The sequence below is a fragment of the Nocardia sp. alder85J genome (genome assembly GCF_020176955.2).
Classification (GTDB): domain Bacteria; phylum Actinomycetota; class Actinomycetes; order Mycobacteriales; family Mycobacteriaceae; genus Nocardia.
Window position 1 is genome coordinate 1 of the sequence record NZ_JAIUCZ020000010.1, and the last position, 56,137, is coordinate 56,137.

Annotated in this window: 56 protein-coding genes (1 of these 56 cut by a window edge); 24 read left to right on the forward strand and 32 right to left on the reverse strand. The window is 69.0% G+C overall.

Annotated features, from left to right (window positions below):
• Nucleotides 1-37: 37 nt before the first annotated feature.
• Nucleotides 38-1,126, reverse strand: coding sequence for a M23 family metallopeptidase (locus LBW94_RS32360; protein WP_225058820.1), 1,089 nt, complete (start codon nt 1,124-1,126; stop codon nt 38-40).
• A gap of 587 nt (nt 1,127-1,713) precedes the next feature.
• On the opposite strand from LBW94_RS32360, the gene sucC reads away from it, so the two are divergent.
• From sucC to LBW94_RS32395, 7 genes are all read left to right on the forward strand, one after another.
• Nucleotides 1,714-2,880: an ADP-forming succinate--CoA ligase subunit beta gene (gene sucC, locus LBW94_RS32365; RefSeq protein WP_225058819.1), complete on the forward strand. Its 1,167-nt coding sequence runs from the start codon at nt 1,714-1,716 to the stop codon at nt 2,878-2,880.
• 14 nt (nt 2,881-2,894) lie between these two features.
• The gene (gene sucD, locus LBW94_RS32370; protein ID WP_225058818.1) at nt 2,895-3,809 is read left to right on the forward strand and encodes a succinate--CoA ligase subunit alpha; all 915 of its coding nucleotides are present in this window, start codon (nt 2,895-2,897) and stop codon (nt 3,807-3,809) included.
• A gap of 264 nt (nt 3,810-4,073) precedes the next feature.
• Nucleotides 4,074-5,147, forward strand: a complete 1,074-nt coding sequence (locus LBW94_RS32375; protein WP_225058817.1) for a DUF5336 domain-containing protein — start codon at nt 4,074-4,076, stop codon at nt 5,145-5,147.
• Between the two features lie 325 nt (nt 5,148-5,472).
• Nucleotides 5,473-7,182: a DUF6350 family protein gene (locus LBW94_RS32380; RefSeq protein WP_225058816.1), complete on the forward strand. Its 1,710-nt coding sequence runs from the start codon at nt 5,473-5,475 to the stop codon at nt 7,180-7,182.
• 95 nt (nt 7,183-7,277) lie between these two features.
• A complete protein-coding gene (gene purN, locus LBW94_RS32385) occupies nt 7,278-7,901 on the forward strand; it encodes a phosphoribosylglycinamide formyltransferase (protein WP_225058815.1) in 624 nt (207 codons plus the stop codon).
• Entirely contained in the window at nt 7,898-9,481 is a 1,584-nt protein-coding gene (gene purH / locus LBW94_RS32390; protein ID WP_225058814.1) for a bifunctional phosphoribosylaminoimidazolecarboxamide formyltransferase/IMP cyclohydrolase, read from the forward strand. Before purN ends, purH begins: the two co-directional genes overlap by 4 nt.
• Before the next feature lie 254 nt (nt 9,482-9,735).
• Complete coding sequence (locus LBW94_RS32395; protein WP_225058813.1) at nt 9,736-10,671, forward strand: ketopantoate reductase family protein; 936 nt, start codon at nt 9,736-9,738, stop codon at nt 10,669-10,671.
• A gap of 123 nt (nt 10,672-10,794) precedes the next feature.
• On the opposite strand, the gene LBW94_RS32400 is transcribed toward LBW94_RS32395, so the two are convergent.
• The 6 genes from LBW94_RS32400 to LBW94_RS32425 form a co-directional block, all read right to left on the reverse strand.
• Entirely contained in the window at nt 10,795-11,583 is a 789-nt protein-coding gene (locus LBW94_RS32400) for an AAA family ATPase (RefSeq protein WP_225058812.1), read from the reverse strand.
• Nucleotides 11,584-11,631: 48 nt separating this feature from the next.
• Nucleotides 11,632-12,309, reverse strand: a complete 678-nt coding sequence (locus LBW94_RS32405) for an HAD family hydrolase (RefSeq protein WP_225058811.1) — start codon at nt 12,307-12,309, stop codon at nt 11,632-11,634.
• Complete coding sequence (locus LBW94_RS32410; RefSeq protein WP_225058810.1) at nt 12,306-12,737, reverse strand: hypothetical protein; 432 nt, start codon at nt 12,735-12,737, stop codon at nt 12,306-12,308. The genes LBW94_RS32405 and LBW94_RS32410 overlap by 4 nt, the downstream gene beginning before the upstream one ends.
• Nucleotides 12,738-13,080: 343 nt before the next feature.
• A complete protein-coding gene (locus LBW94_RS32415; protein WP_225058809.1) occupies nt 13,081-14,091 on the reverse strand; it encodes an AvrD family protein in 1,011 nt (336 codons plus the stop codon).
• A 46-nt stretch (nt 14,092-14,137) separates the two neighbouring features.
• Nucleotides 14,138-15,136 (reverse strand): beta-ketoacyl-ACP synthase 3, encoded by a 999-nt coding sequence (locus tag LBW94_RS32420; protein WP_255634492.1) that lies wholly within the window; start codon nt 15,134-15,136, stop codon nt 14,138-14,140.
• A gap of 271 nt (nt 15,137-15,407) precedes the next feature.
• Nucleotides 15,408-15,860 carry a hypothetical protein gene (locus tag LBW94_RS32425; protein ID WP_225058808.1) on the reverse strand — a complete coding sequence of 151 codons (453 nt, stop codon included), beginning with the start codon at nt 15,858-15,860 and terminating at the stop codon, nt 15,408-15,410.
• Nucleotides 15,861-16,032: 172 nt separating this feature from the next.
• On the opposite strand from LBW94_RS32425, the gene LBW94_RS32430 reads away from it, so the two are divergent.
• On the forward strand, nt 16,033-16,539 hold the full coding sequence (locus LBW94_RS32430) for a LysM peptidoglycan-binding domain-containing protein (RefSeq protein WP_225058807.1): 507 nt from the start codon (nt 16,033-16,035) through the stop codon (nt 16,537-16,539).
• A gap of 65 nt (nt 16,540-16,604) precedes the next feature.
• On the opposite strand, the gene rpsR is transcribed toward LBW94_RS32430, so the two are convergent.
• Nucleotides 16,605-16,859 (reverse strand): 30S ribosomal protein S18, encoded by a 255-nt coding sequence (gene rpsR / locus LBW94_RS32435; RefSeq protein WP_019932783.1) that lies wholly within the window; start codon nt 16,857-16,859, stop codon nt 16,605-16,607.
• A 489-nt stretch (nt 16,860-17,348) separates the two neighbouring features.
• Here rpsR and LBW94_RS32440 point away from each other — a divergent pair, with 489 nt between their 5' ends.
• On the forward strand, nt 17,349-18,149 hold the full coding sequence (locus tag LBW94_RS32440) for a VOC family protein (RefSeq protein WP_225058806.1): 801 nt from the start codon (nt 17,349-17,351) through the stop codon (nt 18,147-18,149).
• A 73-nt stretch (nt 18,150-18,222) separates the two neighbouring features.
• Here LBW94_RS32440 and LBW94_RS32445 read toward each other — a convergent pair whose 3' ends face one another.
• From LBW94_RS32445 to LBW94_RS32465, 5 genes are all read right to left on the reverse strand, one after another.
• Nucleotides 18,223-19,017, reverse strand: coding sequence for an MHYT domain-containing protein (locus LBW94_RS32445; protein WP_225058805.1), 795 nt, complete (start codon nt 19,015-19,017; stop codon nt 18,223-18,225).
• A 7-nt stretch (nt 19,018-19,024) separates the two neighbouring features.
• Nucleotides 19,025-19,714 carry a GTP-binding protein gene (locus tag LBW94_RS32450; RefSeq protein WP_225058804.1) on the reverse strand — a complete coding sequence of 230 codons (690 nt, stop codon included), beginning with the start codon at nt 19,712-19,714 and terminating at the stop codon, nt 19,025-19,027.
• Nucleotides 19,715-19,799: 85 nt separating this feature from the next.
• Nucleotides 19,800-20,174, reverse strand: a complete 375-nt coding sequence (locus LBW94_RS32455; RefSeq protein ID WP_225058803.1) for a DUF742 domain-containing protein — start codon at nt 20,172-20,174, stop codon at nt 19,800-19,802.
• A gap of 7 nt (nt 20,175-20,181) precedes the next feature.
• A complete protein-coding gene (locus tag LBW94_RS32460; RefSeq protein WP_225058802.1) occupies nt 20,182-20,592 on the reverse strand; it encodes a roadblock/LC7 domain-containing protein in 411 nt (136 codons plus the stop codon).
• Nucleotides 20,589-23,243 carry a sensor histidine kinase gene (locus LBW94_RS32465; RefSeq protein WP_225058801.1) on the reverse strand — a complete coding sequence of 885 codons (2,655 nt, stop codon included), beginning with the start codon at nt 23,241-23,243 and terminating at the stop codon, nt 20,589-20,591. The genes LBW94_RS32460 and LBW94_RS32465 overlap by 4 nt, the downstream gene beginning before the upstream one ends.
• Nucleotides 23,244-23,672: 429 nt before the next feature.
• Between LBW94_RS32465 and LBW94_RS32470 the strand changes: the two genes are divergently transcribed.
• From LBW94_RS32470 to LBW94_RS32500, 7 genes are all read left to right on the forward strand, one after another.
• Nucleotides 23,673-24,362 carry a response regulator transcription factor gene (locus tag LBW94_RS32470; protein WP_225058800.1) on the forward strand — a complete coding sequence of 230 codons (690 nt, stop codon included), beginning with the start codon at nt 23,673-23,675 and terminating at the stop codon, nt 24,360-24,362.
• Nucleotides 24,363-24,507: 145 nt separating this feature from the next.
• The gene (locus LBW94_RS32475) at nt 24,508-25,905 is read left to right on the forward strand and encodes a HAMP domain-containing sensor histidine kinase (protein WP_225058870.1); all 1,398 of its coding nucleotides are present in this window, start codon (nt 24,508-24,510) and stop codon (nt 25,903-25,905) included.
• A gap of 71 nt (nt 25,906-25,976) precedes the next feature.
• Complete coding sequence (locus LBW94_RS32480) at nt 25,977-27,386, forward strand: S1C family serine protease (RefSeq protein WP_225058799.1); 1,410 nt, start codon at nt 25,977-25,979, stop codon at nt 27,384-27,386.
• 80 nt (nt 27,387-27,466) lie between these two features.
• Nucleotides 27,467-27,961, forward strand: a complete 495-nt coding sequence (locus LBW94_RS32485; protein WP_225058798.1) for a MogA/MoaB family molybdenum cofactor biosynthesis protein — start codon at nt 27,467-27,469, stop codon at nt 27,959-27,961.
• Entirely contained in the window at nt 27,958-28,179 is a 222-nt protein-coding gene (locus LBW94_RS32490) for a hypothetical protein (protein WP_225058797.1), read from the forward strand. Before LBW94_RS32485 ends, LBW94_RS32490 begins: the two co-directional genes overlap by 4 nt.
• Nucleotides 28,180-28,607: 428 nt before the next feature.
• Nucleotides 28,608-29,285 (forward strand): MspA family porin, encoded by a 678-nt coding sequence (locus LBW94_RS32495; protein WP_225058796.1) that lies wholly within the window; start codon nt 28,608-28,610, stop codon nt 29,283-29,285.
• Nucleotides 29,286-29,348: 63 nt separating this feature from the next.
• Nucleotides 29,349-30,029 carry an MspA family porin gene (locus LBW94_RS32500; RefSeq protein ID WP_225058795.1) on the forward strand — a complete coding sequence of 227 codons (681 nt, stop codon included), beginning with the start codon at nt 29,349-29,351 and terminating at the stop codon, nt 30,027-30,029.
• Between the two features lie 167 nt (nt 30,030-30,196).
• On the opposite strand, the gene mscL is transcribed toward LBW94_RS32500, so the two are convergent.
• The 4 genes from mscL to LBW94_RS32520 all read right to left on the reverse strand — a co-directional run bounded on the left by mscL (nt 30,197) and on the right by LBW94_RS32520 (nt 32,916).
• Entirely contained in the window at nt 30,197-30,595 is a 399-nt protein-coding gene (mscL, locus tag LBW94_RS32505; RefSeq protein WP_225058794.1) for a large conductance mechanosensitive channel protein MscL, read from the reverse strand.
• Between the two features lie 68 nt (nt 30,596-30,663).
• Nucleotides 30,664-31,380 carry an SAF domain-containing protein gene (locus LBW94_RS32510; RefSeq protein WP_225058793.1) on the reverse strand — a complete coding sequence of 239 codons (717 nt, stop codon included), beginning with the start codon at nt 31,378-31,380 and terminating at the stop codon, nt 30,664-30,666.
• Nucleotides 31,381-31,811: 431 nt separating this feature from the next.
• Nucleotides 31,812-32,141: an FmdB family zinc ribbon protein gene (locus LBW94_RS32515; protein WP_225058792.1), complete on the reverse strand. Its 330-nt coding sequence runs from the start codon at nt 32,139-32,141 to the stop codon at nt 31,812-31,814.
• Between the two features lie 70 nt (nt 32,142-32,211).
• Entirely contained in the window at nt 32,212-32,916 is a 705-nt protein-coding gene (locus LBW94_RS32520) for a 5-formyltetrahydrofolate cyclo-ligase (protein ID WP_225058791.1), read from the reverse strand.
• 239 nt (nt 32,917-33,155) lie between these two features.
• Between LBW94_RS32520 and LBW94_RS32525 the strand changes: the two genes are divergently transcribed.
• From LBW94_RS32525 to glpR, 4 genes are all read left to right on the forward strand, one after another.
• Nucleotides 33,156-34,109 carry a UTP--glucose-1-phosphate uridylyltransferase gene (locus tag LBW94_RS32525; protein WP_225058790.1) on the forward strand — a complete coding sequence of 318 codons (954 nt, stop codon included), beginning with the start codon at nt 33,156-33,158 and terminating at the stop codon, nt 34,107-34,109.
• A gap of 60 nt (nt 34,110-34,169) precedes the next feature.
• Nucleotides 34,170-35,423 carry a gephyrin-like molybdotransferase Glp gene (glp, locus tag LBW94_RS32530; protein ID WP_225058789.1) on the forward strand — a complete coding sequence of 418 codons (1,254 nt, stop codon included), beginning with the start codon at nt 34,170-34,172 and terminating at the stop codon, nt 35,421-35,423.
• Between the two features lie 9 nt (nt 35,424-35,432).
• Complete coding sequence (locus LBW94_RS32535; RefSeq protein WP_225058788.1) at nt 35,433-36,086, forward strand: GNAT family N-acetyltransferase; 654 nt, start codon at nt 35,433-35,435, stop codon at nt 36,084-36,086.
• A 241-nt stretch (nt 36,087-36,327) separates the two neighbouring features.
• The gene (glpR, locus tag LBW94_RS32540) at nt 36,328-37,170 is read left to right on the forward strand and encodes a gephyrin-like molybdotransferase receptor GlpR (protein WP_225058787.1); all 843 of its coding nucleotides are present in this window, start codon (nt 36,328-36,330) and stop codon (nt 37,168-37,170) included.
• A 165-nt stretch (nt 37,171-37,335) separates the two neighbouring features.
• Here the strand turns inward: glpR and LBW94_RS32545 are convergent, their stop codons facing one another.
• The gene (locus tag LBW94_RS32545) at nt 37,336-38,130 is read right to left on the reverse strand and encodes an aldose 1-epimerase (RefSeq protein WP_225058786.1); all 795 of its coding nucleotides are present in this window, start codon (nt 38,128-38,130) and stop codon (nt 37,336-37,338) included.
• Between the two features lie 84 nt (nt 38,131-38,214).
• Entirely contained in the window at nt 38,215-39,015 is an 801-nt protein-coding gene (locus LBW94_RS32550; RefSeq protein ID WP_225058785.1) for an NAD-dependent epimerase/dehydratase family protein, read from the reverse strand.
• A 567-nt stretch (nt 39,016-39,582) separates the two neighbouring features.
• On the opposite strand from LBW94_RS32550, the gene LBW94_RS32555 reads away from it, so the two are divergent.
• Together LBW94_RS32555 and LBW94_RS32560 are read left to right on the forward strand one after the other, a co-directional pair.
• Nucleotides 39,583-40,857, forward strand: a complete 1,275-nt coding sequence (locus tag LBW94_RS32555; protein ID WP_225058784.1) for a hypothetical protein — start codon at nt 39,583-39,585, stop codon at nt 40,855-40,857.
• Nucleotides 40,858-40,873: 16 nt separating this feature from the next.
• Nucleotides 40,874-41,620 (forward strand): ESX secretion-associated protein EspG, encoded by a 747-nt coding sequence (locus LBW94_RS32560; RefSeq protein WP_225058783.1) that lies wholly within the window; start codon nt 40,874-40,876, stop codon nt 41,618-41,620.
• 4 nt (nt 41,621-41,624) lie between these two features.
• Here LBW94_RS32560 and LBW94_RS32565 read toward each other — a convergent pair whose 3' ends face one another.
• Genes LBW94_RS32565 through LBW94_RS32575 form a run of 3 tightly spaced genes read right to left on the reverse strand, consistent with a single transcriptional unit; the run spans nt 41,625 to nt 42,968 of the window.
• Entirely contained in the window at nt 41,625-42,098 is a 474-nt protein-coding gene (locus LBW94_RS32565; protein WP_225058782.1) for a hypothetical protein, read from the reverse strand.
• A gap of 49 nt (nt 42,099-42,147) precedes the next feature.
• Nucleotides 42,148-42,768, reverse strand: coding sequence for a DUF3558 domain-containing protein (locus LBW94_RS32570; RefSeq protein ID WP_323137976.1), 621 nt, complete (start codon nt 42,766-42,768; stop codon nt 42,148-42,150).
• A gap of 56 nt (nt 42,769-42,824) precedes the next feature.
• Nucleotides 42,825-42,968 carry a hypothetical protein gene (locus LBW94_RS32575; protein ID WP_225058781.1) on the reverse strand — a complete coding sequence of 48 codons (144 nt, stop codon included), beginning with the start codon at nt 42,966-42,968 and terminating at the stop codon, nt 42,825-42,827.
• A gap of 166 nt (nt 42,969-43,134) precedes the next feature.
• On the opposite strand from LBW94_RS32575, the gene LBW94_RS32580 reads away from it, so the two are divergent.
• Nucleotides 43,135-44,442 (forward strand): carotenoid oxygenase family protein, encoded by a 1,308-nt coding sequence (locus LBW94_RS32580; protein ID WP_225058780.1) that lies wholly within the window; start codon nt 43,135-43,137, stop codon nt 44,440-44,442.
• 52 nt (nt 44,443-44,494) lie between these two features.
• Here the strand turns inward: LBW94_RS32580 and LBW94_RS32585 are convergent, their stop codons facing one another.
• From LBW94_RS32585 to LBW94_RS32595, 3 genes are all read right to left on the reverse strand, one after another.
• Complete coding sequence (locus LBW94_RS32585) at nt 44,495-44,734, reverse strand: hypothetical protein (protein WP_225058779.1); 240 nt, start codon at nt 44,732-44,734, stop codon at nt 44,495-44,497.
• A gap of 474 nt (nt 44,735-45,208) precedes the next feature.
• Complete coding sequence (locus tag LBW94_RS32590) at nt 45,209-46,465, reverse strand: amidohydrolase family protein (protein ID WP_225058778.1); 1,257 nt, start codon at nt 46,463-46,465, stop codon at nt 45,209-45,211.
• A gap of 10 nt (nt 46,466-46,475) precedes the next feature.
• Nucleotides 46,476-47,657: an amidohydrolase family protein gene (locus LBW94_RS32595; protein WP_266272702.1), complete on the reverse strand. Its 1,182-nt coding sequence runs from the start codon at nt 47,655-47,657 to the stop codon at nt 46,476-46,478.
• A 200-nt stretch (nt 47,658-47,857) separates the two neighbouring features.
• Here LBW94_RS32595 and LBW94_RS32600 point away from each other — a divergent pair, with 200 nt between their 5' ends.
• The gene (locus tag LBW94_RS32600; protein WP_225058776.1) at nt 47,858-48,805 is read left to right on the forward strand and encodes an ATP-binding protein; all 948 of its coding nucleotides are present in this window, start codon (nt 47,858-47,860) and stop codon (nt 48,803-48,805) included.
• Between the two features lie 64 nt (nt 48,806-48,869).
• Here LBW94_RS32600 and LBW94_RS32605 read toward each other — a convergent pair whose 3' ends face one another.
• The 7 genes from LBW94_RS32605 to pruA all read right to left on the reverse strand — a co-directional run.
• On the reverse strand, nt 48,870-49,613 hold the full coding sequence (locus LBW94_RS32605; protein WP_416276993.1) for an ABC transporter ATP-binding protein: 744 nt from the start codon (nt 49,611-49,613) through the stop codon (nt 48,870-48,872).
• Entirely contained in the window at nt 49,582-50,394 is an 813-nt protein-coding gene (locus LBW94_RS32610; protein WP_225058774.1) for an ABC transporter ATP-binding protein, read from the reverse strand. The genes LBW94_RS32605 and LBW94_RS32610 overlap by 32 nt, the downstream gene beginning before the upstream one ends.
• On the reverse strand, nt 50,391-52,406 hold the full coding sequence (locus LBW94_RS32615; protein ID WP_225058773.1) for an ABC transporter permease subunit: 2,016 nt from the start codon (nt 52,404-52,406) through the stop codon (nt 50,391-50,393). Before LBW94_RS32615 ends, LBW94_RS32610 begins: the two co-directional genes overlap by 4 nt.
• Complete coding sequence (locus LBW94_RS32620; RefSeq protein WP_225058772.1) at nt 52,403-53,374, reverse strand: branched-chain amino acid ABC transporter permease; 972 nt, start codon at nt 53,372-53,374, stop codon at nt 52,403-52,405. The genes LBW94_RS32615 and LBW94_RS32620 overlap by 4 nt, the downstream gene beginning before the upstream one ends.
• 194 nt (nt 53,375-53,568) lie before the next feature.
• Entirely contained in the window at nt 53,569-53,964 is a 396-nt protein-coding gene (locus tag LBW94_RS32625; protein ID WP_225058771.1) for an ABC transporter substrate-binding protein, read from the reverse strand.
• A gap of 339 nt (nt 53,965-54,303) precedes the next feature.
• Nucleotides 54,304-55,281, reverse strand: coding sequence for a proline dehydrogenase family protein (locus LBW94_RS32630; RefSeq protein ID WP_225058770.1), 978 nt, complete (start codon nt 55,279-55,281; stop codon nt 54,304-54,306).
• Nucleotides 55,278-56,137: the 3' portion of an L-glutamate gamma-semialdehyde dehydrogenase gene (pruA, locus tag LBW94_RS32635; RefSeq protein WP_225058769.1), read on the reverse strand. Its footprint extends 796 nt past the window's final position; the window shows 860 of its 1,656 coding nt (coding positions 797-1,656); its start codon lies beyond the right edge, outside the window — the gene reads right to left on this strand; it ends in the stop codon at nt 55,278-55,280. The genes LBW94_RS32630 and pruA overlap by 4 nt, the downstream gene beginning before the upstream one ends.

The window sequence follows — 56,137 nt, forward strand, 5'->3', positions numbered from 1 at the left end:
GGTGGTACGGCCGCCCGGACACGCGGCGGCCGCGGTGTCAGTCGCGTTCGGGGCCCAGCGAGATGCCGCGCGAGGCGAGCCAGGGCAGCGGGTCGACCTTGTCGTTCCCGTTGAGCCAGACCTCGAAATGGCAATGCGGACCGGTGGAGAAGCCGCGGTTGCCGACGGTGGCGATCTGATCGCCGGCCATGACCCGCTGACCGACCGAGACGACCGCGGTGTCGACGTGCCCGTAGACGGTGATGGTGCCGTCGTCGTGCTTGAGCCGGACCCACATGCCGAAACCCGAAGCGGGCCCGGCGTCGATCACGGTGCCGTCCTCGACGGCGTAGATCGGGGTGCCGATCGGCGCGGCCACGTCGACGCCGAGATGCTCTGCGCCCCAACGGGTTCCGAAGCCGGAGGTGAAGGTGCCGCTGGCGAACCTGGCATACAGCGGCCGCAGCTTGGCATCTTCGATGGCCGCCAGATCGGCGGCGAACTTCTGGCCGTGCTGCAGGATGTCCTGGAACTGGCTGACATCGGCCGCGGGGCCGGCATTGAGCACCTGGGGGGACTGCGCGTCGGCGGCGCCGGTGTCGGTGATGCTGACCGCCTGGGCGGCGATCTCGTGATGCTGGCCGCCGGCCTCGTAATCCGCGGCGGCGGGGTGGTGCTGGCCCGCGTTCGCCATCTCGGCCTGCCCGGCCGCGACGACCGCGCCCGCGGCGACCGCGACCACGGCGGCCCGGCCCTTGAGCGAGGTGGGCGGGGCGGGGGTGCGATGGGCCCCGGAGCGACGGCTCGCGCGGCCGCCACCGAGGCCGTCACCGGGCCGATGGTCGGGATCGAGGCGGCCGCTGCCGAACGGCTCGTCGGCGGCCGCGTATTCGTAGTCCTCGTGGCCGGTCTCCGCGGGATCGTAGGTGTCCCAGGCGTTCCAGCTGCCGCTGTCGGGTCCGGCGGCCGCTTGCTCCGGGCCCCAGGCGTTCCAGTCGGCCGTGCCGGTCGCGGTGGCACCCGCCGCCGCGCCGCCGAAGGACTCCGCGCCGCCGAAATACGGGTGGCTGTCGAAGGATTCACCGTCACCGCGGTAACGCCGTGCGGACTGTGCTCGATGGACGGGCTGTAGCGGGCGAGGGCTCATCGGCGCAGTCCTGTGAATCGTGGGTGGTACGAGGGGGACGGGTCGCCCGCGGAGCGGCTCGCTACCTGTGGAGCGCGGTGCTGCGTCAACTGCCGTCCTCTCGTGTCCGAAATATGGCGCGTAGCAGGCCCGTTGTGATGCCGCGGCGGTGCGGCCCGAGCCCGGTACGACACCCTTGTCGTGACCGCGTTGTGACATCAATCGCTTCGACGGTAACGAAACGATTGCAGGGCGGCAAGCGCTACGACCCATCCATCCAAGCATGTGAGATTGATCACGCTAACAAGCCGGAATACTGCGCCGTACGGCGGGCAGGGGTTCCGGGTCTGTCCACTACCAAATGTAGTAGGAGACGGCCGGAACCTGGTTCCCGCCATCTACCTGCCACTGCCCGGCGGAACTACTCGCCGGTAGTGATGGCCAGCGGAAACTCCCTCCCGGCGATGGGCCCGTGACCTGCGCCACTTAGCATGTATGTGGCTGATTTCCCATCCATGTCGCTGATTAAAGTCCGATCCGACCCGCTCTCCGACGACGGGCCGCCAACAAAGTCGTTGTCACAACAACGCAGACGAGACGGTGAGTACATGGATCTCTTCGAATATCAGGCGAAGGAGCTCTTCGTGAAGCACGGAGTGCCTTCGTCGGAAGGCCGGGTCACGGACTCGGCCGAGGAAGCCCGTGCGATCGCGACCGAAATCGGCAAGCCCGTGATGATCAAGTCGCAGGTCAAGGTCGGTGGGCGTGGTAAGGCCGGTGGCGTGAAGTACGCCGCCACCCCGGACGACGCCTACGAGCACGCGAAGAACATCCTGGGCCTGGACATCAAGGGTCACATCACCAAGAAGGTCCTGGTCGCCGAGGCCAAGGACATCGCTGCCGAGTACTACATCTCGTTCCTGCTCGACCGCTCCAACCGGACCTACATGGCCATGTGCTCGGTCGAGGGCGGCATGGAGATCGAAGAGGTCGCGGTCCAGAAGCCCGAGATGCTCGCCAAGATCCCGGTCGACGCGGTGAAGGGTGTGGACCTGACGTTCGCGCGTTCCATCGCCGAGCAGGGCCACCTCCCGGCCGACATCCTCGACACCGCCGCGGTCACCATCCAGAAGCTGTGGGAGACCTTCGTCGGTGAGGACGCCACCCTCGTCGAGGTCAACCCGCTGGTGCGCACCCCCGACAACGAGATCCTCGCCCTCGACGGCAAGGTGACCCTGGACGCGAACGCCGAGTTCCGCCACCCGCAGCACCTCGAGTTCGCCGACATCGACGCGACCGACCCGCTGGAGCTCAAGGCCAAGGAGCACGACCTCAACTACGTCAAGCTCGACGGCGAGGTCGGCATCATCGGTAACGGCGCCGGTCTGGTCATGTCCACGCTGGACGTCGTCGCCTACGCGGGCGAGAACCACGGCGGCGTGAAGCCCGCCAACTTCCTCGACATCGGTGGTGGCGCCTCGGCCACCGTGATGGCCAACGGCCTCGACGTCATCCTGGGCGACTCCCAGGTCAAGAGCGTGTTCGTGAACGTTTTCGGTGGTATCACCTCCTGTGACGCCGTCGCGAACGGCATCGTGAAGGCCCTGGAGATCCTGGGCGACAGCGCGACCAAGCCGCTGGTGGTGCGTCTCGACGGCAACAACGTCGAGCTCGGCCGCAAGATTCTCGCCGATGCCAACCACCCGCTGGTGACCATCGCGCAGACCATGGACGAAGGCGCCGACAAGGCCGCCGAACTGGCTGCGGCCAAGTAAGGAACGCGAAGAACATGTCCATCTTCCTCAACAAGGACAACAAGGTCATCGTCCAGGGCATCACCGGTGGCGAGGGCACCAAGCACACCGCGCTGATGCTGAAGGCCGGCACCAACGTCGTCGGTGGTGTCAACGCCCGCAAGGCCGGCACCACCGTGTCGCATGTGGGCAAGGACGGCAACGCCGTCGAGCTGCCCGTGTTCGCATCCGTGGCCGAGGCCATCGAGAAGACCGGCGCCGACACCTCGATCGCGTTCGTGCCGCCGGCGTTCTCCAAGGACGCCATCATCGAGGCCATCGACGCGGAGATCCCGCTGCTGGTGGTCATCACCGAGGGCATCCCGGTGCAGGACTCCGCGTACGCGTGGGCCTACAACGTCGAGAAGGGCCAGAAGACCCGGATCATCGGCCCGAACTGCCCCGGCATCATCACCCCGGGCGAGTCGCTGGTCGGCATCACCCCGAACAACATCACCGGCAAGGGCCCGGTCGGCCTGGTGTCGAAGTCGGGCACGTTGACCTACCAGATGATGTACGAGCTGCGGGACTTCGGTTTCTCCACCGCCATCGGCATCGGCGGCGACCCGGTCATCGGCACCACCCATATCGACGCCATCGAGGCGTTCGAGAAGGACCCGGAGACCAAGATCATCGTCATGATCGGCGAGATCGGTGGCGACGCCGAGGAGCGGGCCGCGGCGTACATCCAGGCCAACGTGACCAAGCCGGTCGTCGGCTACGTCGCCGGTTTCACCGCGCCCGAGGGCAAGACCATGGGCCACGCCGGCGCCATCGTCTCCAGCGGCGCCGGTACCGCGCAGGGCAAGAAGGAGGCCCTGGAGGCCGCGGGCGTGAAGGTCGGTAAGACGCCGTCCGAGACCGCCGCCCTGGCCCGCGAGATCCTGGAGAAGGCCGCCGTCAGCGCCTGATCCCCCGCCACACACCCGAGGGCCGCCTTCCGAATGCCGGGGGCGGCCTTCCCATTTCCGCACACCCTGCCGCTTTTCGCACACCTTGCCCGGATCTCCGCATCGGGTCCCGGGCATCGCGAATCGGCAGGTCAGCAGGGCGAGTATGACATTCCGGGCCGATCACGCCGGTTCGGTGGCCGTGACCGGGCGGTCTCCGTGCAGTAGCGTCGAGAGCGCGTGCAGCGCGTGAGACCACGATGGACTCGACAAGGAGACGACGACATGTCATACCCGACCGGGGGATCTGGGTACAGCGGACCGGCGCCGACGCCGGGGCCCTCGTCCGCGCCCGGCTACGGCCAGCAGCCGGCCGGTGCCGCACCGATCAACACGAGTGCCTCCGCACCGGACGGCGCCAAGGGCCTGCCGTTCTACCTCACCATCGGCGTCACCGCGCTGGGCATCGTCAACTTCCTGCTGGGCTTCCTGAAGTTCCAGTCGTACGACCTGAGCTACCGGCCCACCGACATCAGCGACAAGGATCTGGATCTGTTCCAGCAGGGTGGTTTCGCCGCCCTGGTGGTGCTGCTGGTCGCGGGCCTGGTGGCCGGTATCTCGTTGCTGCCCAAGCAGAACGGCAACCGGGCCGTGGTGGCGGCCGCGTCGGTGGCGGGCTTCCTGGCGGTGCTGTTCCAGGCGCTGGATCTGGAGCCCGCGTTCACCCTGTCCGGCGCCGCCTGGGCACTGATCGTGCTGGCCTTCGTACAGGCCGCCACGGCCGTCGTGGCGCTGCTGTTCGAGTCCGGCCTGCTGTCGGCCCCGGCGCCGAAACCGGCGGCCCCCCAGGGCGGCTACGGCGCTCCCGGCGGCGGGTACCCGCAGCAGCCGCCGTCGTACGGCGCCGCGCCGCAGTACGGCCAGGCCCAGCCCGGCCAGCAGCCCTCGCCCTACGGCCAGTACGGGCAGCAGCAGTACGCGGCCCAGCCCGCCCAGTACGGCGGCGGTCAGCAGCAGTACCCCTCCTACGGTCAGCAGCCGCAGTACGGCCAGCCGGGCCAGCAGGGTTACGGTCAGCCCGCCGGCTACGGCCAGCAGGGCTACGGCCAGCAGCAGCCGGGCGCCGGGTACGGCACCGCGCCGCAGTCGCGGCAGCAGCCCGCCGCACCCGAGGAGGCCGCGACCCAGCACTTCGGCTCCATCCCGTCCGCCTCGCCGTACAGCGGCGCGGGCTTCGGCCAGGCGTCGTCGGCCGGTCAGACCGGTCAGGGCGCCCAGGCCAAGCCGTTCGGCGCCGAGCAGAACGCGGACCCGGCCGCCGACGCCACCCGCGCCTTCCGCCCGGAAGACGACAAGTAGGCAGCCGCACCCGACCCGGCCGGTATCGCCGCACCCGCCGTCATGCGGCGCGGGTGGACCCGGTCGGCTGTCGGTCGGCGGGAGCAGGGTGTCGGTCCGATGCCGCTACGGTTTGTCGGGTGAGCACAGTCGTGGGCCGAATGACACGGTTCGGACGGCCTGCCGGGTCGGTGCGGACGACACGACGGCTGCCGTCGTCCGGCGGGGCCGGGCGGACGGTCGGCGCGCCTGACCCGGTGGTGCGGGGGAAGCTGTCACGCTGGAGCGTCGTGGTGAGATTCTGCGTGGGGACGTCATGAGATCTTCTCCTACTCGGTGGAACAGTTTGCGGCAGAACCGTTCCGGGGCCGCGAAGCGGGATCCGGAGCGGCGGGCGGCGGCCGAGGATCCGGTGTTCGGATCGTTGAGCCCGCAGCGCGCCCGGGTGCTGCTGGTGGTCGCGGCGCGGTCGTCCAGTTTCACCATGGTGGCCGTCGTGGCGGTGGTGATCGGCACGCTGCTGGGCGCCGGTAGCGGCCTGACCGGGCTCTCCGGTGCGATCGCCGCGGGCTGGCTGGAGGTGCACCAGGTTCCGCTGGTGGTCGGCCGGACCGAGCTCGGGGTACTGCCGCTGCTGCCCACCGCGCTGGTGCTGTGGCTGACCATGCGCGACTGCGCTCGCGCGGTCGAACCCGATTGCACCCGTGCGGATCTGGGCTGGGTGGTGGCGGCCGCGCTGGCCGGGCCGCTGCTGATCACCGCGGTCTGCCTGGCGGTGGCCGAGGACGCCACGGCCGCGGTGGCCTTGCAGCCACCGCACACGCTCACCGCCTTCGGCTGGGTGGGTGGCCTGCACCTGCTGGCCGCGGCCACCGGTATCGCGGGCCGGTGGTTCACCTTCCCGCGGCCGCGCCGCGAGCTGGCGGCGGCCCTGCCGGGCTGGGCGCTGCCGGGCGCGCGCGTCGGCCTCCGGTCGGTGCGACGGCTGCTGACGGCGAGCGCCGTGGTCACCGTCGTCGCCTTCCTGTGCAACTGGTCGCGCGTCGGCGACACCTATCACGTCGCGGGCAACACCGCGGGCGCCCTGGGACTGACCGCGTTGTCCCTGGCCTACTTCCCGAACATCGTGATCGACGCCGCCTGCGTGCTGCTGGGGGCGAATGTGCGCGTCGGCGTCGGATCCCTGGATCTGTTCGGGATCACCGGGGGACCCATGCCGGCGCTGCCGGTGCTGGCGGCGGTGCCCTCCGGGCCGGCGGCCGGCTGGTGGCCGGTGCTGCTGCTGATTCCGATCGGGGTCGGCGTGCTGGCAGGCGTGGACTGCGCGCGAGTGGTGTGGGACACCGGCCGATACCAGCTCGGCTTCGACCGGGCCGCGGCCCCCTGGGCCACGCTCACGGCCGCCGGGGTCGCGGCGCTGCTGCTGGCGGTGCTCGCGGCGCTGGCGGGTGGAGTGGCGGGCACCTTCGGCGCCATCGGGGCGGGTACCCCACTGTCGATGGGGCTGGGCTTCGCCTGGTTCGCGGTGGCCGGGTACGCGGGCATGCTGGGGGCGCGCCGGTTCGGGCTGGCGCCGGCCGCGACCGACGACTTCGGTCACTTCGAGCACAGCTACGAGGGCGACGGCTACCGGCTGCACGAGGGTCCCGACCTGGAGGTCGAGATCGACGCCGAACTGCTGGAGGACCGGCTCGCGATCGGTAGCGGCGCCGCGGCGCGGGCCGGGTACGCCGACGACGGCTACGGCGACGAGGAGTACGCCGACGAGGAGTACGCCGAAGACGACTACGTCGAAGGTGATTTCGCCGACGGCGAGTCCGACGAGGGCGAGTACGACGCCGAGGACGAAGCGGCGGAACGGGAAACGGTGGACTACGAGGACGCCGACTACGAAACCGCCTACGACGAGGCCGAATTCGAGGACGAGGACGACCCGGTCGCGGACCGGCCGGCCGCCGCGGTCCACCCCGTGCGGCCCGGCGATCCGGACGAGATTCTGGATGCCGAAGTGGTGGAGACGGACCTGCCCGACGGTGGCGGTCGGGGCGGCCGATAGGCTTGCGGCGGCGATAGCACAGTCGCCGCGATCCCGCAGCCGAAAACACAGGGAGTAGAGCGCTGACGACCTCGCCCGCCCACTCGGTGCCACCGATGGCACCCGCGACCGTCGTGGTCCTGGCCTCGGGCACCGGTTCGCTGCTGCGTGCTCTGCTCGATGCCACCGCCGCACCGGACTATCCGGCCCGGGTCGCCGCGGTCGGCGTCGACCGGCCGTGCGCCGCCACCGGACACGCCGACGCGGCCGGTGTGCCGCATTTCGAGGTCGCCCTCGGCGCCCATCCCGATCGGGCCGCCTGGGATGTCGCGCTGACCGCGGCGGTCGCCGGGTACCGGCCGGACCTGGTGGTGCTGGCCGGTTTCATGAAGCTGCTCGGTCCCGAATTCCTGGCCCGGTTCGGCGGCCGCATCATCAACACCCATCCCGCGCTGCTGCCGTCCTTCCCGGGCGCGCACGGGGTGCGGGACGCCCTCGCCTACGGGGTGCGGGTCACCGGGACCACCGTGATGCTGGTCGACGCCGGCGTCGACACCGGGCCGATCCTCGCGCAGGAGGCGGTGCCGGTGCTGGCCGCCGACGACGAGGCGGCCCTGCACGAGCGGATCAAGGTGGTGGAGCGGCGGCTGCTGGCCGAGGTGGTCGCCGCCGTCGCCACCCGAGGCATTGTCTCCGACGGACGAAAGGCAGTTATCCCAGATGAGCGAGTTCTGCGGTGAGTGAGCGCGGCGAACGGACACCCATCACCCGGGCGCTGGTGAGCGTCTACGACAAGACCGGTCTGGTGGAATTGGCCACCGGATTGCACGCCGCCGGCGTGGAACTGGTCTCGACCGGGTCGACGGCCGCCCGCATCGCCGAGGCCGGCATCCCGGTGACGAAGGTCGAGGAGCTGACCGGTTTCCCGGAGACCCTGGACGGCCGGGTGAAGACCCTGCACCCGCGCGTGCACGCCGGCATCCTCGCCGACCTGCGCAAGCCGGAACACGCCGACCAGTTGACCGAACTCGGTGTGCGGCCGTTCGAACTGGTGGTGGTGAACCTCTACCCGTTCACCGCGACCGTCGCCAGCGGCGCGAGCATCGACGAGTGCGTGGAGCAGATCGACATCGGTGGCCCGTCGATGGTGCGTGCGGCCGCCAAGAACCACCCGTCGGTGGCGGTGGTGGTCTCCAGCGGCGACTACGACCGGGTGCTCGAGGCCGTGCAGCAGGGCGGTTTCACGCTTGCCGAGCGGACGGCTTTGGCCGCCAAGGCCTTCCAGCACACCGCGAGTTACGACGTGGCCGTGGCGAGCTGGATGACCGATGTCGCGGCACCGGCCGCGGCTACCGACACCGAAGCGGCGCAACAGTTCCCGGACTGGATCGGCGCCACCTGGAAGCGCGCCGACGTGCTGCGCTACGGCGAGAACCCGCATCAGGCCGCCGCGCTGTACCTCGGTGAGGGCGGCCCGGCGGGGCTGGCGCAGGCGAAACAGTTGCACGGCAAGGAGATGTCGTACAACAACTACACCGACGCCGATGCCGCCTGGCGGGCCGCCTACGATTTCGCCGAGCCCGCGGTGGCGGTCGTCAAGCACGCCAACCCGTGCGGTATCGCGGTGGGCGCGGACATCGCGGAGGCGCACCGCAAGGCGCACGCCACCGATCCGGTGTCGGCGTACGGCGGGGTCATCGCGGCCAATCGCGAAGTGTCCGTGGAGATGGCCGAGCAGGTGGCCGAGATCTTCACCGAGGTCGTCGTGGCGCCCGGCTATGCCAACGGCGCGGTGGAAGTGTTGCAGCGCAAGAAGAACGTGCGGGTGCTGGTCGCCGAGCCGGCGCAGCGGCGGGGCGCGGAACTGCGCCCGGTCTCCGGCGGTGCGCTGTTGCAGGACCGCGACACCTTGCAGGCCCCCGGCGACGATCCGGTGAACTGGACCCTGGCCGCGGGTGCGGCGGCCGACGTGGAAACCCTGCGCGATCTCGAATTCGCTTGGCGCGCTTGCCGTGCCGTGAAGTCGAATGCCATCCTGCTGGCCGATGCCGGGGCCGCGGTGGGAGTCGGGATGGGCCAGGTGAACCGGGTCGACTCCTGCCGGCTCGCGGTGGAGCGCGCCGGTGACCGGGCCAAGGGCGCGGTCGCGGCCTCGGATGCCTTCTTCCCGTTCTCCGACGGGCCGCAGATCCTGATCGCGGCCGGGGTGCGCGCGATCGTGCATCCGGGCGGTTCCATCCGCGACAAGGACACCGTCGAACTGTGCCGCGAGGCCGGAGTGACGTTGTACCTCACCGGTTCCCGGCACTTCGCGCACTGACGCGAGCGTCTCTGACCCACTGACGCGCCGGTACCGGATACGAGCGAGGCCCTGCACGACACGTCGTGCAGGGCCTCCTTTCATCCAGGTGCCGGGCCGCCCTTCATCCCGACCCCCGGGTCCCGCTCGGGCGGATCGCCCTCTGCCGCGCCCCGTTCCCGACTTCTCATCGCTGCCGGGACCAGGAATGTATCAATCGAAATGGCGGCCGGGGGCGGGTACCCTTCCCTTGCACACAATTGAATGGAGTTGGGATGCAGGCTCTGGTAGTGGGCGACGGTGCACTCGGTCAGGTTTTCGGAATGCGGCTCGGGTCGGGCGGCGCAGCCGTGAACTACCTGGTCAAACCTGGGCGTACCGGGTGGTCCGACACGGGTCGCACGTTGTATCAATTGCGTAAGTTCGGGAAACCGGTGGTCCAGCAGCTCCGGCCCGAAGGGGTGCACGCCGAGATTCCGGACCGGGTGTGGGACATGGTCTGGCTGTGCGTCTCCTCGACGGCATTGCGCGAGTCGTGGGTGTCCGATCTTCGGAGTGCGATCGGCGACGCGACCGTGGTGAGCATCGGTCAGGACATCAACGACCGCCGCGTGCTGGAGGAGGTCTTTCCCGCCGAGCAGATCGTGCAGGTCGTGCCCACCCTGTTCGCCTATTCGGCGCCCCTGGACGGCGAGGTTCCGGCGCCGGGAATCGCGTACTGGGCGCCGCCGGGCTCGAAGCTCGAGGTACTCGGCGACCGCACCCGGGCCGAGGCGGTGGTGACCGCCCTGCGGGCCGGTGGCCTGGGCGCTGCGGTCAGTACCAAGACCGGTTCCGGTGAGGGTGTCGCCGCGCTGACCATGCCGTTCATCGCTGCGCTGGAGGTGGCCGACTGGTCGTTGCCCGCGCTGCGCGCCGACATCGGCCCGGCGGCGGGGGCCAGCGCCGAGGCCTCGGCGATCGTGGCCGCGCAGGCCGGCGGCCGCGGGCAGAGCATTCCGAAACCGTTGGCGAAGTTGGTGTTCCGGGTGTTGCCCGCGTTGCCCCCGTTCCCGTTGGCCCGGTACCTGGAAGCCCATTTCACCAAGGTGGGCGATCAGACCAGGCTGATGCTCGACGGCTGGATCGCCGAGGGCGAGGAGCGCGGCATGCCGGTGGCCCGGTTGCGGGAGCTCCGGACCAGTCTCCCGGTGCTGCGCCCGGCCGTGTGACGAAGTCCCGTCGCGCCGGCGGATACAGTACGAGGCCCTGCACGGGTCTGCGGAATCCGTGCAGGGCCTCGTCGTCCAGGTGCCGGACCCCGACTCATTCCGGCCCCCGGGGCTTCGGGGAGGTCAGTACCGCAGGGTGTAGGCCAGCCGTCGGCGCAGCGATTTCTGCCGCTGGGCGGCCTTGACCCGCTCGTCGTCCTCGATCGCCTCGGTGGCGGTGCCGACCTTGGCCCGGGCCGTCTCGACGGCCTCCGCCACCGGCATCACGGTGGGCAGGTCGAACAGCTCGACGATCTTGGTGAGCCGCTCCTCCAGCGTGCCGCCGACGATCTCGTAGGGCAGGCCCAGGCTCTTGACGACCTGGAGCAGGGTGTCGTCGGACAGCTTGCGGAACGGTTCGGAGACCGGTCGATGCCCGTCCGCGCGGAGCGGGAATTCGACCGGCAGGTGCACGTACACGTCGTACAGCTTCGCGGCGCGGTCCTTGCAGACCTCGCCGAACAGATCGGTGTACTCCTGCATGGCCGCCTTGCGGCCGATCCCGGCGATCTTCTTGATCACCCGCAGCGGCAGGCTCGCACCCGGATTGATGCCGAGCTGCATCCGCGCCACCCCGTACACCCACTCGTGGATGACCGATCCGTCCGAGATGAACGAGTCCAGCTGGGATTCGTTGCGCACCCGTTCCTCGAACCGGCGCATGCCCAGCTGGAGCAGTTCGATCGAGTTCAGTTCCACCAGACTCTTGCCCGGCGCCACGTCCAGGAGCAGTTGGCGTGCGGTGAGCGCGTGGGTGCGCGGGATACCGGTGACGATCGACAGCGCTTCGGTGGTGGTCGTCTTCCCGGTCGAATAGGTCCCGGAGATGGCGAGTTTGAGGCTGTCGCGCCGTTGCCCGTCGACGAGGTACACGGTCTGTCTCCATCCTTTCGATGACCGGATCGGTGATCGCCGTGGCGGTCAGCCGATCCGATCCGTCAGCACTTCCCAGCCACGTTGCCGGGCAACCTGTTCCAGCGCGGGATCCACCGGCACCACCGCCGGATGTCCGACCCGTTCCAGGATCGCGACATCGCTGACATGGTCACCGAAGCCGTAGTCGTCGGCCAGATCGTGGCCGGGGTAGCCGGCCACGAACGCTTCGACGGCGGCCCGTTTGGCGGCGCCGATCAGGGAGCGTCGCACCTCGCCGGTATAGGCGCCGTCGCGCTCCGCCAATTCGGTGCACAGCAACGGCGCCGGACCGTCGCCGCCCATCTCGGCGGCGATCGGCCGCAGGCAGGCGGTGAACGAGCCGGAGAGCAGGACGGTGGCGACACCCTCGGCGGCCAGCGCTCGCAGCCTGGTCACCACGGCGGAACGATAGTGCTGATGCGCCCGGATCAGTTCGTGCCAGCCCCCGGCGGCGCTCTCCACCTCCGCCACGGAGATGCCCGCCCAGAGCTGGTAGTACTCTCGGTTGAGCGCCTCCCGCGGCGCGCCCGTCTCGGCCAGCCGCCGCATCCGGTTCCGATGGACGGCCAGCACCGGGGCCCTGCCGGTCGCCTCGAAGAAGAATTCGGCGAAGTGATGCAGCGTGCTGATCCGCAGCAGGGTGTGGTCGACATCGGTGAAGGCGAATGCCGCAGTGCGGCTCATGTGTTCGCCAATTCCTCGGCCGTCGTGGTCGGCGCCGGTTGCTCGGCGGGGAATTCGTCCGGCGCGGGTTCGTCCGTGGCCGACAACGCCTCGGCGATCGGCCGCTGCAACGGCAGCCGGAACATGTCGGCCACATACGTCAGCGTTTTCTCGACGCCGCCACCGGCGACCAGGTACGGAATACGCAGCGTATACAGCGTGTCGATCACGATTCGATCGAACAACAGCGCCGAATCATCCTGCACGGCGTCGTCGTCGGGTTCCGGGCGCAGATGCAGGACGGCATCGTAGGAATTATTCGCGTAGCGGGCCACCGTGCCGGCATGAGCGGTGAGGAAACTGCTCTCGAAAATGCGGAAGGGAATGACACCCGGATTCCACAGCCACTCCCGGCGGGACCGGTTCCGCCGCCGGATGTCGGCCGCCACCCATTCCTGGAGAATAGATCCGTCCGAAATGAATCCACCGGTTGCGCGCGCCTCGGAATCGAGCCGGGACTCGAATGCCCGGAGAACGGGCTCCACCGTGTCGCCGAGGCGTCGGCCGGCATTCGGTACGAGGCTTTCCGCGGATACCGCGACACGAGGTATGCCGGTGGCCCGCGAAAGCGCGGTGGTCACCGCGTACCGGTCGGCCGGTAAAGCTCCGGTTACGGCGAGCCGTAGCACTGGTGAATCCTTCATCGAGATCCTCTGAGCGATTTATCGAAGCCTGTGGCGAGCATGGTGATCGGATTGTGCGCCGGGACGGCCGGCGCGCGACCCGGACCGGTCAGTCGGGTAACTGGTGGGCCAGCAGGCAGGAACCGGTCACCCCGTTGAACTCCTTGATCGCGATGTCGGCGCTGCGCCACCGATGCCCCGTGCGATCGATGACGGAGACCCGGCGGACCTCGGCCGTCCCGTCGAACGACTCGGCGGCCGAGCGGTCCGGACCCGCGACGTTGACCTCCAGCTTGCGCATCCACAGCGTGTTGCTGCTGGTGCGGTCCAATCCGTCCAGGTGGTACAGCAGGATCTGGGACAGCTGGGCCGCGCCGACCACCGCATCGATGATCGAGGTGGAGTTGCGGTAGGCCGACTCCGCGCCCGACCAGACCCGGTCGCTCGCGAGGGCGACCCGCTGGCGGCCGGTGATCCGGGTGACACCCTCGTCGATGACCAGATCGGACGCGGACAGCACGTGTTCCCGCAGGCCGTCCAGGTAGTGATGCGGCTCCGGGCCGAAAATCCGCGTGAGGTCGTCGAGATGGTCCTGACCGGGCACCTCGACCGTCCCGGAACCGGGCACGTGCACCAGGGTCAGCGCGCCGGTCAGCGGTCCAACCCGGAACTTGAAGGTGGTCTCCAGGTCGGCTCGGTCGCCCTCGGCGGCGTCGTCCCCCTCGGACACGTCCGCGATCCGGGCCTCGACCGGGATGTGATCGAGATCCTCGTGCGGTGCGGTGCCGGCCCGCACGGTGGCGTGCCGGACCCAGGTGCGCGCGGCCTCCGCCGGACTGAGATCGCGGGTGTGGGTGAGCACCGCATCACACAGCGCGGTGGCCAGGGTGAGCGTGTCGACGCTGCTCACATGGGGTACCAGCTCGTCGTCGCGCTTGCGGGACCAGTCGGCCGGATAGGTCAGGCGCGCCGTCGCGGTGTGTTCGGCGCCGGGCTGATTGGACCGGGCGATGCGCAGGCCGGTCAGCTGCTGACCGACATTGCGGTAACCGTCACCGAAGTAGCGGCCCGCGCGTGGTCCGAGCGGCTCGTCGTAACTCGAGAAGGCAGTTGTGGACATGCGGAAACACCGACTTTCTTGGATTCTCCGAGATGAGCGCGGACCGCTATGCGGCTTCGGCGACCGGCGGCATCTCGAACACCTGACCCGCGTAGGACAGGCCGGCGCCGAAGGAGACCTGGAGTGCCAGCTGTCCGGGCGTGGCCCGGCCGGAGGCGACGAGATCCTCGATGGCCAGCGGCAATGCCGCGGCGGAGGTGTTGCCGGCGCGCCGGACGTCGTCGGCGACCACGACCGAGCCACCGTGCCAGCCCAGCCGCCGGGACACCGCGTCGATGATGCGGAGATTGGCCTGATGCGGCACGAACACCTCGATCTCGTCCAGGCCGACCCCGGCCGCCGCGGCGATCTCGGTGACGATGTCCGGGACCACGGAGGTGGCCCAGCGAAACACCTCGGTGCCGTTCATCCGCAGGTAGGGCACCGGGCCCTCCGGCTCAGCCCGGAACTGCTCCCAGGACGGTTCCTGCCGGATCATGTCGGAATATTCGCCCACACTGCCCCACACCGTGCGGTGGATCTGGCCGCCGGTGGTCCGGGTGACGATCGCCGCGCCGGCACCGTCGCCGAAGATCGGCAATACCGAGCGATCGCCCGGCTCGACATTGTTGCTGAGTTTCTCCGAGCCGATGACCAGCACATTCTCGGCCTGGCCGGCATTGACCAGCGCGGCCGCCTGTCCGATGCCGTGGGCATATCCGGAGCAACCGGCCGAGATATCGAAGGCGGCCGGGCGGTGACAGCCCAGTTCGGCGGCCACGATCGCGGCCCCGGACGGAGTCTGGAAAAGAAGGGTGGAGGTCGCCAGAATCACGACATCTATTTCCCGGGCATCCATGTCCGCCGCTTTGAGCGCGGCGTGCGCGGCAACCGTCGCCATCGAGAGAACCGTTTCGTGCTTACCTGCGAAACGTCGTTCTCGGATTCCGGTACGAGTAATTATCCAATCTTCGTCGACCCCCAATTCGGGAGCGATTTCCTCGTTGGTGACTACCCTCTCGGGGCGGTAGCTCCCAATCATGGAGATGCCGGCGTGTTCTGGCATTTTCCACCCCCTGCGAGGATAGATTTTCACACTTGTGCCAACAAACGTATCACTACCTAAGTAGATCCGAGTGAGATCACAACGCTATAACCGCAGTGCAGGGGCCAAGTGTGATGAAGGTCACACGAAGTACTCGGCGCGTGGGGTTTCATTCGCCAAAGTGCAGATCGTTCGCCCGAGGCGCAAACGCGACCGGAACGATTCGTCGAATCGGCGACGTAGATTGTCTATTTGATTGTCAGTGCGGTGAGCGAATCATTCTACTCGCAAGCTATGTCGAACTGTTGACTTTCCGGTTACCCAGTGGCTGGGCCAGTTGTACTTCGAGTGTGCCGAAAACCTCGATCATCGCGCACATGCGGCCCACCGCCTCCGGCAGCGTGCCCGCACGCAGGGCGATCGTGACGGCGCCGGTGGTCTCCGTGGTGGTCTCGTCGACGCCGAAGCAGTCCGGCGAGCCGATCTGGAAGTTCACCGCGATCCGGTGGTCGTCGATCCGGCTCCAACTGTCGAATGCCAGTGGCCGGCTGCCCACGATCGCCGGATTCGCCGTGAAGCGGCGGCCCAGCTGTGGCTGGGCCTGCTCCGTCGGCGTCGTGACGGTTGTGCCGGCCGCAGCCGGAACAGATTGTGTACCAGTACTACCGGAGTGTCCGCAACCGGACGCCATCAGCATCGGCAGGGTCACGATGGCGGCGGCGCGCGCGGCCCGGATCGAGATCATGGTCTGCAGACCCTAATCGGCGGCCGGGGCCCCGGTCGCGGCGACCGAGTTCGCCGACGCTGGTCAACGTTCGGCAACGATCGCCGGGGCAGGCGCCTACCGGCCAGTATCGTTCGAGAACGATACTTCGCAGTCGGACCGGCCGTCGATCTTCTCCGGAAAGGATGTTCCCGTGGGCGATACGTTGCACGTAGGTGAGGAACTCGGTCTCGGACAGTCGTTGCAGAACGGTGCGTACATGCTGACCCTGCAACCCGATGGCAATCTGGTGCTCTCCGAACCCGGCGGCACAGTGGTCTGGGCGGCCCAGACCCACGGCCGGGGCGTCGTGCGCGGCACGCTGCAATCCGACGGGAACTTCGTGCTGTACGACGGCGACGGCGGCCCGGTCTGGGCGACCGACACCCCCGGCCGGGAGGCCGATCGGCTGGTCGTCCAGCCCGATCGCGATGTGGTGCTGTACGGCCGCGACGGTGGCATGCTGTGGTCCACCCACACGCACACCGACACCCCGATGGAGGTGGCCGCCCGCACGTACACCGTCGCCGACGGTGACACATTGTGGGCGATCGCCGAACGCTTCTACGGCGACGGCAACCGCTTCCCCGAGATCGTCTCCGCCAGTGGGCTGTCCGATCCGGACTCCGTGATGCCCGGTCAGGTGCTGACGATTCCGTAGCGGGACGGCGGGCGGCGTCCGCCCGTCACCGGACGGTGACGGGCGGAGTCGGCCCGGTCGCGGAGCTACCGGCTGGTGAACGGGAGCAGGGCCATCTCGCGGGCGTTCTTGACCGCCACCGCGACCTGGCGCTGCTGCTGGGGAGTGAGTCCGGTGACCCGGCGGCTGCGGATCTTGCCACGGTCGGAGATGAACGTGCGCAGTAGGTTCACGTCCTTGTAGTCGACCGTCTCGACACCCGCGGCGATCAGCGGGTTCTTCTTGGGACGGCGCCCCTGCTCGGCACGGGCCTTCTTCGACGGTGCTCGCTTCACGGCCATGTCAGCATTCCTTCTCGGTTGCGAGGTCTGCGATCATCTCCGGCGAGATCTCGTTTCCGGACAAGATCTTTCGGTGGTCCACCAACTCGTTCCGTGGCTGTGGGGAGTATCGGGCCATGATACCGGACCGGTATCGGAGCCCGGTCGCCGTAGGGTGGCGCCGGCATCGAAAAAGTCCCCCTGAAGTGATGACTTCGTGTTGTCGCGCCGATATGCTCGAGCGCGAGGGCGGGTTCTCCCGGTCCGGGAGAACCCGCTCATCGCCACCAACCCGTTCTTGTGCGGCGCTCGTGTAGTGCCGGTCCGGATGCGCTCGGTGCGCCCCGCCTCGCGGGCCGGTTCGAATCTTCGCCGGTTCTGTTGTGGGCCACCGGAACTTGTCGGACCCAGCTGATTCACTGATCCCGGTCGTTGTGAGTGCATCACTGCCGGCACGGCCGTCACTTCTCGGCGCAGGCGACCGACCACGGACGAAACGGAGACCATCCCATGCCTGTACGCGACACTGCCTGGCCCGACGGCACCCCCTGCTGGGTGGACTGTCAGGTCGACGACCCGGCCAAGGCCGGCGAGTTCTACACCGGCCTGTTCGGCTGGACCGTCCAGGACACCGGCGCCGAGGGCGGCGGTTACCTCATGGCGGAGCAGGGCGGCCGATCGGTGGCCGGCATCGGCCCCAAGTCGCAGCCGGGGATGCCGTCGGTGTGGACCACCTACTTCGCCACCGCCGACGCCGACGCCCTCGCCGGAAAGGTCGCCGCGGCCGGCGGGCAGGTGCTGGTCCCGCCGTTCGACGTGCTGGGTGCGGGCCGGATGTTCGTCGCCGCCGACACCACCGGCGGTGTGTTCGCCGGTTGGCAGGCCCACGACCACAACGGCGCCGCGGTGTACAACGAGCACGGCGCCTACACCTGGAACGAGCTGCACACCCGTCAGCTCGACGCCGCCAAGACCTTCTACGCCGACGTGTTCGGTTACACCTACGCCGACATCGGCGACGGAAAGACCATGCGCTACGCCATGTTCACCGCGCCGGGCAGTCAGGATGCCGCGGGCGGCATGAACGACGACACCCTGATGCCGGGCGATCCCATGCCCAGCTATTGGCTGACCTGGTTCCAGTTCGACGGTGTCGATACCGGCGTCGAGCGGGCCGTGGAGCTCGGCGCGAGCGTGCTGATGCCGCCCTCGGACAGTCCGGCGGGCCGGATGGCCATCGTCGCGGCGCCGCAGGGGGAGATCCTCGGGCTCATCGACACGAATGTGCGGGTCGGCGACTTCGGCCAGTAGCCGGAAACGACATCCGGGCCGGTCGCGGGAAATGCGACCGGCCCGGATGGCCTCGCTCGTCGAATGTTTCGCGCTAGCCGATGGGAGAAGGAGTGCGTGCCTGCTCCGTGCCGCGTGACCGCGCGGCGGTGGCGCGGGAGCGCACCATCCGTCCGGTGCGGTCGGGAGAGACCAGTACCGCCGTGATCGGCACCGCCAGCGACAGGGTGCCCAGCACGAACACCGGCACGAAGAGGGTGAACAGATCCTCACCGCTCGGTGGCAGCGCGGCCTTGTCGGCGTGCAGGGCGAGCCCGATCAGGCCGAGGTAGTGCATGCCGGTGACCGCCAGCGCGATCGCCGCCGCCGTCGCGGTCAGCAGACCCGCCGAACGCAGACCCAGCGGCGCCCAGAGCATGGCCGCCGCGATCACGATGGCCACGATCAGCACGCCGATCGAGGCGCCCGCCGCCACGTCGATCGAGCCCTGCACCCGGATGGCGGCCACCGCCAGCAGATGCGTCAGACCCAGGCCCAGGCCGGAGACGACGGCCGCGAGCATCAGCTTCCCGGTGCGCGGCTGCCGACCGGCCAGCAACAGCCCGGCCAGGATCGACGCGATGGCCAGCACGGCACCACCCACGGTGCGGAGCAGGTCGTAGCGCGCGGTTCCGTCCGGAGGCGCCACACCGAGCATGTTCACGAACACCGCGAGCCACACACCGACGCCGCCGATCGATACCGACGCGGCGACGAGCCACACCAACCGGAAATGGGTCGTGATCGACATCGTCGACTGCCGGACGCACGCGAATCCGACCAGCACGCCGGCCAACGACACCACCATCGCCAGGCCGAGTACCCAGTAACCCATCGTGAAGTAGGCCATCAGTGCGTCACCCTCGTCGAGTTGTCTCCCGCTGTGTGGCGGTGAGCCGTTGGATCGCGTATTCGGTCACGGTCGTCAGCGACCGCCGCACTTCCATCGGGTTGCGCGCGTCCACCTCCACGATGGGCACTCCCTCTCGTACCGAGAGTGCTTGCCGCAGTTCGCTGTCCGGGAACCGGGGGGCATCCGGGAAGCGATTCACCGCGACCAGGAACGGCAGGCTGCGGGCCTCGAAGAAGTCCACCGCGGCGAAGCTGTCCTCGATACGCCGGGTGTCGACCAGCACCACCGCGCCGATCGCGCCCTTGATCAGGTCGTCCCACATGAACCAGAACCGTCGCTGCCCGGGTGTGCCGAACAGGTACAGGGTCAGGTTGCCGGGCAGCATGATGCGGCCGAAGTCCATGGCGACCGTGGTGGTCTGCTTGCCGGGGGTGGCCGACAGGTCGTCGACGCCGTCGGAGATGCCGGTCACCATCGCTTCGGTGCGCAGCGGAACGATCTCCGACACCGACCCCACGAAGGTCGTCTTGCCCACGCCGAATCCGCCGGCGACCACGATCTTGGTCGAGGCCGTGCGGGTGTCGAGATCCGGGCCGGACGGCCGGGAACCGGCGGGGTTCTGGTAGCCCGGCCCGGAGTTCGGGTAGGGCGGCGCCGCATTCGGGTATGGTGCGGGCGGGGTGTGATAGGACATGGGCGAATTCTGGTGAGGCACCGTGGAATTCGGGTGCGGAATGGATGATTTCGAATAGTCCGGGTCGGCAGGCCGACTCGGGGTGTCAGAGCGCACGGAGTCCACGCAGGGTCCTCTCCATCAGGGAACGACGCTCGTCGAAGCTCGCGTCCTCGCTCAGCGTCGTGTGCACTCGCAGCGTTCCAGCGACCACCAGGTCGCCGATCACCACTCGGATCATGCCGAGCGGTCGTTGTAGATGGGCGGCGATCTCGGCCACCGACAACCGTGCCGAGCCCAGCCGCAGGATGTCGGTGCGGACATCACCGGCGGGCCAGTCGAATTGATTGGCGTACGGCAGGGTCTCGATCACCGCCTCCAGCGGCAGGTCGACCACCGGCTCGGTGCGCCCGGCGGTCAGGGCATAAGGACGTACACGCGTGGTTGGCCGGCCGGATCCGGCCCCGAAGGAGCTCGACATCGCACGCTCAGACCGCTGTTCGAGCGGTGGCTTGTACCACCGACCCGACCCGGTCGACCAGCAGCGCCATCTCGTAGCCGATGCGGCCGATGTCGTGCTGCTTGTTGGCGAGCACCGCCAGGTGCGAACCGTTGCCGACACTCATCACCAGCAGATAGCCCCGCTGCATGTCGACGATCGACTGCATCACCTTGCCGCCGTTGAACAACTGGGCCGCACCGGCGGACAGGCTGGCCAGACCGGCGGTGACGGCCGCGAGCTGTTCGGCGCGATCGGAGGGCAGGTGCGGGCTGGTGGCCTGCAGCAGGCCGTCCGCGGAGACCAGAACCGCGTGCGATACCCCGGGGACGTCCCGGGTGAATCGCGTGACCAGCCAGTTCAGGTTCTCGTCGGTGGTGCTCTGCGAGGTGGTGCTCATGCGGGGCCTCCGTCGTTGTTATGCGCATTGGCCCGCCCGCTGCGGACGCCGCTCAGATGCCTGGACAAGTTGTTGCGGATCTCTTCGGGATCCGGGTTGACCGCTTCGACGGCCGGTGCCAGACCCCCGGGCACCAGCTGTGCGCCGGGTTGCCGGATCGGCAACCCGCCGACGGTGTGATTGACCGCGGACGGATTGCTCGCGTCGGCCGCTGCCGCCCAGCCGGCGTCGGCGGGTGACGTCCAGACCTCCGCCGGACTGTTCGATGACGGCTCCACCAGCCACTCCGAGACCATTCGTTGATAGATCGGTGTCGGTGTCTCGCGTCCCACCGGACGCAGACCCCCTTGCGTGCCCGGCGCCCCCGACCGGACCGTTGCCAGCATCGCCGTCTGCTCCACGGGCACCCGATCGGGTATCCGAGGCTCGGGCGGTGCCGGTGGGTAATCCTCGGCTTCCGCCCAGATGTCGATCGGCGGCTCGGGCACCCGGGACGGTGGCGCCCACCCGGGGGACGGCCGTCCCTCCGGATCGACCACCGGCGTGAAGTATCCGGTGTCGGCCGCCGGCGCGGGCCCGCCGAACCGGCCTACCGGCTGCGGTGCGGTGGTCTCGCCGACCGGCGTCAGCCGGGTGATGTGCGGCGCCGGGATGTCGCTGACCGGTGCGGCCGGTCGGCGCTGCGGTAATCCGGCGCTGGTCGTCGCGAACGCCGCCGGGACCGGGGCCGGTTCCGGGACATTCGGCACCGCGGTCAGCACCCGAGGCTGCTCGGGCGCCGGCAGGGCGGCCACCGGGGACTGATAGCCCGACGTGATCGGCTGCTGGGTGGGCGCGCTGTCCGGCACCGGCGACACCAGGCTGCCGGGCAGATGCACGCTGGCCGTGATGCCCGGTTGCTGGGCCATGGTCGAGGTGCGGCGCAGGCTGACCGTGATGCTGTGCCGCTGGGCGAGCCGGCCGACCACGAAAAGGCCCATGCGGCGCGCGGTTTCGATGTTGACCTCGCCACCGGAGGCGAGCCGCTCGTTGATGCCCCGCAGGTCGTCGCTGGACATGCCCAGGCCGCGGTCGGTGATCTCGATGAGGTAGCCGCCGTCGACGGCCCGTGCCACCGCCACCGCCACCGGTGTGTTCGGCGGTGAGTAGCGCAGCGCGTTGTCGATCAGCTCCGCCAGCAGATGCTCGATGTCGACCGCGGGCTCACCGGCGACGATGCCGTCCGGCACGGCGCCGATCTCGACCCGCTGGTAGTCCTCCACCTGGGAGACCGCGCTCCACAGCATGTCCGACAGCGGCACCGGCGGCAGATGGCCGCGGCGCAGCGCGGTACCGGCCAGCACCAGCAGGTTGTCGCCGTTGCGGCGCATGCGGGTGGCCATGTGGTCCAGGCGGAACAGGCTCTGCAGGCGCTCGGAGTCGTCCTCGTCGCGCTCCAGCTCCTCGATCAGCGTCAGCTGCTGTTCCACCAGCGACTGGCTGCGGCGCGACAGGGTCTCGAACATGTTGCCGATCTGCAGCCGCAACCGGGCCTGCTCGGCGGCGAGGTGCAGGGCCACGCGGTGGATGTCGTCGACGGCTCGGGCGAGCTGTCCGACCTCCTCGGTGGTGTTCACGTCGATCGGGGTGATCTCGGGGGTGTCGCCACCGTCGCGCACCACCTCCAGCTCCTGGGGCAGGTCGACATGGGCGACCTGGAGGGCGCCGCGGCGCAGCCGGCGCACCGGCACGACCAGCGAGCGGGCGACCGCCAGGGCCATCACCAGACCCGCGAGCAACAGTCCGACCACGATCGCGACGTCCCGGAGCACCACGCTGCGGGCGTTGTTGGTCATCGAGTCCAACTGCGAGTCGATGGCGTCGACCAGGTGGACGCTGACCTGATCCCAGAGATCGAAGCTGGTCGGTAGCGAACGCAACGCTCCGGGTATTCCGGCGGTGTCGACCGGGGTCTGCATGAACGGCGCCAGCCGGGCGTCGACCGCGTCGTTCAGCTTGGCCGTGTTGACCGCGGTGGACGGCTTCAGCTGGTCGTACTGACCGATGACGGTCTTCTCGGCGCCCATGGTGACCAGCAGCTGAGCACGGACGTCGGCCTGCGATTCGGCGCCGCCGGTGAGCAGGAACTCCTGCATGAGCACCTTGCGCGCCACCATCGACAGACCCAGCTGGAGGAAGGTGCGCTCGATGCCGTTCTCCTCCACCGAGGGTGACACCGCGAGCGCGTTGCCGATGTGCGCGGCGACATCGTCGCTCTGCTTGGCGATCATCATCGGCGCGCTCGTATGGATGTTGCTGCGCATGGTCCGCGCGGTGGTGACCGCCTGGGAGAGCTCACCGACCACGCCGCGGTCCGCGCTGGACGTACGCAGCGCGGTATCCAGATCGGTGGCGGCCTGGTCGAATTGGACCGCGGCTTTGTCGGTGGCCGCGTCGGCGTTGGGGTCTCCGCTCGCCATCCCCGTCAGGGTCTTCGTCACCAGTTGTTCGGTGGTGGTGGCGAAGGTCAGCATGGGTCGGATGACCTCGGTCTGCTGGGTCGCCGTTCTCAGCTTGGCGATCTTGTCCAGGTCGGCGTTGATTCGCACACCCGCGAAGATCGACGTCAAGATGACCGGCAGGAGCAGCACGATGCCGACCTTGCTCGTCACGGACAGGTTGGACAGACTCGTCTGCCATCGCCGCGGTGCTATGCCCATCCCGCTTCCGTCGCCTCCGCTCGCGTATTGCCTCCGGTTCCAACCCGTACCCTGACGGAAACCTCACCGCCTCAGCTCATCCCACGCTGGATTTGTAAACGGAGGGCCGTGATGTATTGAGTGGTCGGGTCAAAGGGTTGAGAACCAACTGGAGGTCGTCATTTATCGCAGGTAACATACCGTGCGAACACCGGGACGGCAATCTGAGCGCTCGGGGTGCTGGATTTCGAATACCGGGTCGGCGCAACGACTTTCGCATTCACGCCACTAACAGACCGATCGCGCTCATGAATAAGCGCAGGTCACCGCTCGCGGAATGTGTGGCGTGTCGCAAGTGTGCTTCTCAGTGGACTCTCAGTCGGTACGGTCAGACTGGACACCATGCGCATTCTGGTAGTCGACGACGACCGCGCGGTCCGGGAATCGCTGCGCCGGTCGCTGACGTTCAACGGCTACTCCGTCGATTTGGCGGTCGACGGGGTCGACGCCCTGGACAAAGTGGCCGGTCAACGGCCGGATGCCCTGGTACTCGACGTGATGATGCCCCGCCTCGACGGACTCGAGGTGTGCCGCCGGTTGCGCAGTACCGGTGACGATCTCCCGATCCTGGTGCTGACGGCACGTGATTCGGTCTCCGAACGCGTCGCCGGACTGGACGCCGGAGCGGACGACTATCTCCCCAAACCGTTCGCCTTGGAGGAACTGCTCGCGCGGTTGCGGGCGCTGCTGCGGCGCACCGCGACCGGAGATCTCGCGGAGATCTCGGAGACCATGAAGTTCGCGGATCTGTCCCTGGATCCGGTGACGCGTGAGGTGTCCCGTGGGGAACGTGCGATCAGTCTCACTCGTACCGAATTCTCGTTGTTGGAAATGCTGATGGCCAACCCGCGCCGGGTGCTGACCCGTGGCCGCATCCTGGAAGAGGTCTGGGGCTACGACTTCCCGACCTCCGGCAATGCGCTGGAGGTCTACATAGGCTATTTGCGGCGCAAGACCGAGGCCGAGGGCGAGCTGCGGCTGATCCACACCGTGCGCGGGGTCGGCTACGTGTTACGGGAGACCCCGCCGTGAGCCGCGGCCGCCGGGGGTGCCGGTGATGGGCCGGACGATTCCCCGCCAGCCGGTGATCGCCGTGCTCGGCATCGGGCACGGTAATCACGGCGGGCACGGCCAGGGTGGGCACGGCCAGGACGCCGGCGGTCACGGCGGCGCCGACATGCGCCCGCCGACGCCGCTGACCAGTTCGGTGTCGTTGCGCTGGCGGGTCACCCTGCTGGCCGCCACCGTGGTGCTGATCGCCGTCGCGCTCACCTCGATCACCGCGTACACCATGGTGGCCCGCGCCCTCTACGCCGATGTCGACAATCAGCTGCGCGCCCGCGCCACGGTGATGATCAGCAACAATCTCGACAGCTACGGCTTCATGCCGATGCTCCAGATCGGGAGCCTGTACTCCAACGACATCGGCATCGCGCTGATCTACCCCAACAGTGAGCAGTGGTATGTGCCGCCGCAGCAGACCGATCCGCCGCTGGGGGCCGCCGAGTGGGCGGTGGCGCACGGCGAGCTGGTCTCTTCGCTGCGCACCTCGCACGATCAGCGGGTGCTCGCCGAGCGCATGAAAACCGGTGCGACACTGGTGATCTCGCAGCGCTTGCAGCCCACCCAGGAGGTGCTGGACCGGTTGGCCTGGCTGCTGTTCGTGGTCGGCGGCTGCGGTGTGGTGGTGGCCGCCGCCGCGGGAACCGCGGTGGGCCGCACCGGTTTGCGGCCCATCGGCCGGCTGACCGCCGCCACCGAGCGGGTGGCCCGCACCGACGATCTGACCCCCATCCCGGTCACCGGCGACGACGAGCTGGCCCGGCTCACCGAGAGTTTCAACTCGATGCTGCGGGCCCTGGCCGAATCCCGGGAGCGGCAGCGGCGGCTGGTCGCCGACGCCGGGCACGAGTTGCGCACGCCGCTCACCTCGCTGCGGACCAATATGGAGTTGCTGATCGCCTCCAGCCGTCCCGGTGCGCCGGCGCTGCCGGAGGAGGACATGATGGAGCTGCGCACCGATGTGGTGGCGCAGATCGAGGAGTTGTCCACGCTGGTCGGCGATCTGGTCGACCTCGCCCGCGAGGACGCGCCCGAGGACGTCTACGAGCAGGTCGACCTGGGCGAGGTCGCCGAACGCGCGCTGGAACGGGTGCGACGGCGCCGCTCGGGCATCGAGCTCGCCGCCGAACTGCGGCCGTGGTTCGTCTACGGGCACGAGGCCGGATTGGAGCGGGCGGTGCTGAACGTGCTCGACAACGCCGCGAAATGGAGTCCGGCCGGGGAGCAGGTCCGGGTCACGATGCGGGAGACCGGTCCCGGACTGTTGGAATTCGCGGTCGGCGACGCCGGTCCCGGTATCCCGCCCGCGGAGCGCGAGCTGGTGTTCGAGCGCTTCTATCGCACGACGGCGTCCCGGTCCATGCCCGGCTCGGGCCTGGGGCTTGCGATTGTCAAACAAGTGGTGACGAAACACGGGGGAACGATCACAATCGACACATCTGATCGCGGCGGTGCGCTGGTCCGTATCGTGCTGCCGGGTGAAGGTTCTCCACCCGCAGTCTCGGAGAACTGATAGTAGCGTCTCAGTCCGCTCTCAGTCGTTGTCACCAAGCTGGGCGACAGACTCGAGGAGAAACGAGAGAAATGACCGAGGATCCCCGTCCGGGTACGCCGCGCGAACCGCAGGCCGGCCCGCAGGAACCGCAGTCCGGGACGACCAGGCCGATCCCGTGGTCGGGTACCGCTCATCCGGTGCCCGGCAACACTGCGCAGTACGCGGTCAGTCCGCCGTACGATCCGGCGACGGGCCAGACCAGCGTGATGCCGCCGTATCCGTACGGGTACGGCGCCGCTCCCGGTGGTCCGGGCGGTCCCGGTCCGGCCGATCCCGGTTATCCGCTCGCCGGGCCGCAGCCGTATCAGTCGCCGCCGAAGCGCGGCCGTGCCGGTCTGCTGGCCGGTGCGCTGGCGCTGGCTCTGGTCAGCGGCGGGGTGGGCGGCGCGGTCGGCACCCTGGCGACCCGGGACGGTCATTCCTCGGCCGGTGTTTCCACCAACGCGCTCGATGTCCCGCCGCCGAAGGGCGGAGGTGTCACAAATGCGCCATCGGGAACCATCCCCGCGGTCGCGCAGAAGGTGCTTCCCAGCGTCGTGATGATCCGGGTGTCGAGCAACAAGGCCGAGGGGGAGGGCTCCGGGGTGATCCTCTCCTCGGACGGCATGATCCTCACCAACAACCACGTCGCCAGCGGCGCGGGCGCCAACGCCAAGATGGATGTCCAGTTCAGCGACGGCACCAGCGCGGCGGCCACGGTGGTGGGCGTCGATCCGGTCTCCGACCTGGCGGTCATCAAGGTGTCGGGCAAGTCCGGCCTGACCCCGATCGAGCTGGGCACCTCGAAGGATCTGCAGGTCGGCCAGTCGGTGGTGGCCATCGGCTCGCCGCTGGGCCTGGCCGGCACCGTCACCACGGGCATCGTGTCCGCGCTGAACCGGCCGGTGTCCACCAGCGGTGAGTCCGGCGGGCAGGGCACCGTGATCTCGGCGGTGCAGACCGACGCGCCGATCAACCCGGGCAACTCCGGTGGCGCCCTGGTGGATCTGAGCGGCAAGCTGATCGGGATCAACACCGCGATCGCCACGCTCGGCGCGGGCGGCGTGGATTCCGGTGGCGCACAGAGCGGTTCGATCGGCCTGGGCTTCGCCATCCCGGTCGACCAGGCCCGCCGGGTGGCCGATCAGCTGAGCCGGACCGGGCACGCCACCTACGCGCAGGTCGGCATGTCGGTGCGTGCCATCGACGACACCAACGGCGCCCGGATCCTGGACATCACCCCGGACGGCCCCGCGGCCAAGGCCGGTATTCCCGGTGGCGTGATCGTGACCAAGGTCGACGACCAGATCATCGATTCCGGCAATGCCCTGATCGCGGCGGTCCGCTCGCATCAGCCCGGCGACAAGGTGAAGGTGACCTACACCGACGGCAACGGCCAGAACCCGAAGACGGTCGATGTGGTGCTCGGCGCCGCGCCGGCGGACGGTGGCGGCCGATGAATCGCAGACCCCGAACGCTCCGGCTCGTGAAGCACCGCGCGGAAATCGGCGAGCGTGCCGAGCACGCTACGGTTGGCACCATGGAACCTGATGCCTCCGTGGCGGGCCGTGCCCTTGTCGTGGTCGTCGACGATCGAACCGCTCACGGCGGGGTGGATTCGCTAGGCCCGCTGGTGACCGAACTGCTCACCGAGGCCGGTTTCCTGGTCGACGCATCGGTTTCCGTGGCCAACGACGAGGTCGAGATTCGCAACGCGCTCAACACCGCGGTCATCGGCGGTGTGGACCTGGTCATCTCGGTGGGCGGCACGGGGATGTCGCCGCGGGATGTCACCCCCGAGGTCACCGCCGAGGTGCTGGATCGGGAACTGCCGGGCATCAGCGAGGCGCTGCGCTCGTCCGGGTTGGCGGCCGGTTCGCTGGACGCCGGATTGTCGCGCGGCCTGGCCGGGGTCTCCGGCAGCACGCTGGTGGTGAATCTGCCCGGCACCCGCGCCGCGGTGCGCGACGGCATGGCGACCCTGGGCCCGCTGGCCTCGCGCGTCATCGATGAATTGTCCGGGCTGGAGGAGTGACGGAGCGGGCCGCCGCCGATTCCGGCCGGGAGGAGCAGACCCCGCGGCATGAGCCCGGGCGTCGCGGGCAGGAGGCCGCGCGATTGGCGCGGATCTTCGGGGAAACCCTGCCGCAGACCAGCTCCGACGAGCGAGGGCACGACGGTGAACGGCCCGCCACCACCGCGAACGATGATTGGCTGCGGTCGCAGGTACCGCCGCATCACGGGGGGAATTGAGGCCACACGGCGACGCCACGGCGCCTGGCGTGAATCTCGACACGGCGCTGCCCGGCGGTTGTCGCTCCTACTTTTTTCCGCTGCTCACAGCGTTCGGGCGATTTCGGTGAGATGAACCGGAATGTGGTGTGATTTAGATCACATCTTATTTACGACAGCTTACGTTGTCAGGTCGTTGTCCGGCCGTTTAATGTCCCAGCTTGGGCTGTGTCACAAGCGGTTCTCTAAGGCACCAGGAGGGCGTTCGCGCCGACTCACGGAACACTGGCCCCGTTCCGGCAGTCGGCTTGCCAGTTAGCACGAAATTTGTCGCCGGTTACGTGCCGGCAACAACCTGGCGACAGACTGTGCTGGGCCTCTGAAAAAGAACCGCTTTTTCGGCCCTCGATGGTCGAGGGCTGACTGTAAGAAACCTGATGAGGGGAAGTATGAGCGAGAACCGTACCAACGGTCTGCGTCGTGGTGCCCAACTCGCGGGCATCGGCGCGGCTGTTGCTGTCGCCTTCGGCCTGTTTTCCACGGGTGCTGCCAATGCCGATACCTTCGTGCCGTTGCCGGACGGCCAGAAGCTCGGACCTGACGGCGTTGTTGTCACCCGTACCGCCGAGCATGCCTTGATCTCTCCGTCGCTGGCGGCCAATGGTGCCGGTCGCGTCGTGTGGGTGTCGGGCAATGCCACGGCCGACGTTCCGAACGCACCGGACGCCACTCCGGGCGGCTGGAACGGGCCGAGCAATTCGCCCGGTTCCAACAATTCGTCCACCCACCTGGCCTCGAACATCAGCACCGGCTACATCGTCGGCTGCCAGGTGGACATTGCCAGTGACGCGATCTCGGCCGGCCTGTCCGGCACGATCAGCGCCACCAGCGCAAGTGTTTCCGGCTCGATCGGTCTCAACCTCGGCCCCGGTGACGTGAAGTTCGTGATGATCGACGTGAAGGACATTCCGTCGGCGGGCACCTACTCGGTGGAGTACCAGGATGCCGAAATCCAGGTCCAGGGTTGCGCGGGATATGCCCAGGCGCGCGCGTACACCGTCGTCGAGGTCATCGGCGATCACTACTCGAAGACCACCCTCTACGGGCAGCCGTTCTCCATCGGCTGACGTTGGTCGAATCCGCCAAAACCATTCCCGCGTAAGCGATCTCACCCTAGAGGGACTTCAAACATGAACATTCGCAAGACCGTGGCTCGTGCGGCCGGTGTCGGTGCTGTGACCACTGCCGCACTCGGCCTGTTCTCCACCGGCGCTGCCAACGCCGACACTTTCGTGCCGCTGCCGGGTGCCGACATCACCCGGGTTCTGTCCGACGGCGCCGTGGTACACGTCTGGATCGACGGCGAGTCGGCGACCATCAACCCGTCGATGGGCGCGACCCCGTTGCACCGCAACGCCTGGGCCTCGGCCACCGCGCACATCAACATCTCCGGCGTGGACGGCGATGTGGGTGGCAACATCTACCCCGGTTACGTGGTGGGTTGCCAGGTCGACATCTCCGGCGGCGGCGTCAGCGGCGGCCCGACCCTGGGTGCGGACTGGAGCAGCGGCCAGTCGGTGACCCCGTCCGCTTCCGGCACCGGTGGCGCCAACCTGACCCTGGGACCGGGTCAGGCGCAGTCGTTCTACGTGCTCGACATCGAGCGCCACGACGACTTCGGTGCGGACAGCCACAAGACGTACAACGTCTTCAGCGGCAACGACGCCTCCGTGGCGTGGGCGGACGAGACGATCGGCCTGACCGGCTGTGCCGGCTACGCGCAGGCCCGCGCGTTCGTCACCGCCGAAGTCGCGACCGCGCACGTCCAGTCCTGGGTCACCCTGTGGGGCGAGCCCTTCAGCCTGGGCTGAGGCTCCCCGAATCCCGTTGTCCCCGGCCGGTTTCCGGTCGGGGCCCGTCGGCCGGCTCCGGCGGGACGGTCAGCAGTAGCCGAGGGCCCGGTGCCGTGCACCGGGCCCTCGTGCCGTGCCGGGGCCCGGGACGTGACCGGTGCGATCACGAAATCGACTGTGCCGGTTCAGTTCCGGTCCTTGCTGGTGCGTTCGTCCGCCAGCAGGTCCCGGATGTCGTGCAGCAGTTCGTTGTCGGTGGCGCCGTCGCCGACCCCGCCGCCCCAGCGGGCCTTGGCCCGGTTGGCGGGCATCACCACCAGGAAGTACACCAGCAGTGCGATCACCAGGAAATTGAGCAGTGCGGTGATGATCGGGCCCACCGCGATGAAGGTGGCGGGCTTGTCGGAGATGAGCCGGAAGCCCAAGCCGAGTTCGCCGGTGCCGCCGAACATCGCGAGCAACGGGTTGATGATGCCGGTGGTGAATGCGGTGACGATCGCGACGAAGGCCGTGCCCATCACGACCGCGACCGCCAATTCGATCACATTCCCGCGTAGCAGGAAATCTCTGAACCCTTTCAACATTGCGGCTCCTGTCTCGCACCGGTGCAGGACAACGGCAAATTCTCAGTTAATGAAGCACGTCTCGCACTCTAACGGACGATCAGGGCCAGGCCGGTACGCAGCGACGCGGCGGCAACCGCGGGGGCATGTGCCGCGTCGAGGGCGAGCAACACCATCCGCTCCCGCCCGCGCCCGCCGTCACCGGTGGTGACCAGGACGACGGCGGCGTCGGTCGCCAGCGGCCGGGGTGGCGGGCCCGCCCGCGCCTGATCGTCGTCCGCGGCGGCGATGACATCCACCCGGTCGCCGGCCCGCAGCACGTCGGCGACGGCCGCGTCGGCCGGTCGGATCGCCACGATGCGGGCCTCGGCGGTACCGGTCGCGGCCACCGCCAGCCGTGGCCCGACCACTCGCAGATCGGTCAGGACCTCTCCGGCTCGCACGGCCGTGCCGAGGGTGCCGCCGAGCACGGCCGCCGCCTCGCGGATCGCACCGGCCGGCAGCGACTCCTCGGGCCGGACCACGCGCCCCAGATCGTCGCCGGTGAGCCGGTGGCCAGGCGGCAGATCCCGCGCCGCGACGACCACTTCGGCCCGCCCCGGTTCCGGATCGCCCCGGATCGCGAGCACGGCGGCCAGCGCCGCCAGAGCGGCCGCGAGCAGCCGCCGCGCGAAAGTGGCATCGGCCCAGCGCGGGCGTGAGGACCGCATCCGGTCGAGTGGATCCCAGCGTGGCGCCCGGCCGAGATCCATGGCGGCGGACCGCCGGACCCGGCGGCGGGCGGTATCGAGACGAAGTCGCTTCACGTCCCGCACGCTACGGCTGCCATCTGCCACTACCGCCCGCAGAACCGCCGCTCAGCGCTGCCCTGTGGACAACATCGAGGCTGTGGACAACCATGCCGACCGGCCCGGCCACTCGGGCTCGCGCCGGACAGGGCCACTCGTAACATTGGGGCCGGTCGGTTCGGGATCGACTGCTCGATACCGGGCCGGGTGCGCATCGACAGGCGCGCTCGTCGGCATACAGGTAGCCGGTACGCGGAATTTCGCGCGGTGGATTGCGAACACCGGTGGAGGGTGGCGGTGCCGAAAGGATGCTTCGACGCGGTCGGGCGTCAGGGTCGGCCGATGCCCGGTGGCCGGGGACGGCGATCGATCGAGGGCCGTCTCGCCGGATGACCGGGCGGGCTGTGGAGCGGTCGTGGCCGACCCGACTGACGGGCCGGCCGATGTGGTCAGGCGACCGCGGAGCTCGTCGAGGTGCTGCTGCTGCCGCTGGACGAGGACGTGCTCGACGTGGAGCTGCTCGATCCGGAATCGGAGGAGCTCGAGGTGGCGGACGAGGTGTCGGAGCTGGACTTGGCCGGTGCGGTCGCCGACGAGGAGCCGTTGCGGCTGTCGGTGCGGTAGAAGCCGCTGCCCTTGAACACGATGCCGACCGAGTTGAAGAGCTTGCGTAGCTTGCCGCTGCACTTCTCGCAGGTGGTCAGGGCGTCGTCCGAGAAGGACTGCACGATGTCGAACTTATCGCCGCACTGCGTGCACTGGTACGAGTAAGTAGGCACAAGAACCTCCACAGTCTCCGTCGGTTTGGCACTCTACAGCCGACAGTGCCAACTTTACCAACAGTGTCGTTCACCTGACGATTCCCCGTCGGTCGGCGGCCGTATCCCCGGGCAACCGGTGCAGGCCACCGGGCGTGAGCGCCCAGTGCATACGCCGGTCGTGGGGTTCCTCGGGCAGTCGATCGATCAGTTCGTCGTCGCGGACCACCGCGACCAGGTGCGCCCTGGTGGCCGCCGCGGTCAGTGTCCGGTCGTAGTATCCCGCGCCGCGGCCGAGCCGCACACCCCGGCGGTCCACCGCGAGCGCGGGCACCAATATCACCTGCGCCCGTTCGATCGCCTGTGGTGACAGCGCCGGGCCGTCCGGCTCCAGCAGCCCGTAGCGGGCGGGGCGCAGACCGGCGGGCCCGGTGTACTCGGCCCAGTCCAGCGGGCCGGGCGGGCCGGTCAGCGGCAGCAGTACCCGGGCGCCGGCCGCCCGCAGCGTGTCGAGCATCGCGAGCGAGCCCGGTTCGCTGCCCACCGGAACGTATCCGGCCACCCACCGGCCGGGCCGGTCGATCACGACCCGTACCGCGTCCGCGAGGGTGTCGGCCTCGGCGGCCCGCACCTCGGGTGGCACCGCGGCCCGGCGGGCCGTCAACTCGGCCCGCCAGCTCTGCTTGTCGCGACCGGCCGGATCCGGTTGCGCGCGGCCGTCGGCGACCGGATGCGGCGCGGAACCGGCGGCGGACCGTTCACTGCCGGAAGGGGCCGGTTCCGCCCTGTTGCTCACCCCGATCACGATAGGCGTCGTCGCCGGTGCGAGCGGTGCGCGGGGGTCCGGGGCCTCGGATGCGGCGGGTGTTCGCCAGGTTTCCGGATCGTGCAAAAAGGGCATCGCTCCAGTCGGATGCACAACTGGTTGCCTCTTGTTCGCCGCGCCGTCGCTGTGCTCGACGCATAATCTTGCAGCGGTGCGGAGCCGGGCGCGATCCGGTTCGGCCGATGACATCGATAGATAGGGTGTGCCTTATGACAGCTGGTGCCGGGGCGGATGAGACGCAGTCCGGCCGGTCCGGTTTCCGGACCGCCGTGGTGCCCGCGGCCGGGCTCGGGACCCGGTTCCTGCCGGCCACCAAGACCGTGCCCAAGGAACTGCTGCCGGTGGTCGACACACCCGGCATCGAGCTGGTCGCGGCCGAGGCCGCCGAGAGTGGCGCCGATCGGCTGGTGATCGTCACCTCGCCCGGGAAGGACGGGGTGGTGGCGCATTTCGTCGAGGATCTGGTGCTGGAGGGCACCCTCGCCGAGCGCGGCAAGTTCCAGCTGCTGGAGAAGGTGCGCAAGGCGCCGGGGCTGCTGGACGTGACCTCGGTCGTGCAGGAGGAACCGCTGGGCCTGGGACATGCGGTGGCGCAGGCCGAGGCGGTGCTCGACCCGGACGAGCAGGCGATCGCGGTGCTGCTGCCCGACGATCTGGTGCTGCCGTCCGGCGTGCTGGACGAGATGTGCCGGGTGCGGCGCGCGTACGGCGGCAGCGTGTTGTGCGCCATCGACGTGCCCAAGGACGAGGTGAGCGCGTACGGCGTGTTCGACGTCGCGCCGGTCGACGGGGGGACGGACCCGAATGTGTTGCGGGTCAACGGCATGGTCGAGAAGCCCGCGATGGCCGACGCGCCGTCGACCTATGCCGCGGCGGGTCGCTATCTGCTGGACCGCGCCGTCTTCGACGCGCTGCGCCGCATCGAGCCGGGCGCCGGCGGCGAATTGCAGCTCACCGATGCCATCGGGCTGCTGATCGCGGCCGGGCACCCCGTTCATGTGGTGGTCCACCGTGGGTCGCGCCACGACCTGGGCAACCCGGGCGGTTATCTTCGTGCTGCGGTCGATTTCGCTTTGGAGCGGGACGAATACGGTCCCGCCTTGCGCGAATGGCTGACCCGGCGGCTGGCTCCCGACTGGAATCCGCAGCTGACCACGTCGTGAGCAACCGGCCGGGCGCGGTCGTGATCGGTGGGTAGGACACTGAACAACAGGAAGGGCTGCATGCGCTCGGTGGAGGATCAGCAGATCAAGGTGACCGCGGCGGCCGTCGCTCCGCGGCCGGTGCGGGTCGCGATCTCCGAGGCCCAGGGTCTGCTGTGCGCCGAGGACGTCGTCACCGAGCGGCCGTTGCCGGGTTTCGATCAGGCGGCTATCGACGGCTACGCCGTGCGCAGCGTCGACGTCTCCGGGGCCGGCGCCGACGCGCTCGACGAGGGCGTCGATCCGGTCGAGATCACCCTGCCGGTGGTCGGTGAGGTGGCGGCGGGCTCGCGGCAGCCGATCCGGCTGCAACCGCGGCAGACCGTGCGGGTCGACACCGGTGCGCCGTTACCGACGCTGGCGGACGCCGTCCTGCCGCTGGAGTACACCGACGGCGGCCGGGCCCGCATCGCCGTCTACGAGGCGGTGCAGACCGGTGACTACGTCCGCCGGGCCGGTGACGACGTGCAACCCGGCGACGTGGCGGTGCGGGCCGGCACCATCATCGGGGCCGCCCAGGTGGGCCTGCTGGCCGCCGTGGGCCGCGACAAGGTGCTGGTGCATCCGCGCCCGCGGTTGTCGGTGATCTCGATCGGTGAGGAATTGATCGATGTCGATCGCACCCCCGGGCCCGGCCAGGTGTACGACGTGAACTCGTACGCCCTGGCCGCGGCCGCCCGGGACGCGGGTGCGGACGTGAACCGGGTGGGCATCGTCAGCGCCGACCCGGCCCGGCTACGGGACGTGGTCGAGGGGCAACTGGTCCGATCGGAAGTGGTGGTGATCGCGGGTGGCGTCGGCGGCTGGGCCTCGGAGCAGATCCGGGAGGCCCTGTCCGGGCTCGGCGAGCTCGAAGTCGCCCGGGTCGCCATGCATCCCGGCTCGGTGCAGGGATTCGGACGGCTCGGGCGCGACGAGGTGCCGACCTTCCTGCTGCCGTCCAATCCGGTCGGGGCGCTGGTGGTCTTCGAGGTGATGGTGCGGCCGTTGATCCGGATCGCGCTCGGCCGCCGCCATCCGATGCGCCGAATCGTGCGGGCGCGCACCATCATGCCGATCACCTCGGTCGAGGGGCGGCGCGGATATCTGCGCGCCCAGCTCATGCGCGACGAGCAGACCGCGGAATATCTCGTACAACCCCTGGGTGTGAACGGGTCGGCCCACCTGCTGTCGACCCTGGCCGAAGCCAACAGTTTGATCGTCGTCGATCCGGAGGTCACCGAGGTTCGCACCGGTGACGAGGTCCGGGTTGCCTTTCTCGCCCAGCGCGGGTGATGTGTGGACATGAACGTATTCCGGGCAGCTGCTCATCCGGGCTGGCCCGCTCATCTGGGTCCGGTGCGGGTCGCATCCGGGCAAGTGGTCACCCTGCGGCCGATCCGATTGCGGGATGCGGCGGCGTGGGCGCGCATCCGGGTCCGGGACCGGCATCATCTGGAGCCGTGGGAACCGACCGGTCGCGGGACCTGGGAGGCGCGTAACCATTCCTCCAACTGGCCGTCGCTGTGGTCCAGCCTGAAGGCCGAGGCCCGGCACGGCGCGATGATCCCGCTCGTGATCGAGGTGGACGGCGCCTTCAGCGGGCAGATCACCATCGGCAACATCGTGCGCGGCGCCCTGCGCTCGGCCTGGATCGGCTACTGGGTGGCCCAGGAGGTCGGTGGTCACGGGGTCGCGACGGCCGCGCTGGCGCTGGGGCTGGACCACTGCTTCGGTCCGGTCGGACTACACCGGGTGGAGGCGACCGTGCGGCCGGAGAACCATCGCAGTCAGTCCGTGCTGCGCAATGTGGGCTTCCGCGAGGAGGGCATGTTGCGCCGGTATCTGGACGTGGACGGCGACTGGCGCGATCACCTGCTGGTCGCGCTCACCATCGAGGAGATGGAAGGGTCGTTCGTGGATCGCCTGGCCCGCTCGGGACGGATCACACTGCCCTGAACGCCGTCTGCGAGTGCACCGCCGCCCGCGCCGGGAAAGCGCAGGCGGAACGGCGTTTCCGAGACGCCGGCCGGTTGCCGCGAATCCGCCGCGCCGAAGCGCGGACAAAAAGTTACCGCGCGCCTGCGGGGTATTTCACCAGCGGCGATCTAGCCTACCCACGTCGGTGGTGCGCGTGCGCTGCCACAGTGCAGCTGCCGTCGCAGGGACAACGGTCGGTCGGGACGGAGGTGGGAGCGCGATGCCTAATTCGATCTTGTGGATCGGATTGGTCGTGCTCTGGGTCTTCGTGCTGTTTCCCATGCTGGCCGGCCGCCATCCGCGCATCCGCCGCACGACCGATGTCGCACTGGCCACCCGGGTCCTGCATCGCGGTGGCACCAAGCGAGTGCCGACTCGGACGCAGAGGAAGCTCCCCCACGGCGATGATGCGGAGGATCGGATGACGACGCCGGCCGATGAGCCCGTCAACCCCGTCACCGAGGATCGGCCCGGACGGGATCACGAGCCACCCGCCGCCGGTACCCCGGGCAGAGCGCCGGCCCGGCTGGGCGAGATCGAGGCCGATTCCGCTTCCGACGCCGAGGATTTCGTTCCGGCCCGGCGTGGTCGCGGAGGGTACGACCCGGAGGCCGACGCCGTCGCCCGCGCCGCCCGCTACCGGTTCCGGCAGCGCACCGCGATCGCCCTGGTGCTCAGCGCGCTGCTGTTCGGCGGATTCGCCGCGGTGGCCGCGCCGACCCTGTGGGCCGGATGTGTGGCCTCGCTGCTGCTGCTCGTCGTCTACCTCGGCTACCTGCGGCGCCAGGTGCGCCTGGAGGCGGACATCCGCCGCCGCCGCGCCGCCCGGCTGGCCCGCGGCCGCGAGACCGAGCATCCCGGCACCGTGGAATCCGTGACGCCCGAAGGGCATCCGGCCCTGGATCGGGAGACCGCCCGCGATCTGCGCCGCCGGGCCGTGGTGCTCGACGTCGACGACGAGGATCCCGCCTTCGATCATCTCGATCCCTACAACGCCGCCGCCGCTCGTGCGACCCGGGAGCGCGCCGCCGACGGCGAGATCCGCCGCGCCGCGGGTGAATAGCGCCGCGGGTGAATAGACGCCGGATTGCGGGCGAGTAGCGGGGGTTGTCGTCGCCCGGCGACCACCCTTGCCGCGAGTCATCACCCAGCAATCGGGATCGCAGCGGCGGTGGCGTGACACCCCGAGTGACGAGTTCGCGCCACGCCCATCGGTATTCGTGGGTGATCAGCCCAGAGTGCGCCAGCGCCAGGTCATCCGGCCGACCAGTGGCGAATCCGGCCGGACCTCGTGCGGAGCGGTGTTCAGCCCGTTCGGTGGGCCGGACTGCGGTTCGACGCAGACGGTGTCCGCGGGCTGGTCGTAGACCACGACCCATTCCAGCGGACTGCCGACGACCAGTTCGACGGCGCCCGGCCAGGTCAGCGTGACGTGGACGCCGCCGGGCATGCCGAAGCAGTCGTCCCACGGACCGGGCAGCGGTGTGATGCGGTTGCCGTCGGGGAGATGGTCGGCGCCGCGCTGCTCCTGCCAGGCCGGTGCGAAATCGACCTCGACGCCCGGACCGGTCGCGGTGAGCCGGCGTTCGAACCAGGGGTGCCAGCCCACCTGCGCGGGAAAGGGATCCGCGAACGCCTCGACGGTCATGGTGAATTCGGCCTGGTCCGGGCTGAGGGTGATCGACTGGGTCACCCGGCCCGGAAACGGCCACGGGTCGGTCAGGTCCTGGGCGAGGACGGCCTCGGTGTCGCTGTGGCGCAGTACCTGCCACGGCTTGTCGCGGACGGTGCCGTGGATGGCGTGCGGTGCCGCGGTGCGCGGCAACCGGTATTCGGTGTCCGCCCAGTGCAACACCCCGTCGCGCATCCGGCCGCACCACGGCGCCATCGGGAAGCTGCCGAAACGCGGTCCGATGTGGAGCAATTCGGCGGCGCCCAGGCCGAATTGCGTGATCCGGCCGGTGGCCGGGTCCACGGTCAGCCGGGCCGCGCCCGCCGTCAGCCGCACATCACGATCGGACATGTCGCCTCCTGACTCGATCCGGGTGGTCCACTGGCGATCCGGTGGTCCATGCACACGGTATCGGTCCCCGTGCGCCGTCAGGGGTCAGGGCGGGCCGGGGCGGCCCAGCTCGATTTCGCAGAAGGCGCCGCCGAGCAACTCCGGCAGGGTGCCGCTCACCGTCGCGGCGAACTGCTCGGCGTCGTCGCGGCCGCGGTAGCCGATCGCCTCCGCCTCGGTCAGCGAGACGATCCCGCGGGTGTTGGCCGAGACACCCCACACCAGCCGGTAGCCCGGCGGCTCGACGGCCAGCGCGGCCTCCAGCAGCCGCGCGCAGTCGTCCGGCGACAACCAGGTGGACAGGCCGCGCACATCGGCCGGGCGTTCGAAACAGGTGCCGATGCGCAGGCAGGTCACGTCCATGCCGAAACGCGAGTGATACAGGCTGCCCAGCGCTTCCATCGCCGCCTTGCTCACGCCGTAGTAGGTGTCCGGGCGCGGGCTGGAGTCGGCGGGCAGTCCCTCCGGGCCGGCCTCGCCCACGGCGCGGAAACCCACCGCGTGGTTGCTGGAAGCCAGCACCACCCGCGGCACCCCGGCCAGCCGGGCGGCCTCCAGCACGGTGCGGGTGCCGTCGATGTTGACCTCCAGGATGCGCTCCCAGCTGTCCTCCCGGCTGATGCCGCCCAGGTGGATCAGGGCGTCGATGTCGCGGCAGGCGGCGGCCACGGCCGTCGGGTCGGTGATCGATCCGGTCACGATCTCGACCCGTTCGCCGGGGCCGGCCGGATCGATCGGCCGCACGTCCAGCAGCCGCAGCACCCGGTCCGGGCGGGCCAGCCGCGGTCGCATCAGCCGCCCGACGATTCCGGCCGCGCCGGTGATGAGCACGCGTCGATCCGGCATGGGGAACACTCCTCGCTGTGCACTTCGGTGGAAAGGGTTGCGGGTCAGCGCATCCGATCCCCTGCCGGAAAGTATTCAACATTCATGGATCACCCTGTGCTGCCCACCGGGAATCATGGTGCCGGTCGTGCCGCGGCGGCACCGGCCGGGGACTGCCCGCCACGCGTCCGCTCCAGCCGGGTGGAACACTTCGAACGGTTCGACCGCTGTTCGAGGAACGACCGGAGATCGGGCGCGGTGCGGCCCGTGGCGCCGAGATCGCCACCGGCGACGTCGGTTCCTCCACCCTCGGCGCCGGGCAGGCCGGTCGGCTGGTCTGGAACAGCCGGGCCCACCGGCATCACCCTGTCCCGGGCTCCCGCAGCACGGCGGCCCCACCCGGGCCATCGGTCGTGGGTGCCCCGGTTGTGTGCTTCGAGTCGATCCCGGGTGGGGTATCCGGTTGCGGGTGGCTCGGTTCGGAGGGTTCGGTTGTTGTAAAATCAGCGCGGCCGGATGAGTCAGGGGAGGACTTCGTGATCGGTGGTATGGGGCGCTTCGTGAGGCCGGGCCGATGGGGGTGGGCGGATGGCGATTGAGAACGAGTCGCCCAGTATCGGGAACGGCGGGGAGAATCCGAAGAGTCTGTCGCACTGGGAGATCTATCGCGCGTTTCATCCGCTGGACACCACCGACGGGCACAACGCGGGTGAGAGCTATCGGAAGATCGCGGCTGGGTGGAGTGACGCGGTGCGGGATTTCGGGGCGCGGATCCAGCGCTCGAGTGCGTCGGCGTGGGACGGGCCCGCCGCGCAGGCGTCGCGGGAGGCGATCGGTAACTATGTCGCGCGCGCCCATGATCTGATTCCGGCGCTGCAAGCGCTGGCCGACCGGGTCGGTACTGCCGTGGATTCCATCAACGACACCAGAAACACACTGCCCGAACCGGTTTCGACCGTTCCGGGGTGGGATTACAAGGGGTGGACGGTCGGTCCGCTGTCCGGATCGCATGCCAAGTCGAAGATCGACCACGCGCGCGACGAGGCGCAGCGGGTGATGGCGACCAGTTATGTCGCGCCGTTCGGGCGGGTCGACGGGGAGATTCCGGTGCTGCCGGTGCCGGTGAGTCCGGCGGCGCCGTTGTTCGAGGTGCCCGCGGGTGGTCCCGGCGCCGGAAGCCACGACGGGGGGACGGGCGGTGGGGGTTCGGCCGGGGGCGGAGCCGAGCCTCCGGTGCCGGATGCCGGAGTGGATCAGGCTGGGCAGCAGGATGATTCGGCTGCCGGGGCGGTGGCGGCGCAGTCTTCCGGCTCGTCGGCGCCTGCGGACGGGACCGTGGCCGCCCCGGATCGGCCGGCGGGTTTGCCGGCGGACCTTTCCTCGACTCGGCCGTCCGGCACCGGGATTCCGGCGGCAGCCGGTGGGTTCGACGGTGGCGGGCCGGAAGCGGGCGGATTCGGCGGTCCCGGGGCGGCGGGACCGGGGCTCGCCGGTGCCGGATCGTCCGGTCCCGGATTCGCCGGTGCCGGGCCGATCGGTCCCGGAGTCGCCGGACCGGGGCTTGCGGGACCCGGAGTCGCCGGGCCGAGGGGCGCCGGGCCCGGGCGCAGTGTTCCGGGGGTCGGTGGCGGGCCGGTCGCGGGAAGCCGTGGTGTCTCGGCGCGAGGCGGCGCCGCCGCCGGATCGCCGGGCATGGGGATGCCGGGTGGACGGGGGCGTCCGGAGGACGACGATCGCACCCGATCGCTGCCGGAATGGCTTCGTACCGAGGAGAATGCCGCGGAACTGCTCGGGTCGCCGCCGAAAACCCTGCCGGGTGGGGTGATCGGCGCCGAGACCGACGATCCGCCCGCGAGCGAGTAGATCGGCGGGGTGGCCGATGGCCGAATGGGCTTGGGAGCCGGATGATTTCGCGGCACTGTGGGAGAACGACGCCAACGACCGGTTTCCGTTTCCACTCGGCTACGTCAGCCGGTTCCGGACCAACGGTGAGGTCGCGGCGCATCGGGAACTGGTTCGCGGACGCTACGACGCCGACGAGACCGAACTGATCCAGCTCGCCTTCCACACGCTGGCCGCCGCCGATCTGCGGATCGAGATCATCGGCGCGTCGACGGTGCTGGGCGAAGGGGAGCTGCACGAGTATCGAATGGTGGGCGCCCGGAACGCGTATCACGCGGTCCTGCTGTCGCAGACAGTCGCCGACGGGATCGAGGGTACGATCCGGTGCCGGTTGTTCCGTCCGGAGCAGTTGCCCACGCGAATGGCTCGGCTGTTGCCCGCGTATCCGGCGGGCGCCGGGAAGCCCGACACCTTCCACCTCGATGATCTGCGGGCGGCGGCGGTGCCCAATGAGGCCGCGCAACGGTTCCAGCGGAAATTCGATCGGCCCTCCGCCGGGGGCGGGAGCGCTGTGCTGCGCACCGGTCCGTTGCACGGCCGGCCCACGCCGCACAATGCCGTGCAGTGGTTGGACCTGGTCGGGGACGGCCGCTATCTCCAGTTGCGGACCACGGAGCACGTCTCGGTACGGCCCGCGACACCGGCCGCGATCACCGCCTGTTTCGCCGCCTGGATCGATCGCAGGCTGCGGCGGTTGCGCGCCGATGCGGACGAGACATGGTGAGCCGCTACCGATCGTCCGCGCCGATCGGGCTGGTCGGCATGTCGGCCAGCAACTCGTTGTAGCGGGCGGCGAACTCCTGATCGGTCGCGATGTAGCGCTGGGCGATCGTGCGATGCAACTGCTGGAGGTCGTCGACGATCTCGTAGTGCTGTTGCAGGATGTCGTAGACGGTGTTCGACGAATCCTTGCCCTGGTCGACCACGGCCGCCTTCGAGCGGAACCTGTGGACGACCGCTTGCGCCGAGGTGAGAGGCGCCTGGTCCTCGCCGAGTCCCCATTTCTTCTGCGTGGAGATGTTCGTCGCGATTCGCTGGAGCTTCTGAATCTCGTGTTTGAAGGCCTCGCAGTCCCGCTCGATGAACGCGAACTCCTCGGCGTTGGAACGTACGTCGTCGCTGAGAGTCACATTGAGTCGCCCATCTTGAGCCTCGGAGATCAGTTTGGCCAGCGGCGTTGCCTGTGGGACGTTTTCACTCATCGGTTCAGGCTCCTCACGAACATCCGATGACGGTCGACGCGGACTCGGATCACTGGCCGGTGGGTATGAGCGGGACCAGCTTGGTGGCCAGTCCCTTGGCGATGTCGCAACTTGCCAGGGTGCCGGATCTCTTGCGAGTAGCCGGGTTGTCGATCGAGATCTCGAGGCTGCCACCGCGCATCTCGAGGTTCAGCAAGCAGAACCCGCGCTGATCCGGCTGGTCGGTGTCGTGATAGGTGAGGGCCGCTCGCCCTCCGATATTCAGTTCCTCGGCTGCGACGAAGCCGGAATTGCTCCGCACCATCGGCAATGTGATGTTGGTAGTGCGAATCGAGACACCGTACCCATCGTCTTCGAAGTAACTGCAACCACGCCACTTCACGCCACCGGAGCCGTCTGCGTTGGCGTCGTCCGGCTTGTGGCCGAGCCCCTCCGAGTCCAGCACCGCAGCCGGGATGTCGTGGCAGGGGTCGAATCCTGCCGGAGCGTCCGCAGCGATGGTCGGAGTTGTCGAAGCACTCTGTTGCCCGCTCGTGGACGGCCCGTTCCCGGGACCCGACGATCCGCACCCGGTCAGCACGACGGAGGTCAGGACCCCCGCAATCACTACCCCCACCCGCATGCCCGCCCCCTTCTGTACGACCCACCGGGATGGATTGCGTCCGACCATAACACCTGTTCGGCACCCCCAGGCGGTTCCGCACCCCGGCCGGACCACCCGGGAAACTACTGGGTGGCGAGGTGGGCGGCCCACAGTGCGATCATGACGCCGACCAGGATGCCGATTCCGACGTGGCCGGCGGTGCGGCTGTAGTCGACCGTCGATACGAGGGCGATCACTGCCAGCGTCACCAGTAGCAGCTTTTTCATCGAACCCTCCTGCCGACCGTCCATTTCAGGTTACTGGCTGCGTATTCGGTTGCACCACAGGAGAATCCGGTCGACCGGTTGGTTCCGTCCTATATTCCATTATTGACATGTGTTTGTGGAGGTTCTACCGTTGACCTGTCATAGTGGAATATCTAACGAGGTTCTGATGACCGTCCATGAGTTGCCCGGCTATCTCCGCGGCGATCTCGCCCCGGTTCCCGACGAGGTCGAGGCCGTGGACCTGCCGGTCACCGGCGTGCTGCCGCCCGAGCTGACCGGCCGCTACGTCCGCAACGGTCCCAATCCGCGTCCCGGCGCGGATCCGGGCCACTGGTTCCTCGGCGACGGGATGTTGCACGGAGTGCGGCTGCGTGAGGGGCGGGCCGAGTGGTACCGCAACCGCTGGGTGCGCACCAGCCGGTTCACCGCCGGGGCGCCCTACCTCCGTCCCGACCTCACGGTCGATCTCGCGGCGAATGCGGCCAACACCAACCTGATCCGGCACGGCGGGCGGCTCTACGCGCTGGTCGAGAACGGGTTGCCGTACGAGGTGGACGCGGAGCTGGCCACGGTCGGGGCCTGTGATTTCGGCGGCCGGCTGACCACGGCGATGACCGCTCATCCCAAGACCGATCCGGCCACGGGGGAGTTGCACTTCTTCGGGTACGGCTTCCGGGAGCCCTGGCTCACCTACCACCGGCTGTCTGCGACGGGGGAGCTGGTGCACAGCCGGGTCGTCGAGGTGCCGGGGCCGACGATGATGCACGATTTCGCGATTACCGCGAACCATGTGGTGTGGCTGGATCTGCCGGTGGTGTTCGACCTGGACCGGGCGGGCCGCGGCGGGATGCCCTACGGCTGGGACGACGACTACGGCGCCCGGCTGGGGGTGATGCCGAAGGCCGGCGGCGCGGTCACCTGGTACGAGGTGGATCCGTGCTACATATTCCACCTCGGCAACGCGCACGAGCGCCCCGGCGGGGCGGTGGTGGTGGATGCGGTCCGGTATTCCCGGGAATCGTTCACTCGATTCTGGTCCGGCACCGCCGATCGCGAGGAAAAAGGTCCGGTTCTATACCGCTGGATACTTGGTGGCAGTGATACTGGTGGTGCTCGAGTTATCGAGGAGAAACTCGACGGAAGATCGGTGGAATTTCCTACCATCAATAATGGGAAAACCGGACTTCCCGGGCGTTATATCTATGCCGTCACCGATTCCGAAATCGTGAAATACGATCTCGTCACCGGTGCGGCCGCCGAATATCGCACCGGCGGCCGCGCGGGCGAGGCGGTGTTCGTTCCGGCCGCCGGCGGCGCGGAGGACGCGGGGTGGCTGGTGTCGATCGTCACCGGACCGGGCGCCGCCGAACTGCTGGTACTCGACGCCGCCGCGCTCACCGCGGTGGCGTCGGTGCGGCTGCCGCGCCGGGTGCCCGCCGGATTTCACGGGCACTGGCTGCCCGACCCGCCCTGATCGCACGAACGCCCGGTCCACCGTGGTGGACCGGGCGTCCGCTACCGGATATCTAGTCGTCCGGCGGATCCACGACGACGTTGTAGTAACAGCCACCGTTGCTGCCACCGCTACCACTACAGCCGCCCGGGGCGCCGTCGTGGTGCTGGTAGCCGTCGATGAACTGATCGTCGCCCTGGGTCATCGGAACCGCCAGCGCGGGGGCCGACAGCGCCGTGACGGGCGCGAGAACTACGAAACCGGCGAACGCCGTACGTGCCAGGCGCCGCTTGATACTGGTCGTCGAGCTCACAGCAGACTCCTCTCCATACACTGCGTCGTGCGATGGAAATGCGGTTACCGCCAACATCCACTGCCACCGCTACCGGTACACGGCGGTGGCGGCGGTCCGGGATACCCCGGAGGCGGTGGAGGTTGAGCAATCATCGGGGCGGCCACTGCGGTCATCGGGAAGAGAACCATGAGACCGGTGACCACCATCCTGGCCAGACGCCGATGATTGCTGCTGTTCGACTTCATTCCGCATCTCCTCCTTCCGGAAGGGTTTCGGAACTCATTGAACAGACCGGTACAACTCATACAACGGTAGACCGCAAATCATTGGCAATCAACAGCTTCAGGTTGCTACATGATTACCTATTGCATTCGCGTAACGTAATTCCCAGGGCGAAATACCGAGGCGATTATCCGTAAAACGGTCGAATCGGGCGGGAACGCCGACGGCCCCGGCGCCTTCCGGTGCCGGGGCCGTCGGATCGGTCCGTGCTCAGCTCGCGACGCGCTGGGCGTACAGCTTCGCCCACTCCGTGCGGGAGCGGATCGAGAGGTCGACGTCGGTCGCCTGCGCACGCAGCGCGCCGACGGTGGCCTGCTCCTTGGGGATGTGCGCGAACGGATCCCACTCCAGGAAGCGGCAGGCGTTCTCCCACGTGATCTTGTTGATGTCCTCGTCCGAGGCGCCGGCGGCGTTCAGCTCGTTGAGCACGAACTCCGGGGCATCCGGCCACAGCGAATCCGAGTGCGGGAAGTCGCATTCCCACGCGATGATGTCCATGCCGACCTTGTCGCGATAGGTCAGCGCGGTGGGATCGGTGACGTAGCAGGCCATCACGTGCTCGCGGAACACCTCACTGGGCAGCTTGCCGCCGAAGTCGCGGCGCAGCCACTTCTGGTTGGTGTAATGCCGGTCGGAGCGGTCCAGGAAGAACGGGATCCAGCCGATGCCGCCCTCGGACAGCGCCACCTTCAGACCCGGGTAGTTCCGGAAGGCCGGGCCCCACAACAGATCCTGCACGGTGATCTGGGACACCGTGGGCGCCAGGCACATCAGGTTGTCGATCGGGGCGTCGGGCGCGAGTTTCAGTGCGCCGAAACCCATTCCGATGTGCAGGTTCATCACCGTGTGGTTGTCCTGCAACGCCTGGAACACCGGGCCCCAGTAGTTCACGTCGAAGTAGCTGGGCAGCCCCTCGAGGTGCGGCAGCTCCGGCATCGACACCGAGCGGCAGCCCTTGGCGGCCAGGCGCTCGATCTCGGCGACGGCCAGCTGTGGATCCCACAGCGGGATGATGCCCAGCGGGATGAACCGGCCCGGGTAGGTCCCGCACCACTCGTCGACGTGCCAGTCGTTGTAGAGCTGGATGATCTCGACGGTGATGTCGTCCTTGACCTTCGCCAGGTGTCCGGCGCTGAAGCCGGCGTAGGTCGGGAAGCACATCGAGGCGAGCACGCCGTTGGCGTTCATGTCCCGCACCCGCTCGTGGATGTCGTAGACACCCGGTCGCATCTCGGCGTAGCCGGCGGGGTTGTGGTCCCACTCCTCCGGCGGCCAGGAGACGACGGCGTTGAGGCCGGTGACGCCGACCGGGTTGCCCCGGTACATCCAGCGGTCGATGCCCTGATCGTCGACGATGACGCGGGGCATCAGGTCGGCGAGCTTGGCGGGGGTGTGGTTCTTGAACATGTCCGGCGGCTCGACGACGTGGTCGTCGATGCTCACCAGGATCAGATCGTTGACGTCCATGCGATCCTCACTAGACCTTCAGCAGACGAGCGAGATTGCCGCCCATGATCTTTTCCTGATCCTCGAGCGGCAGATCCTTGAGCTCGTGGATGTAGCGCGTCGGTTCGGCCAGGCCCTCGGGGTGCGGGTAGTCCGAGCCGAACAGCACGTGATCGGAACCGAGCAGCTCCGACAGCGCGACCAGGTCCTCCTCCCAGAACGGGGAGATGTAGAGGGCCTTCTTGAGCGCGGCGACCGGGTCCTGGAAGCCGAAGCCCTCCGGGGCCTTCTTGTAGACGGCGGCCAGCTGCTCGAACAGGCCGGGCACCCAGGTGGCGCCGTTCTCGATGACGGCGAACTTCAGGTCCGGGTGCCGGAACAGCGCGCCGTGGCAGACCCAGGACGCGACCGCGTCGCGGATCGGGGCCCACTCGTTCATCATCTTGAAGACGTTGGTGACGAACGGCAGCATCTCCTGGTTGCCGCCGTCCCACTCCGAGGCGTAGCGGGCGTAGCCGCTGTCCGAGGAGTGCATGGTGATCAGCACGTCCAGCTCGACGGCGCGCTTCCAGAACGGGTCGAACTCCGGCAGCGCGAACGAGCGGGTACCCCGGAAGCCGGGCACCGGCGCCGGCCGCACCAGGATCGCCTTGGCGCCGCGCTCGACGACCCACTCCAGCTCCTCGATCGCCTTCTCGACGATCGGCAGGCTGATCACCGGCACGGTGAAGATGCGGTTCTCGTAGTTGAAGGACCAGGTCTCGTACAGCCACTCGTTCAGCGAGTGCACGACCGCGTGGATCAGGTCCGGGTCGTCCTTCATCCGCTCCTCGAGCAGGCTGGCGAGGGTCGGGAACATCAGCGCGCGGTCGATCTGCAGCTCGTTCATCAGCTCCAGGCGCGGCGCGGGCTCGCGGAACGCCGGGGTCGCCTTGATCGGCTTGCCGAAGATCTCGCGACGGCTCTTGCCTTCGGGGTTGCCGTTCTTGAAGTAGTCCTCCATCGCACCCGGGGCGGCGACCACCTCGAAGGTCGGGTTGGGGATGTACTCGCTGATGTGCCCACGAATCGCGATCTTCGTCCGACCGTCGACCTGTACGTACTTGACCGCGTTCGCATACTTCTTCGGCAGGAACTTGGTCAGTGCCTCCGGCGGTTCGTACAGGTGGTTGTCGGCGTCGAAGAGCTGGTAGGGAAGGTCACTCTGGGACACGAAAGCCTCCGGGTTCATACGCTTGAGAATCACATTCTCCTATGGCGAGCATCATACTATCCCCTGTTCCGGTGAGTTTGGGCGACCGCTCAGATAAACGTTCCGGACGGGGGTGGATCTCGGATCGCCGGACCGGTCCGATACAGTGCGCGCGAATTGAATACGAAAGTCATTACCAACTGGGAGAGGAGGGGCGAACGGTGAAGATCGCCTTCGTCGGTAAGGGTGGTAGTGGGAAGACGACGTTGTCGTCGTTGTTCGTCCGGCACCTGGTCGCGCAGGGGTTACCGGTGCTCGCGATCGATGCCGACATCAATCAGCACCTCGCGGCGGCCCTCGGGGCCACCGAGGAGGAGGCGGTGGCGCTGCCGACCCTCGGCGAGCAACTGCCGCTGATCAAGAACTATCTGCGCGGCGACAATCCGCGGATCGCGACCGCGGGCGCGATGCTCAAGACCACGCCGCCGGGCCGGGGATCGCGACTGATCGGGATACGCGAGGACAATCCGATCTACACCGCCTGCCTGCGTGAGGTCGCGGGGGCCGGGTTGATGGTGACCGGGCCGTTCGCCGACGAGGACCTCGGGGTGTCCTGCTACCACTCCAAGGTCGGCGCGGCCGAACTGCTGCTCAACCACATGGTCGACGGGCCCGGCGAGTACGCGGTGGTGGACATGACCGCCGGCGCCGACTCGTTCGCCTCCGGCCTGTTCACCCGCTTCGATCTGACCGCCCTGGTCTGCGAGCCGACCCTGCGCAGCGTCGGGGTGTATCGCCAATATCTGGGCTACGCCAAGGATTTCGGCATCCGGGTGGCGGTGATCGGCAACAAGGTCTGTGACGACGACGATCTGGCGTTCCTGCGCGAACAGGTCGGCGACGATCTACTGTGCTGGATCGGCCGCTCCGGGCACGTGCGGGCCGCCGAACGCGGCGAGATCCGCCCGATCGCCGACCTGGAGCCGCCGAACCTGCACGCGCTCATCATGATCCGCGAGGAACTCGACTCGATCACCCGGGACTGGACCGAATATCAGCGCCAGGCCGTCGAATTCCACCTCCGCAACGCGAATGCCTGGGCGGGTGCGGAATACGCCGGCCAGGTGGATCCGGACTTCGTGCCCGGCCCGGCGATCCGGATCGGCTGAGTCGCACCGCCGTTCGGATTCGGGTCCGGCCGTCCCCTCATCGGCACGGCCGGACCCGGTCCGCTCAGTCCTCGCCGAGGTAGGCGCTGCGCACCCGGCTGTCGGCGAGCAGCTCGGTTCCGCTGCCCGACAACGCGATCCGGCCGATCTCCAGCACGTAGCCGCGGTCGGCCAGCGACAGCGCGGCGTGCGCGTTCTGCTCCACCAGCAGGATGGTCGTGCCCGCGGCGCGCAGCCCGTCGACCGTCTCGAGGATGCGCGCCGACATCAGCGGCGACAGGCCCAGCGACGGTTCGTCCAGCATGAGCAACGTGGGGCGGCTGAGCAGGGCGCGGCCGATGGCGAGCATCTGCTGTTCGCCGCCGGACAGCGTGCCCGCCGCCTGGGTGCGGCGTTCGCCGAGGATCGGGAACATCTCGTAGACGTGTGCGATATCGGCATCGACCTCCCGATCCCGGCGCAGGAACGCGCCCAGCCGCAGGTTGTCCTCGATGGTGAGGTCGCGGAACACGTGCCGGCCCTCGGGGGCGTGGGCCAGCCCGAGCGCGACGATCTCGTGCGCGGGCCGGCCGTGGATCGGGCGGCCGTCGAAGACGATCGTGCCCGACTCCGGCCGTTGCAGCCCGGACAGCGTCCGCAGCGTGGTCGTCTTCCCGGCCCCGTTCGCCCCGATGAGGGTGACGATCTCGCCCGCGCCCACCTCGAAACTGATGCCCTTGACCGCGGTCACCGCGCCGTAGGCGACGCGCAGATCCTCGACCTGGAGCAGCGCCAAGTCAGCCCTCCTCTCCCGTGGCCGATACCGCATCGCCGGTGGTGGCCGGAGTCCCCAGATAGGCGGCGATCACCCGCTCGTCGGCCTGCACCTGTTCGGCGGTGCCCTGCACCAGTTTCTCGCCGTGGATGAGCACCACCACGCAGTCGCACAGGCCGAAGATGAAGCGCATGTCGTGCTCGATCACCAGCACCGAGACGCCGCGGTCGCGGATGGCCAGTACCAGTTCCCGCATCTGCCGGGTCTCGGCGGGATTCATGCCCGCGGTCGGTTCGTCCAGCAGCAGCACCGACGGTTCGGAGGCCAGCGCGCGGGCCACCTCCAGCCGCCGCTGATCGCCGTAGGACAGGTTGCGGGCCGCCGATTCGGCATGTCTGCCGATGCCCGCGAAGTCCAGCAGGTCGCGGGCCAGGGTGCGGGCGGCGTTCTCGGTGCGGCGGTAGCGCGGGCCGTGCCCGATCGCCGAGAACAGTCCCTGCCGGGTACGGACGTGGCTACCGACCATGACGTTCTCGGTCGCCGTCATGTTCGGGAACAGCCGGATGTTCTGGAAGGTCCGGGCCAGTCCGGCCCGCGCGGCGGCGTGCGGGCGTGGCGGCAGCGGCGCGCCCGCGACCCGAACCTGTCCGGCGGTCGGCCGGTACAGGCCGCTGAGACAGTTGAAGAAGGTGGTCTTGCCGGCCCCGTTCGGGCCGATCAGGCCGACGATCTCACCGGGGCCGACGGTCAGGTCGACGTCCTTGACCGCGGTCAGGCCACCGAAGCGCATGGTGACCCCGCGTGCCTCCAGCACGGGAGTGGCCGAAGTCGTCATGCCACCGCCTCCTCGGCCGCGACGGCCTCGCGGGCCTGCTCCTCGGCGAGCCGCTCCTCGTGGAATTCCATGCTGCGGCGGCGATCCGGCACCAGGCCCTCGGGCCGGAACCGCATCATCAGGATCAGCGTGATCGCGAACAACAGCAACTGCTTGTTCTCGAAGAACTGCAACTTCTCCGGCACCAGGTACAGGACGGCGGCGCCGAGCAGCGGGCCGCCGATCGTGCCCATGCCACCGAGCACGACCGCGGCCAGCAGGAAGGCCGAGTTCGGTGGCGCGGTCCCGGCGAACTGGTACTGGTCCGGTGTGACGGTGGTGGTCACGTGCGCCTGCACGGTCCCGGCCAGCCCGGCCAGGCTCGCGCCCAGGCCGAAGGCCAGCAGTTTGAGCCGGAATCCGTTGATGCCCATGGCCGCCGCGGCCATCTCGTCCTCGCGGATGGCCACCCAGGCTCGGCCGATGCGCGAGTTGCGGACGTGCGCGTAGATCAGCGCCACCACCGCGATCAGCGCCACCAGCAGCAGGTAGTAGTTGCCGAACCGGGTCAGCGTGATGCCCAGCACGTGATGCGATCTCCCGAAGTCCCAGCCGAACAGGTCCAGATCCGGGATCGCGGGAATTCCGTTGGGGCCGTTGGTGAGATCCGGCCCGGAGACGCCGTTGAGATTGTTCACCGTGATCCGGAAGATCTCGCCGAATCCGAGGGTGACGATGGCGAGATAGTCGCCGCGCAACCGCAGCGTCGGCGCGCCGATCAGCACGCCGAAGATCACCGCGACCACCGTGCCGAGCAGCGCCGCACCCCAGAACGGCAGGCTGACGTGCGCGAACCGGGAGAACGCCGACCCCGACACCAGCGCCGCCGAGTAGGCGCCGACGCCGAGGAAGGCGACATAACCCAGATCCAGCAGCCCGGTGAGACCGACCACGATGTTGAGACCCAGTGCGGCGGTGCCGAAGACGAGGATGTTGTCGGCGGTCGTCGTGTAGGTGTCGTCGGTTTGCAGGATCACGAAGACCACCGCGGCCACCACGGTCGCCAGCCCGGTCGCGCCGCGATGCCGGGCGGTCAGCGCACTGAACCACGCGGTCAGCCCGGCCCGGGTCAGCGCCCACGCGGCGAAGCCGACCGCGAGCGCGTAGGCCAGGAACGCCTCGGTGTTGCCGGTGTCCAGCCCGTAGTCGAACAGCAGCATGGCGGCCGGCACCAGGAGGTAGATCGTGGCCAGTTCGACGATCGCCGGTCGCCGTCGTGCCGCCGCCATACCCTGCTGTGGCGCCGCGCCCGTGTTCTGCTGCCGCGCACCGGCTGTGTTCTGTTGCGGTGCCGCGGTTTTCCGCTGTGGTGCAGGAGCTGTGTGCTGTTGCGGCGTTGCAGCTGTGTTCTGCTGCGGCGCAGGCACTGTGCCCTGTTGTGGCGCTGTGGCTGTATCCGGTTGCGGGCCCGCGGCTGTGCTCTGCTGTGGCACCGCGGCGGTATGCGGTTGCGGCGCCGCCGCGGTGTCGAGTAGTGGCGCTGCCGCTGTGGTCCGCTGTGTCGCTGCCGACGTGTTCGGTTGTGGCGCTGCGGTTGTGGTCCGCACCCCGGTGGACAGCCCGAAGACGCCCGCGACGGCGGCGAGGGTGCCGATTCCGGCGACGGCCGCGCCCGGCTCCCAGTTGGCCACGCCGCCCAGTTCGACCGCGATGGCCAGCAGTGTGTACCAGGTCGACGCGGCCAGCGCGAGGGTGAGCGCACGTAGCGGCCATGCGAATCCGCGCGGCGCGAGCACTCGGAGTCCGGGCACGCCGACCGCCCCCAGGGCGAAGAGCAGCACGACAAGCGCGGCCGCGAGGGTGATCAGCTGGTTGCCGCCGGGATATCCGGTCACGGTCAGATTGCCGGGGAACCGGCGGGTCCAGGTCCACGCGGTGAAGGTGGAGCCGAGCGCGACCAGCGCGCCGCCGAACACCAGCCCGTAGCCCAGCCGGGACGGTAACCCGTAGTGGGGGAGGGTGATTCGCTTCATGCCCGATCTCCCGCCGACTTCCCGACCAGCCCCTGCGGCCGCAGCAGCAATACCACGATCAGCACCACGAATGCCCACACATCGCTCCACGCGCCGCCGCCGAACTGCGCCACCGCGTGGATGTGCCCGAGCCCACCGGCGGCCAGCGACTCGACCACCCCGAGCACCAGGCCGCCGAGCATCGCGCCCTGCACACTGCCGATGCCGCCGAGCACCGCCGCGGTGAACGCCTTCAACCCGGCGATGAAGCCCATCCCGAAGCTGACCTGCCCGTACTTCAGGCCCTGGGCCAGGGCCGCGACGGCGGCCAGCGCCGCGCCGATCGCGAAGGCCAGCGCGATCAGCCGATCGGTGTCGATACCCATCAGCCGGGCGGCGTCCGGATCCAGGGCCGTCGCCCGCATCGCCCGGCCCAGCCGGGTGCGGGCGACGAACCAGGCCAGCGCCGCCATGCACACCGCCGCCAGCACCACCGTCACCACGTCGGCCCGCTGGATCACGATGCCGCCCAGCTGGATCGGGCTGCCCGGCAACTGCGGGAACACCTGTGGCTGCGAGGCGCCGAATGCCGCCTTCCCCGCGGCGTTCTTGCCCGGATAGAACAGAAAGGTCAACTGCTGCAACGCGATCGAGAGGCCGATCGCGGTGATCAGCGGCGCCAGCCGCGGCGCGTGCCGTAACGGCCGGTAGGCCAGTCGCTCCGCGGCCAGCGCGACCGAAACCGACACGCAGACACCGGCGATCAGCAGGATCGGCAGTACCAGCCACAGGTTCGCGTGGTGCAGCGCGGGCACCCAGGTGTAGACGAACAGCGCGCCGAAACCGCCGAGCATGAAGATCTCGCCGTGCGCGAAGTTGATCAGCTGCGCGATGCCGTACACCATCGTGTAACCGACCGCGATCAGGCCGTACAGGGCGCCGAGCACGACGCCGCCGGTCAGGAGCTGTAACAGCTCGGTGATGCTCAAGAGGTGGTCCTCCGTGGATCGAACGAGGCGTGCGGGCCACGCATGGGTGCGGACAGCCGGATCCCGCCGCCCCGGCAGGTGCGACGGGATCCGGGCTCAGCGGCCGGTCGGCGGGTAGCCGGTCACCGCGCGACCGCGCACATCGGTCACCGCGCGACCGCGCACATCGGTCACCGCGCGGCCGTGCCTGCGGCTCACTGCGCGACCGTGCCCACGGTCGTCCACTTGCCGTCCTTGACGGTGTTCATGACCATGGTGCGGTTGGTGGTGTCGCCGTACTGGTCGAATGCCACCGGGCCGGTCAGGCCGGGGAAATTCACCTGCTGCACGGCCGCGACGATCGCCGCGCGGTCCGGCACCTTGCCGCCGTTCGCCGCCGTCGCGGCCTTGATGCCCTGGAGGATGGCGGTGGTGGCGTCGTAGGAGTACGGGCCGAAGATGCCGTACGGCTCGGCGTACGCGGCGGCCTTGTAGGCGTCGATGAATGCCTGCTGATCGGCGGTCTTGCCGATCGGCGCCCCGGCGGTGACGACGTCGTCGCACACGGCGAGCAGCGGCACGCCCACTCGGGCCACATCCTTGATGTGCACTGTTATCTCCTTCAGGTACGAACAATGCACGGACCCATAAGCGCCGGAGCGGCCGGGAATTCTGTCATTTCGGACAACATTCCTGCGAAGGAGATGTCCGACCGGACATAGATTTCGGATGTACGGATCGTTCGGATAGGTTGGAGCGGAACGGGATCCGAAGGTCGCGAAACTGTGCGCCCGCTGTGCGCAGCATACGGAACAGAGGGCCCGGTGGTCACCGGGCCCTCTGCTGGAATCCGAACTCGCTTGCGGCGAGCCGATTTTCGATTGTGCTCAGGATTTGCGGCAGATATTTCGCTGTGTTGCGGCAGGTTTCGCCGCGGTGACGCGACCCGCTCAGCCCTGTGCGGTGGCCGCGCGCAGGAAGAACGACAGGTTCGCCGGTCGTTCCGCCAAGCGCCGCACCAGATAGCCGTACCACTGATCGCCGAACGGGACGTACACCCGCATCCGCTGTCCCAGGTCCACCAGCCGGGCCTGTTCGGCGGGCCGGACGCCGTAGAGCATCTGGAATTCGAACTCGTCGCGGCTGCGCCCGGCCGCGGTCGCCAGCAGCGCCGCCGCCTCGATCATCGCCGGATCGTGCGTGGCGACCATCGGATACCCCTTGCCCGCCATCAGGATTCGCAGGCAGCGCAGATACGAGTCGGACACCTCGCCGGGCCGCTGGTACGCCACGGTCTCCGGTTCCCGGTACGCGCCCTTGCACAATCGGATGCGCGCGCCCTCGGCGGCGAAGTCCCGGCAGTCCGCCTCGGTGCGGCGCAGATAGGCCTGGAGCACCGTGCCGACGGTGTCCGGGTGGTCGTGCCGCAGTTGGCGCACGGTCGCCAGCGTGGCGTCGGTGGTGGTGTGGTTCTCCGCGTCGACGGTCACCCACATCCCGGCGGCCTCCGCGGCCGCCGCGACGAGCCGGGCGTTGCCCAGGGCGACGGCGTGCCCGTTGCCGGGCAGTGCCTGGCCGAGCGCGGACAGCTTCAGCGACACCTCCAGCGGCCGCGCCGCGGGCTCCGAATCCTGGTGTGGCAGACCGGCCAGCACCTCGATCAACGCCAGGTACTGGTCCACCACCCGCCGCGCCCGCACCGGGTCGGTGGTGTCCTCGCCGAGGTAGTCGACCGAGACGAACCTGTTCTCCCGCACCAGGTCTCGGACCGCGGCCAGCGCGGCGTCCCGGGTCGGTCCGGCCACGAACCGGTCGACCACCCGCCGGGTCGCGGGCATCCGGGTCAGGCCCCGCTCCAGGCGCCGGGACCGGGCCGCGCTCAGCAGCAGCGGGCGCAGCGGACGCGCCAGCACACCCGCCGCGCTCATCGCCCGGCCTCGCCGTCGGGCTCCTGATGCGGATATCCGTCGCTGGTCGCGGGCACGAAGGTCTCCTTGATCGACCGCGGCGACACCCAGCGCAGCAGGTTCAGCGGGGATCCGGCCTTGTCGTTGGTGCCGGAGGCGCGGCCGCCGCCGAAGGGCTGCTGGCCGACCACCGCGCCGGTCGGCTTGTCGTTGACGTAGAAGTTGCCCGCGGTGAAACGCAGTGCGGTGCTCGCGATATCGATCGCGGCCCGGTCCTGCGCCAGGATCGCGCCGGTGAGCGCGTACTTCGATCCGGCGTCGACCAGGCCCAGTACGTCGGTGAAGGCGTCCGGCCGATCGTCGTCGTAGACGTGCAGCGACAGGATCGGCCCGAAGTATTCGGTGTGGAACGCCTCGTCGGTGGGATCCTCGCCGACCAGCAGGGTGGGCTCCACGAAATAGCCGACCCGGTCGTCGTAGGTACCGCCGGTCGCGATGGTCAGGGTCGCGGTCGCCTTGGCCCGGTCGATGGCCGCCGCATTGCGCTCGAACGCGCGGCGGTCGATGACCGCGCCGCCGAAGTTGCCGAAATCGGTGACGTCGCCGTAGGTCAGCGCGCCGATCCGGTCGACCAGTTCCGCGCCGACGCGCGACCACAGCGACTTCGGGACGAAGGCGCGGGAGGCCGCCGAACATTTCTGGCCCTGATATTCGTACGCGCCGCGGACCAGGGCGGTGAGCAGCGCCTGCGGATCCGCCGACGGATGCGCGAGCACGAAATCCTTGCCACCGGTCTCGCCGACCAGCCGGGGGTAGCCGTCGTAGTGGTCGATCCGGTTGCCGACCTCCCGCCACAGGTGCTGGAAGGTGGCGGTCG

Excerpts from the sequence above, each read along its gene's own strand:
- LBW94_RS32525 (WP_225058790.1), top strand. The coding sequence starts at position 33,156 with ATGACAGCTGGTGCCGGGGCGGATGAGACGCAGTCCGGCCGGTCCGGT.
- LBW94_RS32405 (WP_225058811.1), bottom strand. The coding sequence starts at position 12,309 with ATGAGCCGCACTGCGGCATTCGCCTTCACCGATGTCGACCACACCCTG.
- LBW94_RS32565 (WP_225058782.1), bottom strand. The coding sequence starts at position 42,098 with ATGAGTGAAAACGTCCCACAGGCAACGCCGCTGGCCAAACTGATCTCC.
- LBW94_RS32375 (WP_225058817.1), top strand. The coding sequence starts at position 4,074 with ATGTCATACCCGACCGGGGGATCTGGGTACAGCGGACCGGCGCCGACG.
- LBW94_RS32500 (WP_225058795.1), top strand. The coding sequence starts at position 29,349 with ATGAACATTCGCAAGACCGTGGCTCGTGCGGCCGGTGTCGGTGCTGTG.
- LBW94_RS32440 (WP_225058806.1), top strand. The coding sequence starts at position 17,349 with ATGCCTGTACGCGACACTGCCTGGCCCGACGGCACCCCCTGCTGGGTG.
- LBW94_RS32550 (WP_225058785.1), bottom strand. The coding sequence starts at position 39,015 with ATGCCGGATCGACGCGTGCTCATCACCGGCGCGGCCGGAATCGTCGGG.
- LBW94_RS32460 (WP_225058802.1), bottom strand. The coding sequence starts at position 20,592 with ATGAGCACCACCTCGCAGAGCACCACCGACGAGAACCTGAACTGGCTG.
- LBW94_RS32605 (WP_416276993.1), bottom strand. The coding sequence starts at position 49,613 with ATGCGGTATCGGCCACGGGAGAGGAGGGCTGACTTGGCGCTGCTCCAG.
- LBW94_RS32560 (WP_225058783.1), top strand. The coding sequence starts at position 40,874 with ATGGCCGAATGGGCTTGGGAGCCGGATGATTTCGCGGCACTGTGGGAG.
- LBW94_RS32475 (WP_225058870.1), top strand. The coding sequence starts at position 24,508 with ATGCGCCCGCCGACGCCGCTGACCAGTTCGGTGTCGTTGCGCTGGCGG.
- glpR (WP_225058787.1), top strand. The coding sequence starts at position 36,328 with ATGCCTAATTCGATCTTGTGGATCGGATTGGTCGTGCTCTGGGTCTTC.
- LBW94_RS32535 (WP_225058788.1), top strand. The coding sequence starts at position 35,433 with ATGAACGTATTCCGGGCAGCTGCTCATCCGGGCTGGCCCGCTCATCTG.
- sucC (WP_225058819.1), top strand. The coding sequence starts at position 1,714 with ATGGATCTCTTCGAATATCAGGCGAAGGAGCTCTTCGTGAAGCACGGA.
- LBW94_RS32480 (WP_225058799.1), top strand. The coding sequence starts at position 25,977 with ATGACCGAGGATCCCCGTCCGGGTACGCCGCGCGAACCGCAGGCCGGC.
- LBW94_RS32580 (WP_225058780.1), top strand. The coding sequence starts at position 43,135 with ATGACCGTCCATGAGTTGCCCGGCTATCTCCGCGGCGATCTCGCCCCG.
- LBW94_RS32450 (WP_225058804.1), bottom strand. The coding sequence starts at position 19,714 with ATGTCCTATCACACCCCGCCCGCACCATACCCGAATGCGGCGCCGCCC.
- LBW94_RS32615 (WP_225058773.1), bottom strand. The coding sequence starts at position 52,406 with ATGAAGCGAATCACCCTCCCCCACTACGGGTTACCGTCCCGGCTGGGC.
- LBW94_RS32360 (WP_225058820.1), bottom strand. The coding sequence starts at position 1,126 with ATGAGCCCTCGCCCGCTACAGCCCGTCCATCGAGCACAGTCCGCACGG.
- LBW94_RS32545 (WP_225058786.1), bottom strand. The coding sequence starts at position 38,130 with ATGTCCGATCGTGATGTGCGGCTGACGGCGGGCGCGGCCCGGCTGACC.
- LBW94_RS32555 (WP_225058784.1), top strand. The coding sequence starts at position 39,583 with ATGGCGATTGAGAACGAGTCGCCCAGTATCGGGAACGGCGGGGAGAAT.
- LBW94_RS32590 (WP_225058778.1), bottom strand. The coding sequence starts at position 46,465 with ATGGACGTCAACGATCTGATCCTGGTGAGCATCGACGACCACGTCGTC.
- mscL (WP_225058794.1), bottom strand. The coding sequence starts at position 30,595 with ATGTTGAAAGGGTTCAGAGATTTCCTGCTACGCGGGAATGTGATCGAA.
- LBW94_RS32495 (WP_225058796.1), top strand. The coding sequence starts at position 28,608 with ATGAGCGAGAACCGTACCAACGGTCTGCGTCGTGGTGCCCAACTCGCG.
- LBW94_RS32485 (WP_225058798.1), top strand. The coding sequence starts at position 27,467 with ATGGAACCTGATGCCTCCGTGGCGGGCCGTGCCCTTGTCGTGGTCGTC.
- LBW94_RS32395 (WP_225058813.1), top strand. The coding sequence starts at position 9,736 with ATGCAGGCTCTGGTAGTGGGCGACGGTGCACTCGGTCAGGTTTTCGGA.
- LBW94_RS32420 (WP_255634492.1), bottom strand. The coding sequence starts at position 15,136 with ATGCCAGAACACGCCGGCATCTCCATGATTGGGAGCTACCGCCCCGAG.
- LBW94_RS32470 (WP_225058800.1), top strand. The coding sequence starts at position 23,673 with ATGCGCATTCTGGTAGTCGACGACGACCGCGCGGTCCGGGAATCGCTG.
- LBW94_RS32425 (WP_225058808.1), bottom strand. The coding sequence starts at position 15,860 with ATGATCTCGATCCGGGCCGCGCGCGCCGCCGCCATCGTGACCCTGCCG.
- LBW94_RS32415 (WP_225058809.1), bottom strand. The coding sequence starts at position 14,091 with ATGTCCACAACTGCCTTCTCGAGTTACGACGAGCCGCTCGGACCACGC.
- LBW94_RS32445 (WP_225058805.1), bottom strand. The coding sequence starts at position 19,017 with ATGGCCTACTTCACGATGGGTTACTGGGTACTCGGCCTGGCGATGGTG.
- LBW94_RS32455 (WP_225058803.1), bottom strand. The coding sequence starts at position 20,174 with ATGTCGAGCTCCTTCGGGGCCGGATCCGGCCGGCCAACCACGCGTGTA.
- sucD (WP_225058818.1), top strand. The coding sequence starts at position 2,895 with ATGTCCATCTTCCTCAACAAGGACAACAAGGTCATCGTCCAGGGCATC.
- glp (WP_225058789.1), top strand. The coding sequence starts at position 34,170 with ATGCGCTCGGTGGAGGATCAGCAGATCAAGGTGACCGCGGCGGCCGTC.
- LBW94_RS32570 (WP_323137976.1), bottom strand. The coding sequence starts at position 42,768 with ATGGTCGGACGCAATCCATCCCGGTGGGTCGTACAGAAGGGGGCGGGC.
- LBW94_RS32575 (WP_225058781.1), bottom strand. The coding sequence starts at position 42,968 with ATGAAAAAGCTGCTACTGGTGACGCTGGCAGTGATCGCCCTCGTATCG.
- LBW94_RS32610 (WP_225058774.1), bottom strand. The coding sequence starts at position 50,394 with ATGACGACTTCGGCCACTCCCGTGCTGGAGGCACGCGGGGTCACCATG.
- rpsR (WP_019932783.1), bottom strand. The coding sequence starts at position 16,859 with ATGGCCGTGAAGCGAGCACCGTCGAAGAAGGCCCGTGCCGAGCAGGGG.
- LBW94_RS32630 (WP_225058770.1), bottom strand. The coding sequence starts at position 55,281 with ATGAGCGCGGCGGGTGTGCTGGCGCGTCCGCTGCGCCCGCTGCTGCTG.
- purN (WP_225058815.1), top strand. The coding sequence starts at position 7,278 with ATGGCACCCGCGACCGTCGTGGTCCTGGCCTCGGGCACCGGTTCGCTG.